This is a genomic window from Frondihabitans cladoniiphilus, assembly GCF_039544345.1.
GTDB classification, from domain to species: Bacteria; Actinomycetota; Actinomycetes; order Actinomycetales; family Microbacteriaceae; genus Frondihabitans; species Frondihabitans cladoniiphilus.
This window is the reverse complement of sequence record NZ_BAABLM010000001.1, coordinates 850,217-902,397: the sequence shown is the minus strand read 5'-3', so window position 1 is coordinate 902,397 and position 52,181 is coordinate 850,217. Positions and strand designations below refer to the sequence as shown.

Genomic DNA, 52,181 nt, shown 5'->3' with positions numbered 1-52,181 from the left:
TGACGGACGTGCCCTGGCCCTTCCCGTACGGGCTCCAGGCGACGATCACGGGGAAGGGGCCGTCGCCGACGGGGCGGAAGACGTCGAGGTGCAGGGTCACGCCGTCGCGCAGGCGGACGGCGGTGTCCTTCTCGAAGACGATGGCGATCGGCAGGGGTTTGAAGGGCGGCGCGACCTGGAAGCCGGCCTCGAGGGTGCGGGTGCCCGGTTCGAACGGGGTCAGGAGGCCCGTCCGGGGAGCGGGCAGCGGGGTGGAGGGGACGTAGATCCTCTTCGTGTCGGTCATGACGATCTCCTTGCTCTGGTGAGCCCGCCATCGGACTCTCGTGCTGTGGCGAGCGTACGTCTCCGACGGAAAAAACTCAACAGCCGTTGAGGTCGCATTAGCGGACATCTAAAGTGGGGGCATGACGGCGAAAACTGCTCCGGTCACCAGCCCGCGGGTCGGGCGGCGACGCGGGCCGACGAGCACCCGCGACGGTGTCCTCGCCGCTGCCCGCGCTCGCTTCGCCAGCGACGGCTTCGCCGCCACGACCATTCGTCGCGTCGCGACGGACGCCGGGGTCGACCCCTCCCAGGTCATGCAGTTCTTCGGGTCGAAGGACGACCTCTTCGCTGCGGTCATGGCGATTCCGGCCACGGCCCTGGCGCGCTTCGACACGGCCTTCGAAGGCCCGAGCGAGCACCTCGGAGAACGGGTCGTCCGCGCCTACCTCGAGGCGTGGGACGCCGAAGCCAGCGAGTCCGAGCCGCTCATGGCCATGCTCAGAGGTGCCGTCGTGAACGAGGCGGCTGCGGCTGCGCTCCGCGAGTTCATCCAGTCGCGGCTGTCACACGGCATGGCCGGTCGCAGCGGCGACGCCCTCCTCCGGGCCGGGCTCGCGGCGTCCATGCTGATCGGGATCATCGTGAGCCGTCGCATCGTCGGCGTCCCCGCTCTGGTCGCGGCCGACACGGATCGGCTCGTGGCAGCGGTGGGGCCGGCGCTGCAGGTTCTGCTGGTCGCGCCGACCGGCTGGCGCCGTTCCGCGTAGACACACCTCGGCGGCACGAACATGCTTCCTAGGCCCTTGGGTTCGAGCCGCTGAGGTGTGTTTCGGCTCGGCGGGTTCAGCGAATGCCCGTGTACCGCCCGCGCAACGCCACGAAGGTCACGACGATCGCCAGCCCCACGGCCAGGATCACGATGCCGAACAGCTGATGCTCGAGCCGGGCCACGAAGCCGCCGTAGCCGAAGAGCCCCATTCCGATCACGAAGACCACCCACAGCCACGCCGGTGTCTTTCCCGGTGGCCTCGACTCCTCTGTCATGGCGCGAGCCTACGTCCGCCGTGGCGTTTCCGTTCAGCCGAGGGCGGCAGCGGCCTTCCGCAGCAGTCCGTCATCGTGCAGGATCCGGTGGCCGTCACCGAGGACTCGCGCGGTGCCTTCGTCGAGCGGTACGTCCGCCCACGTCGAGGGTGCGAATCCGAGTTCGACGATCAGCCCGGACCGGAGACGGAATCGTCGCTCGTGCACTGGGCCCCACCGCCCGCTGCGCACGAGATGAGCGGCGGGATGCAGACTCGCGAACCATGCCGAGTCGGCGATCTCGTCGGGTGCGTCGCTCAGAACGAGTACGTCGATATCGCTGGACATGCGCTCCTGCCCACGCGCGTACGAGCCGACGATCGCCGCGGCCCGGATCTCGCTCGTGCGCCGTGCCCACCGCTCGATCTCCTCGGTGACGCGGGCCGCCTGCCTGCGTCGCGCGGCGAATCGTGCACTCATGTCCTCCATGGTGCGCCGCTCACGTCACCGACCGCCCGAGGACTGTTTACTGAGACGGCAGTGCCCGCCCTCCCCGGCGGTGCCCGTCCTCTCGCCCGGCAGCAAGTCCCCTTCACGAAAGGCCCCCGATGCGCCAGCTCTACCCGCCGCTCGAACCGAACCGCCACGGGCTCCTCGACGTCGGTGACGGGCAGCAGGTCTACTGGGAGGAGTGCGGCTCCCCCACCGGCAAACCGGTCGTGTTCCTGCATGGCGGCCCCGGGGCGGGATGCTCCCCCGCGCACCGTCGCCTCTTCGACCCCGCCCGCTACCGCATCCTCCTGTTCGACCAGCGCAACTGCGGACGCAGCCTGCCCCACGCCGGCGACCCCGCGACCGACCTGTCCGCGAACACGACGTGGACTCTCGTCGACGACATGGAGCGACTCCGCGAGCACCTCGGCATCGACACCTGGCAGGTGTTCGGCGGATCCTGGGGGTCCGCCCTGGCCCTCGCCTATGCCGAGACGCACCCGCAGCGTGTCAGCGAGCTCGTCGTCCGCGGCATCTTCACGCTGCGGCCGAGCGAGATCGACTGGTTCTACGAGGGCGGGGCAGCGAACATCCTGCCCGACCTGTGGGAGAAGTACGTCGAGCCGGTGCCGCCCGAGGCGAGAGAGCGGGGGATGCTCGTGCCCGCCTTCGCGCGCCTCCTCGCCGACCCCGATCCCGCCGTTCACGGCCCGGCCGCGGTGGCCTGGGCGAGCTGGGAGGCCGCCTCGATCACGCTGCTCCCTCGCCCGGACCTCGTCGCCGCCCACGCCGATCCCACCTACGCGTTGGCCTTCGCTCGGATCGAGAACCACTATTTCATGCACGACGGCTGGCTGGAACCGGACCAGCTGATCCGCGACGCAGGGCGCTTGGCCGCGATCCCCACCGTGATCGTGCAAGGCCGGTACGACCTGTGCACGCCCGCCGTGACCGCGTGGGATCTGCACCGAGCCCTGCCGTCCGCGGAGTTCCGCATGATCGACGACGCGGGGCACGCTTTCGACGAGCCGGGCATCCTCGACGCGCTGATCGAGGCCACCGATCGGTTCGCGGGCGACCCGTCCGGCGACTCGTCCGGCGCCCCCGCCGTCGGGGATGCGGTCGGGGGTGCCGTCGGGGGTGCTGTCGGCGCTGCCGGCTAGCTCTCGGGGTCGAACATGAACTCGCGCAGCTCCTGCGAGCAGCGGCACGAGACGGCGATCCTCCGCGCCCAGTCCTCGGCCGTCGCGCGATTCGGCAGCTCGAGGACCGTGAACCCGCCGCGGAACTCCGACCCCGGATAGGTGCCCGGCGACACTGCGCCGTCGGCCGCCACCACGACGGGTTCGACGGCTTCGTCGATGCCGCCGCCGAACACGTACACACCTGCAGCCTTGGCCTCGGCGATCACCGCGTGCGAGTCGGCGGCGACCTGCGGCAACTCCTCAGGGGTCACGACCATGGCTTCGCTCGGAAAGGAGATCAGGTACTTCGTCATGGGCCCATGGTGCGCGGGATGCACGGCCTCGGCAACTGCGAACACCGCGGTCGGCTGCATCCCCCGTTCTCGCCCTCGTTTGCGCGACCCGACGCGCTTCGGCCACGGAGCCATGTCCGCGGCACCGGCACCACGGCCGATCCGCGTCGCCTCACCCGCCGGCCCCGCCGATCGCGCCAGCCCCGCCGATCCGCCGTCCGCGGGGGCGACTTCTCTCCCGGGCCGTTGTCGCTCGGCGTGAATTCACCGAAAACGACAACGGCTCCCGGTTGCGGTGATTGTCCTGTGTGGTGAATTCACCGCAGAGGACAACGGCTCCCCGGCTGCGGCCATTGTCCGGCGTCGTGAATTCACCGACAACGACAACGGCTCGCGAACCGAACGACTCCTCCCGGGAGTCGTGCCGAAGGCTGCCGGGCTCGGATGACTACGGTCAGCTCGACGGCCCCGATCTGCGAGTGATCACGTCCGACCGCTTCGGGAATGGCGGAAAGGCCTGAACGATCGCCGTGCTTTCCGGTGACCTCACCCGGTCACGGGCAGCCGGCACGACGGTGACGGTCGGGCCGCCACAGGGCAGCACCTACGCTCGAAGGATGATGCTTCGCAGTCGCGAGTCGGAGGATTTCGTCGAGGTCACTCCGCTGGGTTACGAGAGCGCCACGGGGCCGACCGATCCGGATACCGACGAGTGGCTCGTGATTCGAATCCGGGCTCGCCAGGGCGCCGCTTCGTGGGAGGTCACTTTCAGTTGCCTTCTCGCGGGTGAGGCTCAGATGCTGGCGCACTGGCTCCGGGGAGGAGCCACCCGGATTCCCGACGGGCCGCGTCCCCAGTGGGGTTCGGACCCGGAGCCGCAACTCACGTTTTCCGAACCCCATCTGGGTTTCGCGCTGGCGACAGGGACGACCACGGCCCTTCTTCTTCGCGTGTTCCTCGCCTACGAGGCGGACCAGCCGGCCACCGACACGGAACCCGATTGGTGGGACAGCGACACACGGATCGACCTGCCCTTCGAGCCGGTCGACCTCGTGGCCGCTGCTGCGGCGTTTTTGCACGAGCTCAGGCCTTTTCCGAGGCGGTGAACTCAGGGGCGTACCGCGACCCAGAACACACGGCCCGAGGTGTGGTCGACGGAAGACGCGCCCGCCCCGAGCCCCGCGATCGCCGCATCCAACCCTGCGAGGTCGTCGGCCCCGAGCTCGTCCCCGAGCAGCTCGCGGTTGCGCTGCAACTGGAGCTCGAGGAACCGGGCCCCGGCAGCCGTCCGCGACGACACCGCCACCGTCGCCTCGTGTCGGGAGACGTCGCTGAAGCCGGCGGCCACGAGAGCCTCCGTCCACTCTGCGGTCACGGGATATCCTCGGGTCGCGAGTGCCGAGACGACCCGTCCGCCAAGATCGGAGCTCCCCGTTCCGAGATCGGCCGGCGAATACGTGGTCGCCCCACTGAACTCGGTCGCGACGACGACTCCCCCAGGGCGCAGCACGTCGAACACCTGCCGCAGAACGCGTGACGGGTCGCTCGTGTGATGAAGCGACAGCGCCGCCCAGGCCATGTCGACTTCGTGCGGCACGGCGGCCGGCCAATCGGTGTCGAGGTCGACGAGGTGCGTCTCGATTCGTTCCGACAACCCCGAGAGAGCGGCGGATGCACGGATCCGCTCGATCATCCCGGCCGAGGCGTCGAGAGCGTGAACGCGTGCTCCACTGAAACGAGCGGCCAGCGCGAGAGTGCCCGTGCCGGTCCCCGCTCCGAGGTCGACCACTTCTCGAGGTGCATGCCCCAGCGCGGCCGCCGCGGCATCGAGGGCTGCTGCCAGAACGGGCGCGGCGTGCTGCGCGTCGAGGTCGAGGAGCTCGGCGAGGTCGGTGTCGTTCTCCGGAGCCGGACCGTGCCCGGGGCGATCGCCGTGGCCGGGGCGCTCGTGGTGATGGCCGTGGGCGGCGGGCTGGGCGGGGTGAGCTGGCGTGGTCGGTGTCATGTCGACAACGGTAGGCAACGATTGCATCCCCCGCCATTGTGCCAACCATGGCAGGCGCATCCGATGACATCGTGGTGCGCGAGGGTCGCTTGCGGGCTCTTCCCAGAGCTGAGGGGCACCACTACTGTCGTGCCATGGCCGACACGAGCACTATCGAACGTTCGATCGTCATCGAGGCGCCCGCCGCCGAGATCATCCCATTCCTCGCCGACCTGCGTCGCTGGGTCGACTGGTCGCCGTGGGAGGGTCAGGATTCGAGCATGAAGCGGACCTACGGCGGTGTCCAAGGCGAAGTCGGCTCCAGCTACGCCTGGAGCGGCAACCGCAAGGCCGGGGCTGGAACGATGGCCGTCACGCGCATCGCTCCGACCGAGATCGACGTCGACCTGACCTTCACCGCGCCGTTCAAATCGTCGAGCAAGGTCGAATTCCGCCTCTCCGCGGAAGACGATTCGACACGGCTGGTCTGGACCATGACGAGCCCACAGAACCTGATGGCCAAGGTGATGCGCGTGTTCGTCAACATGGACAAGATGATCGGCGGCGACTTCGACAAGGGGCTCGCGAAGCTGAAGGGTGCTGTCGAGGCGCGCTGACGCGGTCGGTGGTTCGTTACCCGCAGCGCTACTCCCTACGCCGGGTCGAGCAGGGTCACGCGGGTGCTGGTTGAGTTTCGGAGGTTGTGGGCACGACGCGCGATTTCACGGAAGACGCGCGATTCACTCAGCGCGTTATCCGTGAAATCGCGCGTCTTCCCGTGCCGCGACCGAGGCCGGCCGCTCAGCTGCCAGCAGGACGCGAGGCGCGAGCGAACGCCAGGCTCTCGTGAACGAATCCGAGAACGATGTCGAGCTCGGCGTCGTCTCGCGGGCCGTAGATCAAGAACTCCGTGCCAAAGTCCTCGTATTGGTGCGGCTCGGCCCAGCCGAGCTCGGTGAGTTCCCGGCCCCGCTCCGGTGGGATGCACAGATGCAGGCTCGTGTCGTGCACGCCGTGAAGATGCACCGGCTCGAGGCGCTGGCCCGGCGCGAGCGACGTCTCGGGGGCGAGCTCCTCGGGCAGGTCGTCGAGAAACGCCGCTCGCGAGGAGCCGGGCGACACCTGGCTGTGCCCCTCGCGTGTCGCCGGGATCTCGAAGACCGCTGCGACGAGCCGGCCCCACATTTCCGGGGACGACATCTGGGTCAGTTGCGTCTGCGGGCCGTCCGTCGACACCTCCGGCCGCGAACCGGGCCTCGTCTGCGTTGTCACCCGTCGAGCGTATCGGCGAGTCGGCGGTGTTCGGGCGGGGCCGCGGCAGCGACGCACTTCTCGAGGAGGGCGACGGCGGAGCGTGCATCCCCCGCTGTGAAGGTGATCTGGTCGCCGGCGCGGGACGCGACAGCGCGAAGCAGCAGGTCGGAGAACTCAGGCCACCGGTTCGCGGCGAAGGTCGCTGCCGCGCTCTTGGAGACGATCTCCCCCGTCGTGATGGTGACGAGCAGCCGAGGCGGACCGAGAGCGAGCCAGACGACGGACGATGCCGCGACCGGTACGTCGTCCTGCCGGGCTTTGAGCTGCTCGCGGGCCGACGAGCCGAGAGGGGCCCAGTAGTCGAGGAGGTTCTGCCGAGAGAAACCCTGCGACCCTTCCACAGAACCGCGCCATCGACGGCGGGATGCGCTCCACGCGTGTATGCCCGTGTCCGTCACTTCGGTCTCGACTCCGGTCTCCATCTCCCGCCAGGTGATCCACGTAAGTTGTGAGCCCGGCAGGTCGGGCGTCAGCTTTCCTTCGACGACCTGGATCGCTGCGCCGAGGTCGTCCGGGGGGCCGGCGAGCTGCTCCTCGGTGAGGTAGATGCCGTCGATCGGTCCGTCGGGGATCGTCTCGGCATGAAGGATGCGGAGTGTGTCGAGTTCGGTTTCGGTCAAGGGGCGGTCGACGACGAAGACGACGTCGATGTCGCTCGTTCCCGGCCACCAGTCCCCCGCAATGGCGGACCCCGTGACGAGGAGACGGGTCAGAGCGTCGGGTGCGATCCGCCGATGGTCGCGCGCGAAGGAGTCCAGTCGTCGGGCGACCGGTTCGGGGAGGCCTGGTGCGTTCATGGTTCCAGCATGTCGCTCGGGCCGGGAGGTCGTCGTCGTGCCACGCGCGAGGACTTCTCGACTGGTCTCCTTAGCTCGCACGGGACACGATTTGGCGCGAGTTTCGTCCCTTCTACCGATTCGCGTGCTGCGGAACCCTCCTAGCTTGAGAACGTGAGGCATTGGAAGGCACTCGTCATCGGTCTCGTCAGCGCGGCCGTCGTCGTCGGCGGCGCTGTGGCAGGGCTCGAAGAGATCGGCGCCTTCGACGCGCAGACTGCCGTGACGTTCGTGAACGATTCGGCGCATACCGTCGGGCTCGTCTGTGTGAGCAACAATATCGACGCTCTGGCGCCGGGCGGACGTGCGACGCTCCCCTTTGCTGCCGGCAAGGAGGAGACGTGCCAGGTCGCGGATCCGGATCCTGCGTCCGATTCCGACTTCGGCTGCCTGATCGTGCATCCGAAGTCGAGTGACGCACGTCTCACGATCCGAGTGTCTTCGCTGCGCACGGCGGACGAGATGCCGTTCTGCCCGGCTTGAGGAGCGAGCAGAGGCGACCTCGCCGTTCACTGGTCGGGTGACGGTCTCGAGCTACCGCTGCAGTTGACCACCGCGCGCAAGCTGCCACTAGCGCCAGGATCGGAGACTCTGCTTTTCGGAGTGGGTTCAGGCAGCGCCCGCGGGGCATTGCAGATGCCCGAGTTCAAGGCTGAGAACTTGGTTGCAGTAGTCGCCCCTCTGCGTTCATCGTCACCGTGCGGGGTTAACGTGCATCCCCCTGCCTACGGCTGTCCGAGCTCGGGACGCTCGGCGCCGATATGCGATCGCCTTCCCTCTCTGAACGCCGGTTTCGCCGTGTCAAGTGCAGAACGGTCAGGGTTCCTTCGAGAACGCTAGCCGAGCTGCGCGATGGGGGTCCGGGTTTCGCTCCTATCCGATGGAGGTCTCGAGGATCATCGGATCATGGCGATTCCGGAGGAGAGTGATGGCATGGAACACGATTTGATGGTGTCGAGTTCGCGGGCGCGAAGCTCGGCCACCTTCCCTATTGCGACACCTCGCGAGTCACTGCCCGCATTGATCTCCGAGGTGGTCCGCACATCGAGGCGCTTCAAGCTCAAGGCCGCGACCGCCGCCGCGGCCACTCTTACCGTGGGGTTCAACTGGCGAGTGTGGGCTGGCGTAATCGAGCTCAGCTTCACACCCGGACAAGGGAGTTGGACCCAGGTTGAGGCGAGTTGGAGACCGACCGTCGCTACGACTGTTCTCGACTACGGCCAGGGCGCCAGAGATCTTCGCCGGCTCTATAAGGAACTCCTGGCCGCAAGCGAACGGTAGGGGTCGGTTGTGGCGGCTCGACCGACTCAAGATCGTTGTGTTCGATTGTCCAAATATTTGCCCGTGCCCACATGACCACAAGTTAGACGCACGCCGCGCCACCGACGTTTCCTCGGGGCGTCGCTCGGCGCGCACGAAGAGCGTTCCCCTCCGCGCACGATGACGGTCCGCCTTGCGCGGGGTGGACTTGAGCCGCCCATGTCAATGGGTGGACCTGAGCTATACCCTTCAGAGCTGCTTTTTCTCGCGGCAGGTTGCAACCGAGGATGAATCGAGCCCCGGGTCTCAGATAGGCGTAGCGCCCGGGCTTTGATCACTGGCAACGAAGTGGGCACCCATGCCTTCGGCTGCCGCGTGGAGTTCCTGGTAGAACTGCACCCACTGGCCGAGCGTCTGTCCCGCCGTCCTAATCCGGACACAGCGGATCTTTCCGCCGATCGCGACAACCAATGCTTCAGCATCGAGCTCGTTCGTCGTCAGGACGACGTCGTGGACTAGGTCGGCGACGCGGAGCTGGGATCCATCGTTGGCACGGAACCCGGCGCGCCGTAGCGCCGCGGCCACCTTTCCTGTCGGCATCGGCCGCCATTGCCCTGCCAGTGGCGCGGGCATGGCGAGCGTCATCGGCCGAGGCGCTGGTGCGTCTGAGGCCCCGACGACCTCGATGTGCCCCTCGAATGCTTGCTTCCACTCCCGGCCGAACGGGGCCGATTGCAGCAACACGAAGCGGAGCCCGTTGTCACGGGCTGCTTGCCCTACCCATGGCGCTGTCTCGCGCCAGATTTCTAGGTTCCCGGAGTCAAGCTCCATCGTGACGGCCCGGACCCGGCCCGCTCGAGCACCGACGGTCACTGTCCAACTGCGGTATGAGTCGAGGGTAGTGAATCGCGCACCGTCGACGAGGTCGGCCGCGATCAGCGGTCTCCCGGCCCGGCTGAGGTGCCACGATGACAGCGTGCTCACGATGGCCTCGGCCGACATCCGAGGCAGCTCCTCTGGACGTAGAGTCATCGCCGAGCCGTCGATCAAGACAAGCACATCGCCCGGACCTCGCCATGCGTCCCGTTTTTGAAGCGTAGGAAGAAGCAGTCGAAGGTGGTGCATCTCGGGTCGCGATCGAGCCGGCACGATCGGCGGGAAGGAGAGGACATCAGTGTCGTCGGCCAGGAGGATCATCTCCGCCAGCGCATCGTTCCAGAAGCTTCCGCCTTCGTCACCCCGCCGCACACGGACCACGATAGGGAACCCATCGCGGACACGGACTGTCGCCGTTGTGGAGCCGACCCTGGATGTGTAATGCCGAACCCCGTCTTCATCCACCAACCTAGGCTCTTGGGCAACGAGACCGGCGTTGAAGAGCGCAGTAGCCACGCGCTCACGTGGGAGAGGCCGGCCAGTGGCCCATCTGAGACCCAGTTTCGGCCAGCGATCCGCGACGGTGATCGACGTGACATCAGGAAATCGGGTCGACGGGAGGCTCGGCGAAAACGCGAGATCCCGTTCCATCTCAGGGCGGTCGAGCCACAAATCGGTGGGTGTCGTCAGGTCGAAACCGTCGCGGCCCACTTCTTGAAACAGCAGCGCAAGAGCATGCGACCAGCCGCACCCGCGGCCCCGAGAGCTTTCGACCAAGAACCCTCGCAGCCTTCCCTCGTGCCAGCGCGGAGTCACGTAGACGTAACCGAACGCATGCGAAACCCGCACGCCGCTGGCAAGACCGCTTGCGCTTTTGTCCGCCTGCGAGGGAATGTCAAACCCAGCATGCCGGAGCCCCCGAGCGAACGCATCGGCGTCAAGGGGCGTGAGAGTCGCGGGATCGAGAGCATGGGCACCTCGTGCCACCAGAACCTTGGTGTCTTGCGGCCAGTTCCGTACCGGCGGTGCCGGCTCGGGCTCCCGAATGAGAGGGAGCGCAGGCCGCTCCACCATTGGTTTCCGGCCGGGATCCACCAGCGGCGCAAGGACGCTGGGGCCCTCGGGCTGCGTCTCGATCGGTCCCAGGTCAGCGAGCTGATCGCGGAATGCTTCCGACGGTGCCTTTACGGGCCTTCGTGCAGCTGCGCGAGCGGGAAGAAGACGTGGGACAGAATGGAGGAAGAACGGTCCCTTGTGGCTCTCGAACGTGATTGATGGTCTGTGAAGGTTGTGATCGGGGATTCGGCCGTGTTCGTCATCGAAGTCCCAGATGACGTCAGAATCGATCCGCTTGGCGACTTCGAAGAAGTAGTGCTCGAGCGTCTCATCGAGATGAATGAGCCTCCGCGCGTCGCGAACGGCGGCTTCGTAGCCGTTCAGATCGAACCCTGGGTCCATAACGTCCGCGTCGATCCAGTCGAAATGCTCGAATCGGCTGAAGCGAACAATGTCGGGGTCCTCTGGAAGGCCGGGCATCCCCGCCGTCACAAAGCCGGCCACCCACTCTTTCAAAACATCCAAACTGCCGATCGATGCATCCATCCGATCGATCGGGCCCCCGGATGCATGGATCCATCGAGCGAGATCCCGGACGGCATAAGGGTGAACCCCACGCACATATGCGCGAATCTCGACCGCCTTTGAATGCGGTTGGAAGCAGTACTCCATGGCCCCCTCCTTTCCGCGAGGCTATAAGCGGGCACCTACTGCCACCAGCCCCCTCTCGGGGCATCGAGACCAACAGCGTTCAAAGCACCGGTCTAGAACGCCGGACGGCTGACCGGGGCGGACGAACGGCGAGGGTTCCTCCGCGAGCCTTTATTGAGCCCTGAACTGGGATGTGCTCGCGTCTTCGTCCGCCCGTATCGTCGGGATATGCGAATCAACCCCAGCTACCTTTGCCGGTCTCTCGTGGTGCTCGCGATCTTGGGGGCCGCTGTCGATGCCGTCTTGTTCGCCGTGGCACTCCTCCACCTCGCCACCGGCCCCTCGAACTTCGGTTATGGGCTGCTGAATGTCGCCGTGCACGGCGCCATCATCGAGACTGTCGTCGTTGCCGTCGCGTGTGTGGCGGCCGCGTTCCTTCGTCAGGGCCCCACGACTGTCCACGGTTTCGTAATTTTGCTTGCTAGTGGCTTTACCGGTGGGATTGCGCTCGGCCTGTTCTGGACAGGTTCCGTGCTCGCGGGTATCGACTCCACCACCCAGCCGGTACAACTGAATTCGATGATCTACGCCATCTGGGGCGTTGGATCGCAACTGTGGCCCATTCCCGTCATCCTGGCGATGACGGCGGGAACCGTCTGGGTTTCGCCCACTCTTCGCGCGGCCTGGTTTCGGCGCACTCCCCACACAACGTTGCAAACAGCCAGTTGAGAAGGCTCGAGCCAGAACGTCCTGGACGAGCTTCACATGGATATGGATTCTCCGGCCGTCCGCGCATGGGCGGCAGCCGCCCCGCCGCCGCTTGAAGTATCGGTCGGCACGAACGACTTAGCGCCGCGACGGCCCCGCACCCTAGCCTCAAGTAGAACGCGGCATGGGTGGTTCATCGCCGCGTCGCCACTCGTCTTGATGATGATCATCACGGGCCTGGCCGCGATAGCCGGTGGTCTCTCCTGGGCTGAGCTGCTGCTTGTCCTAGTCGCAGTCGCGGGGGCCAATCTGCTTACCGCGCGGCGCGACCTCGAAGAACTCGACCGGCGAGGCTTCAGCCACGGTCTCTCACAGCACGCGATCTGGGCCACGCCATTCGTCTATCTCTTCCGTCGCGCCCGGGGAACACGGGATGATTTCTACTCCTACCGGCTCGTGTGGGCCAATGCAGCGTTCACCGTAGGGGCATTCGTCTTCGTCGTAGGATCGATCCTCGCTGCAACATGGGTTACCGGCCTTACGGGGATCTTAGGATCGAACCCGTGGTGACCGAGACGACGCACTGCGGCTCGTGCGGCTTCGGTCGTCGCGTATAGCCACCCCGCCATCTAGCGATCACAGAACACACCCAAAAACCGGCGGGTCTTCCAAGGGTTTGGTCGTCACCCGTTCCGTGAGGGTCACACTCCCGAACGGTGAGCACTGTCTAGTTCGCGCGGGTACGCCAGCCTAGAGGCACGTATTGTCCCGGTATGTCTGACAGGTGGCTTGTCCGTCGCTGCGGACGTAGCCCCCGACAAAGGTGGGCCCCTGTCGTCGTCGCAGCTCTGCTTCTAGTTATTGGCATCGTGGCTGGGACTGGCAACGCCGGTGGGTTGCGTGTAGCCGGCGTCACGGTGGCCGTAACCGCTCTGGTTCTCGGCGTCCTGTACAGGGTGATGGCTATTCGAGATCGACCCCATCCAGATGAGGCCCATCCCGTCGTTGACCGAAACGAACGATAAGGGTTCCGCTTCCGGGGACGACATGGTCAAGGAGTGAATCTGGGCCCAATGAGGGCCATCGATCGGAGTCGTTCCCGGCCATGAAACCTTGCTTGGCACCGAGCTCGCATGATGTTCAGGCCTTGATCGGTCAGGCCACAAAATGCCTCCAGCGCATCGGTATGGAAGTCAAGATTTTGCCAAGCCTTGTGCGCTTCGTCCGCGAAGCAGCCTCACTGCCAGTACGGCCACGAGGGCGAGGAACGCAAGGAAACTGGTCCCGTAGAGAACAGGGGCCCAAACCGTGTGACTCCCACCTCCACCTCCATAGGAATCGGCAATGTCCATTCCAAGAGCGAAGCCGCTACCAAATGTGACTAAAGCACCAAGCGCGACGATGCTGAGAAACAAGACGGCCATGAGAACGGATGACAGGCGACGATTGATAGCGACCGCGGCGACCGTGACCGACAGCGCGACACCGATCGAAGCGCTCACGATGACGCTTACGTTGTCACTCGTGACGTTCATCCCGCTGGCCAGCAGATGAGCATGAATTTGCCGGAGAGATCGACCCGGGACGGCTGCAAGCGGGTCCAGAACGAGTGCTTGAAGGGTCATGAGAGAGGAGTAGGCGGCAACAGTGCCGACACCTGAAATTGTGATCATCGCCCGTTGATTCATCTGGCAAATCTAGGGTCGCGATGCTACTGGCCGCTTCCGTCGGTAGACGGACATCGGCCGGGGGGTGCTACCCCATCGCGCGAACAATTTGCTGAACAGCATCAGTAGGATTCCGACCACAGCCCATGGCAGGGCGCCGACCATCCGGGGGATCATGCAGAAAATCGTGGCCGTCGCGTGCACCGCGCTCCTAGCCGCAATTGGTCTATCCGGCTGCAGCAGCATCTCAATCAGCGACCCGGCACCTGTCAAAATCCCAAGCCTCGCAGCTCACTTTGCAAAATCCCCAGACGACGCCCCAGGCTTCACGGACCTGACGCGAAAACCGTTCATAGCCGAAGGAATCGGCAACACCACCCTTCCTTTGCCTTCAACGCGGACAGACACCAAAAGCCTCGCCGTCTTCGTCTCCTGTGCCTCGGCGTCTAAATTCTCCTTTGAGCTCTACGCTGGCACAGCGAAAATCGGATCCGGTGCCGGCGGTGATTGCAAAGGCGCTAACGATGCCGGGTACGGCATCAACCTCGCATCCAATGGCCTACCCACAGCACTCAAAATCGATGTCGAGAAGGCGACGGCCTTCGAGGTGACCATTTATCTGAGCACCGAAGTCATCCCCTGAACCACCATCAAAACGAACGGTAGGAGCTCCCTAGCGAAGGTCGTTCAGAGAGTCCAAGCTCAACCCCTGCCAGGAAACATCATTTGGAGGGAAATGCCTGCGACAGATACGCGCCCGTCCTCCTCGAATCTCGTTCTGACGCTCTGGCAGCTTGCTTCGTCTCCTAGCGTCGCGCAGCTCGGCGATTGGCCTTGGTCACGCCGGGTTTGACACCGTCTTCGATGTCGGCGATCTTGAGCCACCGTTGCAGGCGAGACTCCGAGATACCGAAGGCTTTCGCGATCCGGCTGATCGGGGCTTCGCCCCGACGAGCGACCGCGACCACGAAGCGACGGAACTGCCAGATCGAGCCCCCAGCGTCAGCGTTGCCGCGAAGCGAGCCTGCCCTGTGGCTGGTTCCTCGGGCGGATGTCGGCCTGGCTGATCCGAGGTCGGCGCGATGCGCCAACTCGACCGCGAGTGGGGTGGCTTGGTCCAGCTAGGAACTGGGCCGCGTCGGGCAGTCGTGGTGCCGACGTCATACCTTTACCTGTCGACTCGGGCAGGGTTTGTCGCAGAACTCTCGAGGAAAAGCCTCGACTCATCGCGCTTTCGCGAAGGCGGGCTCGACGCTCGCCAGAGTGGACACGATCGGACAGGGCGCGAGCGGGTCGAGGCATTGGGCGTCGAGGAGCTCGACCGTCGCAGCTCGGACACGTTGCAGATCGGCGATGCGGGAGTCGATCTGGCTCAGTTTCGCGTGCGCGACGGAGGCGACGTCTCCGGCGGTGAGCTGTCGTGATCGCACGCGATCGGAAAGGTCGCCCAACTCGACGAGTTCAACGAGCGTGAAGCCCAGCTCTTGTCCACGGCGGAGGTAGCGCACGCGAGACAGTGCAGCCTCGTCGTAGTCGCGGTAACCGCCGCTCGTGCGATCGGGCGGCTTGAGCACTCCGCTGCGCTCATAGAAACGCACGGTAGAGGGTGCGACGCCGGCCCGGCGGGCGAATTCTCCAATGAGCACGGCGCAATCCTAGGCAACCGCGACTGAGTGAGCGATCCGCGTGCGGCGCCACGCGGCGACGACCGCGACCGCCTGCACGACCGCCCAGCCGATCTCCAGCGCCATCATCACCACGACGATCGGGGTCGCGCCGCCGATGAGGGCCGCGCCCATGCCGAGTGCGAAGAGACTCCGTCCGCCGCTGTCTGCGACGCCGGCTGCCAGCGACGGACGCACCAGACGGAAGACCGACCACGCTAGGACGAGGCCGCCCATCAGGTTGGCGAACATGACGGTCATGACGTTGTGGGGGTCGGGGACGACGCCGTGGAGTCCGAGTGTCTCGTGGAGGTTGCCGAGGGAGGCGAAGAGCGCGGGTGCTGTAAACGGCAGCGCAAAACCGGCGGTGACGACGAGGTCGTACAGGGCGGAGATGCGGACGATACGGAGGGCGGGGCGAAGATTCATACCCGCAGTGTCGACCTTGCACCACGGTGCAGGGTCAAGTCGAGGTGTCCGGGCCGTGGCCCATAAGAGCCCGTCACCGTTGAAGCAGACCGGGGCGAGAGTCGACGAGCCGCGCGGTGGAGGTTCCCCTCCGAACGCCGCCTGGGGCGCACGGTCGAGGTCCGGCCATACCGGAAGGCGGATTTCTGCAGCCGAGCGGGCTGGACCGGCGAGGCATGACTATGTAGGTCAGCCATGAACTTCGCCTCAGCCTCGGCTAGCGGCTGTCGTCTGTGCGCAGGTAGTCGACGAGTTTGGCTGCTGCCGCCCCCAGTTGTGGTTGGTCCCGCCAGGCGAGAACGAGCCGCGCGCGCATCTTTGGATTGGGCCGATGCTGTCAGGAGTTCCGCGTTCGTGGGCTACGGCTTTAAGACGTCACTGCTGCCAGTTCAGCAAGCCATTCTCGCCCTGACTCTTGAGGAGTAGGCCCCGACCGTTTTGGCGTTCAACTTGCGGTCCTTAATCGCCGCCTTCAGCGGACATCGGGATAAGCCGGCCTGGAAGCCGCTTGACTGTCTTCATGAGGGCACTCGTGTTGGGCGGAACCGGATGGCTCGGACGTTCGATTGTTGAGGATCTCCTCAAGGCAGGCACCGAAGTCACTTGCCTTGCTCGAGGCGAGTCGGGCGAAACTCCGGAAGGGGCGCATCTTGTCCGGGCCGACCGCCTAACGCCTGGCGCGTACGACCATGTGCCCGGCGAATGGGACGAGGTCATTGAACTGTCGTATCAACCGAACCTCGTCGAGCCTGCCCTTGACGCTCTTGCTGAACGCGCACGGCACTGGACGCTCGTATCCACTGTCTCTGTATACGCCGAGAACGATCAACCGGATGCGGACGAATCGGCGTCGCTTGTGCAGCCACGGGACATGGCGGAGTATGCGGACGCCAAGGTGGCGGCCGAAAGAAGCAGCGCCGCGCGGCTTGGATCCCGCCTTCTCATTGCACGTCCAGGGCTCATCGTCGGAGCGGGTGATCCGAGCGACCGCTTCGGGTATTGGCCGGCCCGATTCAGTCGAAGCGGCCCGGCACTGGTCCCTACGACGGGACAACGCTTCGTTCAGGCCATCGACGTCTCGGACCTCGCCGCCTGGATCGGCCAGGCGGGCCGAGCCGAGTACACCGGCACCGTCAACGCGGTCGGCGAGACGATCTCCCTGGCTGACTTCTTCCGACGAGCCGCGTCGGTCGCTGGCTACAGCGGCGAGCTGGTTGCACTCGACGACGACGTGCTGCTCTCCCACGATGTTCGCTACTGGGCAGGACCTCGCTCGCTTCCGCTGTGGCTCCCCGTTCGCGATGCGGCCTTTGCGCAGCGATCCGCCCGGGCTTTTCACGAATCAGGCGGCACGACGCGACCCCTCGAACAGACACTTGAGAGTGTTCTGAGGGACGAGCGCTCTCGCGGCATCGCTCGGCAACGCCGTTCCGGTCTTTCTGCATCCGAGGAGGAGGCAGTCCTCCTGAGCGTGCGTTAGGGGTCCCCGTGCGGTCGTCGATACCGGCGACCGATGAAGCTTCCCCGGCATGCCGATCGGCACCTTCGCTCCTCGACTGCGCCGGACCTACGCATCCAAGAGCCTGGCGAGGTGTTCCAGGCGCTTGCCCGTCACTCCGTCAGCCATGGCGAATCCCTGGACCATTCCGGGGTCGAAGTCGTTTCGCTCCCTGAGTCTTCGCAACGACTCTTCGACCGCGTCGCGGCCCATCCCCGCAGATTGGCTCCCGAGACCCCTGACGAGATCTTGCAACAACTCGATCTGGGAGGCCGGGAACGAGTTCATGGAGTCCCTCCCGGTGGACAGGTCAAGCGCCTCCATCGCGTGGCCCCACCCTTCGAGGCCACGAAGATCGTCGGCCGCGAGTGCCAGAGCCCCGGGCTTGTTGGACAGGTACGAGGACCGCGCTGCGTTCTGTGCAATCGAGAAGTCGGTGTAGTTGTCAACTATGGCAAGGACTGCCCGCCCCTCGTCGTGGCCCTGGTAGCGGTCGAATGACTCCATTCGGTGGGATGCGTCACCGGCCAGAGAGGCGACGGCCCTGGTCGGCGGTTTCCAGTCGTCGCGGGAGGGATGAAAGAACATGAGCTCGAGGCCGCTGCCAGCGGCAGCGCGAACCCAACTCGCGGCGTCATCGACTAAGCGCAGACGAGTTTTTGCCGACACAGTCGGAGGAACCCAAGCCGCCCGAAGGCCTCGAAGAGACATGAACCGCAAGGTATCAGTCGACCTCCGTGCACTGAGTGCCCGGCTCAGGAGGTTATGCCGGACGCTGTGACGAAAAAGGAATGCGCACGAAGGCCGTTCCCCCGTGACCGGTCGGATGAAAACGTTCGATGAGCGCGACGTCCCGTGTCAAATTCCGGTTGGTGCTCCGCCCGGTGGAGTTTCGGCGTGACGCCCTAGTGGCCATCAAGAGCGTGGCAGCCTCCGTCGAGAACGAATCCGGCCGTGTCGACAACCACCGTGCCTGCTGAATCGACCGATCCCACGAGGCAGCCGGTTTGGTCGACCTCTGCCTCGAATTTCACGAGGCCATCACCGGGATAGACAGCGATCCACGGATCAGGGGCACCAACCGACGCGAGCACGGTTCGGACGTCTTCCTCGGCGGCCGGATGTGTGAGTTTCGTCAGAGCGTCGTGAGCTGAGTCGCGGGCTTTGTTCGTGCTGGCCTCGGCGACGGCCGGGAGTGTGGTGCGGTTGTGGTGGCGTTTGTTGTCCGAGTAGGCCGGCGGCCCATCAGCCGGCCCAGCCGTAGCGGTGACGTTACCGCCCCGTATCTGGCTGGAAGTCGTGGTCGTCGCAGGTGAGTTGGCTCCGGCTGAAGGTGACGCGCATCCAGCCACAGCCAGCATGCCCAGCGCGATCAGGAGCAAACCGCAGGAGGAGGAGGAGGATCGCACCTCAACCGCCGGTGTTGACGTGGATGGACATGGGCGCTCCGGCGGCGTTACAGGCCTCGTTGAGGTGATACTGAGCCGAACGATATGCCTTGGCGTCCGGGTCGTAGGGAAGGCCTGGTGCGGTCGTGTTCGGTAAGTCGAGGGCGTCGGCAATCTCAGTCTGGGCTGCTTGAACGCCGGAGTTCGAGGAGCTGGCTCCCTTCATGCCCGAGTCAACGGACGCAAGCAGAGCTGCCTCGACGGTTTGGCTTACGGCGCCATTTTTTTCGTCCAGGACGGCGTTCGTCTCGACCGTGAGGTAGGCGCTGAATTGACCACAGACAGCAGCAGCGCTCATGTCTGAATCACCGGGAAGGATCGTTGTCGTGGGCGCGGGGGTCTGTACCGTCACGGTTTTTGTCACGGTTGGTGCGGCCGACGGCGTGGCTGAAGTGCACGCCGTTACGCCGACCGCGACCATCCCAGCAATCGAGAGCCCCGCCAGAAAATGAATACGCACGCTTCCCCCAAATTCGCGAATTGGGGTGAGTTTGCCAGATGCGAAACGCGATCGCTACCTACCGCGGGATGACAGGAGTCGGGCCTGCCCAACAACCGAGCCAGTCGTGCGGTAAAGGTTCTGCTTGAGGTCACTCGGACGGTGTCAGCCTTAGTGGCTCTCATCGATCTCGTCGAAATGCGGCTCCTCGGCCGACAGCCGTGACGACCAGGGCGAGCGCTGCAAGAGCGAACATGACAACCGGGAGGAGTGTCGTGTTTCTGCCGATCACGAGGGCGCCTCCGATTCCTGCGACGAGGATCGCCAGGTTGAACACCACAGTCAAGAGTGCGTTGGCGACGTCGGCGCTCTCGCCGCTTGCTCGTCCCATGGCCGTCTGCAGTTGAGTGGCGGCACCTCCGAAGGCGAGGCCCCAGATTGCCAAGGCAGCGACCACCATGACGGTGTGATGCTGGCCGAGGAAAAGGATCACGGCGGCGAGCATGAACGCGAGGATGCTGACCAGGGTCATCTGTCGGAGGTGCCGGTCGACGACGACTCCGGTGAGCCAGATCCCCACCAGGGCGGCGACGCCGAAGACGACCAGGGCGAGGTCGACGGGGAGCCCGAGCAGGGCACTGGCCAGGTAGGAAGAGATGTAGGTGTACATGATGTTGTGCGCGAGCATCCAGGTGAAGACGACGAGCAGGATCGCTGCCACACCGGGAATCGCTACGACGCGGCGAAGGGGAAGTCGGAGGGCTGCAGGCTCCCCCGTGACGTTCGGGGCGACGACTCCGGCGAGGACGAGAGCGACGACGGCGAGGATGGACATAGCGCCGAAAGACCACCGCCAGCTCACCGTCGTGCCGATCCAGGAACCCAGGGGCGTCCCGATGGCGAGGGCGACGGGCGTGCCCGCCATCGCGATCGCGAGGGCCCGCCCTTTCAGCTCTTCCGGAACGATGCGGCGGGCGTAGCCGGCGAGCATTCCCCAAAGCAGCCCGGAGAACGCGCCGGCCACGAGGCGGGCGATGAGGATCACCGCGAGGTCGGGAGCGAGAGCCGTTACCGTGTTCGTCACCAGAAAGCCGAGGATGCCGATCAGAAGAAGAGGTTTACGGCGCGCTCCCTGGGTGAGGAGGATCGCCGGAACGGCTGCGATGACGGTGCCCAGCGCGTAGGCGCTGACGAGCTGCCCTGCGGCTCCTTCGCTGGTGTGCAGCCCGGCCGAGATCGGATGGAGAAGTCCCGCGGGCATCGTCTCGGTGGCGATGACGATGAAACCGGTGAGCGCCATCGCCAGAAGAGCTGGCCAGGGCATTCGGGTCGTCGGGGGCCGATGTTGCCTCGGGTGTTCGTTGGTGGTCGTCATGAGCCACTCCATTCAAGATCAATTGATCCAGTATTGACAGACGGCGACGACTGTTGTCAAATTGTTTTGGATCGAATGGTCCACGAAAGGATGCTGATGGCGGGCAGGCCACGCGGCTTCGACCTCGACGACGCGATCGATCGGGCACTGACGTTGTTCTGGGAACAGGGCTATGCAGGAACCTCCCTGGCGCAGCTGCGCTCGACCCTCGGAATATCGTCCGCCAGCTTCTATGCGGCGTTCGGCTCGAAGGAGTCGCTCTTCGAAATGGTGCTCGCGCGCTACATCCGGGGGCCCGGAAGCGTGACCGACGTCGTCGGCGACCCCGATCTCACGGGCCGCGAGGCCGTGTCTCGACTGCTGCACGGCTCGATCGCGATGCAGACCGACCCCGCGCATCCTCGGGGCTGTCTCGTTGCTCTTTCAGCCACGGTCGGCGGTGACGACGTGCCCGCGGCGGTTCGCGGTCTCGTCGCCGATCGCCGCGCCGCCGACCGGAAGCGGATCCGCGACTGCGTCGAGAGATCCGTCGCGCGCGGCGAACTCGACCCCACGACCGATGCGTCCGCATTGGCGGCCACCCTTCATGGCTTCCTTCTGGGGATCTCCACGCAGGCCCGCGACGGAGTCCCGGCATCCGACTTGAACCGCGCGGCCGACAGCCTCCTGACGACGTGGGACGCCGCAGCCGTCTAACCGGACGGTAACTACGGGTGCCCGCGGGTCACCGTTGGCCTTCGTGCCGCACGGTAGAGGTTCCTCCATTGGACCCCGGCTTGTGGCCGATTTGCTCACGCTAACGGCCCGTTGTCGTCCGCCTGCATTCGGATTTCAGCGGTAGCGATCGGGCTCGTCGAGCCAGTGCTGCAGAAGTGAGCAGAGGGGCCTCAGCGCGGAGTCAATGGCCGGCATGAGAGAACCACTTGCCGGATCCCGCACCTCGAGCCACTGCCGAAGCACGGTGAGGAACGCCGCCTGGACTGCGCCGCCGATGCTCTGCGGTACGACCGCCGACTCCGCGAATCCGTGCCGCGCTGCGACGAACGCCGCGACTGCTCCGGCCCAGCTAATCCAGTGCGCCGATTCCTCCGACCGCAGTTCCGGGGTCGAATCGAGGACGGCGAACCGCTCCATGTAAAGACTGCTGTCCACGGTCGACATCCGCATGTTCTCGACGACCCAGTGCCGCACGATCGTCATGGTCTCGTCGCCCGAGTCGTCGGCGGCGAGCAGGGTGCCGAGTCGCTTGGTGTGGACGTCGAACACTGCCCAGACGATCTCGGCCTTCGACCCCCAGTAGCGGAAGACGCTCGACCGGCTCACCCCGCATGCCTCGGCGATGTCCTGAATGGTCGTCGCCTCGTAGCCGTCGGCCAGGAACAGCCCCATGGCGACACCCTCGATCTCCTCTCGCGTGGAGACCGTTGGTCGACCGCGAGGGCGCCGCTGAGTGTTCTCGGGAGCTGCCATTCACCGATTCTACCGAAGTTGCGCTTTTTGTGAGCCTCGGTGTCATAATTACGGACGGGGCGCCTGCAAGAGCCCTGACCACGCCCCACGACGTGGCCTCCCGATTCACATCAACGGAGAAGAATCATGGATTTGACAGGCAAGAAGATCATCGTCACTGGCGGTGCGCAGGGCATCGGAGCAGCCACTGTCCGCGGCTACGCCGAAGCAGGCGCTACCGTCACCGCGGTCGACCTCAACGAAGAGGGCGGCAACAAGACGGCCGCCGACGCCACGGCGAAGGGGCCGGGCACGGTCACGTTCCGCAAGCTCGACGTCAGCGACCGCAAGGCCGTCGACGACGTGTTCGCCGCCGCAGCCGAAGAGATGGGCGGCCTGGACGTCATGGTGAACGTCGCCGGGATCCAGCGGTTCGCCGAAGCCGACGAGCCCGACATGAGCTTCGTCGAACTCATCTACCGCATCAACGTGTTCGGCACGATGAACACGGACGGCGCCGCCTACAAGATCATGAAGGCCGCCGGCGGCGGAGCCATCATCAACTTCGGTTCCGAGGCCGGTTTCACCGCCGAGCTGCACAACGCGGTCTACGGCTCGACCAAGGGCGCCGTGCACACCTGGACCCGCAGCATCGCCCGCGAGTGGGGACCCGACAACATCCGCGTCAACGCCGTGATGCCCTACATGACTACTCCGATGTACGAGAAGTTCCGCGCCGACATGACCCCGGAAGACCTTGCCGCGCACGACCTACAGACCGCCAAGGACATCCCCCTCGGCGGCAAGTTCGGCGACCCCGACAAAGACATCGCGCCCGTAATGGTGTTCCTCGCCAGCGACGCCTCGCACTTCATCACCGGTCAGCTCATCCCCGTCGACGGCGGTCTCGTCAACGTCCGCTGACGTAATTGTCGGCAGCCACGCCGCCGACCAACGGAACCATCCACAACGCAGAGCGAAAAGAAGAGAAACAGAGCAATGGAACTCGAGAACAAGCGCATCATCGTCACCGGCGCCGCCCAGGGAATCGGCGAGGCCACTCTTCGCGCCTTCGTCCGCGAAGGAGCGAAGGTCGTCGGCTTCGACCTCAACGAAGAAGGCGGCACCCGCGTCGCGAAGGAAGCCAGCGAGTCCGGCCCCGGATCGGCTTCCTTCCGCACGGTGGACGTCTCGGATAAAGCCGTCGTCGACGCCGCGACCGACTCGGCGGTCGAGGAGCTCGGTGGCCTCGACGTTCTGATCAACGTCGCGGGTTTCCAGCGCAGCGCCCCGGCCGCAGACATTACCGATGAGCACTTCGAAGCCATCTTCCATGTCAACGTGCTCGGCACCGTTCACACCAACCAGGCCGCCTACCGTCACATGAAGCCCAACCACGCGGGTGCGATCGTCAACTTCGGGTCGATGTCGGGCCTCACCGCGGAGCTCACGAATGCGACCTACGGCATGTCCAAGGCCGCCGTCCACACCTGGACCCGCAGTGTCGCCCGTGAGTGGGGACCCGATGGCATCCGCATGAACGCCGTCCTGCCCTACATGAACACGCCGATGTTCGACAAGTTCCGCGGTTCGCTCACGCCCGACGAGCTCGCCGCCTACGACGCGGAGATCGCCAAGAGCATCCCCCTGGGCGGCAAATTCGGAAACGCCGACCTCGATCTCGCCCCCGTCCTGGTCTTCCTCGCCAGCGACGCCTCGCACTTCATCACCGGCCAGCTGCTGCCCGTCGACGGTGGCCTGACTTCGGTCCGCTGACCCGCCCCACCTCAGCTTCTGGGCCACGAGACGGCTGGAATCGTCACCGCGATCGGGAGCGATGTGACCGAGTTCTCCGTCGGCGACAAGGTCGGAATCCCCGCGACAACTGAGGGACCGGGCGCAGCCGTCGACGGCGGCTTCGCCGACAGGGTCGCCGTCAAGGAACGCCTCGCCGTGCACGTACAAGACGGAGTCGAGTTCGAACAGGCAGCGCCGGCCATGGACGCCGCCCGCACCGCCTACCGGGGCGTCATGACGTTCGGGAAGGTGAAGAAGGGCATGAACGTTGGCATCATCGGCTTCGGTGGTCTCGGCTCCCTCGGCGCGCAGATCGCCGAAGCGCAGGGCGCCCACGTGTTCGTCGCGGAAGCGAACAAGGCCACGTGGGACCGCGTCACCGCCGGCGGCGCCGGAGGCGTCTCAGCAGACATCCGCGACTTCGCTGACAAGGGCCTCGACGTGATCGTCGACTTCGCCGGCTTCGGCACCACCACCGCGCAGGCCGTCGAAGCCATCAAGCAGGGGGGCACCATCGTGCAGATCGGACTCGCCCGCGAAGAAGCGACCATCTCGACCCAGAAAATCACCATGAAAGAGATCACCCTCGTCGGTGCCTCCAACGGCGAGAAATCCGAAGCGGTGGCCGTGCTCGACCTCATCGCCAACGGCTCGCTTTCCTCGCTGACCGTACCGATCACTTTCGAGCAGATCCCGGAGTACATCGCCAAGCTCGCCAAGGGTGATGTGACCGGACGCGCGGTCGCACTGTACTGAGTCTCACCATTGAACGATTCCGGAGCCTCGTACCCTCGGGCGGGAGGCTCCGGTCGTTCAATCGGACTCGCCGACGGTGGCCTACATAATCCGGCCAAGGATCGAACCGAACACTCAAGGTTCCCGTCCGGACGCCGGCCGAATGCAGCGATGACGTCACGTGCTGTTCGGCGCTTCCTTCCGCCAGTAAGTGGATCGCCACCAGTACAAACGAGCTAGGTCGAAGTCATCAGCCACCCGCAACGCGCCCTCTTCTCGCTCGTAGCCATCCCGCTCGGGATCAACCATGCGCCATCCCGAATCGATCGGCTCCTCCGCCAGCGCAGCACGCACCTTTGACGAGAAAGCCGCATGCGAAGTGCCCGTCTCCGAGTACGTGCGTTGCCCTTCGATCAGCGAGTACCCGTTCGCGCCCCGAGGTGATTCAGGAAACCGCAGCTGGTCGGGGTCGTCCTCCCAGAAGCAGACGCGACAGAGGTCGTAGTCGCCCGGGCCCAGTTCCAACGTGAGGTGCCCGCAGCAGGGACATGGGAAGGACGGCATCCGTCCACTCTATTTGCGACCGATTTTGGACCTGAATGCTGTCCACCGATTCTCGACTGAGCGGCACGCTGACCATACCCAGCCACACACCGCTGAGGCTCCCCGAGGGCGCACGATCGTCGTCCCACCTCCTCTACCGATTAGGCCTTCAGAGCGGGCAGGACCACGTCGTCCACGATGGCGACGACGGTCGGGTGATCGACGGGGCCGGTCGTCAGGTGTCGGCCGAGGACGAGGGCGGCGCCCGCGCTCACCCGTGACGGGGTGACGGCGTCGGCGCGGATCTCGCCTCGGGCGACGGCCCTGCGCATGGCCTCGGTGACGAGCCGCTGGCGGGGCTCGATCAGCAGGGCGACGATGCGCTCCCACATCTCCGGCCGGCGTTCTCTCTCGAGGAGCAGCGGCGGGAGGGCACGTCCGACCGGGGTGGTGAGGCCGTCGGCGAGATCGCCGAGGAAGGCGATGAGCTCCCCGCGGAGATCGCCGGTCGGGATCAGTCGGGTGCCGGACGGATTCGCACCCGCTTCGGCATCGGCTTCGCCTCGGGCGAGGACGGCGAGAACCAACTGCTCGGGGTCGCGCCACCGACGATAGAGCGACGCCTTTCCGGCACCCGCCGTCGCGGCGATCGACTCGAAGGTCAGTCCGGCCATTCCGTGGGCGGCCAGTTCGTCGAGGGTGGCGTCGAAGATGGCGCCCTCCAGGTCGGCACCGCGGCGACGGCTCTCGGCGCTCATGCGACCGCCACGCCGCCGACCCAGACGGCGGTCGGCTGCTCGAGAGCCGAGGTGTCGATGGTCGGATCCTGGTCGACGAGGAGGAGGTCCGCTCGGCGGCCGATTTCGACGGCGCCTCGATCCGCGAGACCGAACGCGGCGGCGGCGCCGGTCGTCGCCGCGACGAGAGCCTCCGTGGCGCTCAGACCGGCCTCCTGCAGGAGCCGGATCTCGGTGTGGAGGCCCGCGCCGTGCGCGACGGGGGCGAACGGGCTCTCGTTGGCGTCGGTGCCGGCGATGACGGGGATGCCCGCCGCGTGCATCCGGCGAACGCTCTCGATCGTGTTGCCGATGGCGGCCTCGGCGCGATCGCCGAGACGTGCTCGTGCCATGACGCCCATCATCACGAGCGTGGGTGACGCGATGGTGCCGAGTTCGAGCATCCTCGCGATCGTCTCGTTCGGAAGGGGCCGGTCGAGCGGCGCGTGCGTCAGGATGTCGACCCCGGCGTCGAGGCCGCGGACGAAAGCATCGGCGGTGACCACGTGGGCGACCGTGAGAAGCCCGCGACGATGTGCGCCGTCGACCAGCGCAGTGATCGTCGGGATGCCCAGGGCCGGCGTGTCGGTCGCGTTCGGGTCCTCGACGATGATCTTGATCAGGTCGGAGCCGTTCTCGGTACGCCAGTCGAGGTAGCGCTCGGCATCGTGCTCGTCCGTGACGCCGCTCTCGGCAGGGAATCCCATCATCGCGATCTGCGTGCTACCCGGCGCCGATGCCGCCGAACCGGCGCTCAGAAGCGACGGGACCCCGGTCAGTGCGCGCTGCTCGGCGATCACGGAGTCGGGGTGGGTGCCGAGATCGATCATGGTCGTGACCCCGGCGCGAACGGCCGATTCGAGAGACGCGTGGGATCCGAGGTGGACGTGGGTGTCGATGAGGCCGGGAAGCAGGACCTTGCCCGCGCCGTCGACGACGTCGCCCACCGCGGCCTGCGCTCCAGCGGGTCGGACGGCTCGGATGATGCCGTCGAACTCGACGTCGACGGGCCCGGCTTGCATGGTGGCATCGAGGGAGGCGAGGCGGACATCGATGATGGTGACGGTCATAGTAGTTACGATACAGAATCGTTCACTAAACGCAACCGCCGGTGGCGTCCGGCCCAGGGAGTTCCGATGGCAACCGATAGGCGAGACCTGATCGACGTGCACGCGCGACCGGGCGGGAGAGCTGGCCCGGTACGTCAACGACGAAGTCGCATCGATCGTCTCGGCTCAGCCGGATCGCTTCTCGTTCTTCGCTTCACTGCCCGTCCCGGACGTCGAAGGCGCCATCCGATACCCGAACCCGCGCGTCATCGTCCACCACTCGGGCGCGACCCTGCCGTTCCTGTCGGATCGGATCGCTCTTTTCCAGCAGCTGTTCGGCGCGGCAGCCGACGCCATGCCGCAGCCGCCCCGCATGGCGCGTCGAGCTGGCGCGAGCTCACCACGCGCAACCTCGGGGGAAGCTCGCCCATCTGGGCCCTGCTCGTCGTCGCCCTCGTCGTGGGAGTCCCTCAGGGTCTCAACAGCCTGGCGAATCAGAACGCCGTCTACTACCAGGCCGACCCGGCCACCCTCGGCGCTTCGTCCGGTCTCCTGCGAACCTTCACGTATCTCGGTGCGATCGTCGCCTCCGCGTCGAGCGGCGCCTTCTACGGGCAGCGAGCCTCGACGCACGGACTGCACGAGCTCGCGGTCTTCCTCTTCGTGATCGCCCTGTGCTTCTTCGCCTTGACGCTCGTCGACCGCTCGCTCCGAGCCGTCACCGCGACGACGAACCGGAAGCGCTGAGCCGCCCACGAGAAGCACGGCGAATCTCAGCGGGCGACCAGGACGTCTCTGAGCACCTCCGCCAGTCCCCCGGGATCCTCTTGATGCAGGTCGTGGCCGCCGCCGGCGATCACCCGGACATCCCAGCCCTGCGTGCGGAGGGCATCCGCGAACGCCGGCGGGGTCGCCGTGCTGGGATCGGCCAACACGATGGTCGAGGGCACGCTCGGCGGGCCGGCCGGGAACGGATGCTCGGCGGCGGACTTGGTGACGTCGCGGACCGACGCGGTGTCCCACTTAGCCCACATCGCGTGGATGCGAGCGAGCATGTCGGGCGGCGAGCCTTTCGGTGGAAGTCCGAGGCGACGAAGCAGGAAGTCCGGCAGCTTGGGCTGGATCGGACCGAGCAGCCGGAGCAGGAAGAGCGACTTGCGGTCGATGCTGAAGGCCGGGTCGATGCCGATGAACCGCTTCGGCTTCAGGAGCGGGGCGGCCCACGCTGCCGTGAGTCCCCCGAGGGACTGGCCGATCAAGAGGTCGAGCCCCTGCGGCAGGGTGTCGACGAGGTCGTCGACGAACTCATCGATGCGGTAGGAATCGGCCCGGGGGCTGTCGCCGTGACCGCGCAGGTCGACCAGGGTGAGGGTCAGATCGAGCTCGAGAAGGTACGGCACGAATTCCCGCCAGGCGTCGCTGCTCATCGACGCGCCGTGGACCAGGGCTGCCGATCGAGACCCCTCGCCGACGGTGCGGGTGGCGAGCTTCATCGTGCGGCCCTGGTCGCCGCTGGCTCGGGGGCGAGTCGGCCGGCGTTGGCGACGATGTCGCCGACGATCTCGTCCGACAGCGCCGAGGGCACCTCGTGTCCCATGCCGGGGAAGACTCGAAGCGTGGACCCGGGGATGCGGTCGTGGAGATCCCGAGACGCGGCCGGGTCGATGAGCTGGTCGCTGTCCCCGACGAGAATCGCCGTGGGGGCGGTGATCCTACTGACCAGATCGCCGCGCTCTCGGGAGTGCAGCACTGCATCCGTCTGGCGAGCCAGCCCCGACTGTCCCGGGTCGCGGTCGAACGCCTGCCCGCCCAGACGACGCAGCCACGAGACGTCTTGCGGGTAGTCGCGCGACCGGCACGGATACTCGTTCGCGAGGTATGCCTCGATGAAGGCGTCTCGCTCGGTCGGAATGACGACGGCCTCGGAGCGTTCGATGGCGCTGCCCAGGATGAACCGTGGAGACGCCGTGGTGTAGAGCAGATCGAGGGAGAGGATCATCTCGGGGTGGCCGGCGGCGAGCTCTTGCGCGATCATTCCGCCCATCGACTGGCCCACCACGTGAGCTGCCGGGATCCCGAGGGCGGCCAAGAGCCCGGCGGTGTCTTCGGCCATGTCGGCGATCGTGTAGGTCGCCCCGTCGAACTTCTGTGACTCGCCGGCATCGCGATTGTCGAAGCGGACGACGTGGAACCCGGCGTCGGCGATCCGCTGACAGAACTCGGGCCGCCAGCCGAGCATCTGGGCGCCGAGCCCCTGAATGAGCAGGAGCGTGGGATGCGCGGGGTCGCCGATCGACTCGAAGAACAGGTCGGTGCCGGTGAGGGTGGTGGTGAGGAGGGGCATGAGCCGCCTTGTCTTGTCGAAGTGGGAACTGGGTCAGCGGACTTTGCAGATGAAGAAGACGACGACGCCCGAGATGACGGCGCAGACCGCGCCGAATACGTAGAGCGCGGGGTAGCCGCCCGCGAACGTGATGAGGAGGCCGGCGATCGCACCCGACAGGATGGTCGGAAGACCGGTCGCCACGTTGAGGATTCCGAGATCGCGGCCCTCGCTGAGCTTGTTCGGCAGCACGAGAGACATGAGCGCCAGGTCCACGGCGAAGTACGTGCCGATGAAGATGCCGGCGAAAAGGGCGAAGAGCAGGATGCCCGTCCACGTCGGGAGGACGATCGGAATGATCATGGTCAGGGCGAGGCCGAGCGCGGCGATCCCGACGAAGAGCTTGCGGCGCTGGAGCTTGTCGGAGAGCCAGCCGCCGAACGTGGCGACCACGACCCAGCCGATCACCAGGACGACGTCGACGATGGTGACTGCGCCGGTGACCGACTGACCGGGAAGGTTCTTCGTGCCGATGTAGTCGCTCAGGGTGAAGTAGAGGAAGCCGGTCGCGGTCGCGTACGAGAGCGAAAGGAAGAACCGGCTGATGAAGGCGAGCCGGAAGTCGCGGTCGGCGAACGCGTGGAGAAAGGAGCCCACCGAGGCGACCCAGCTGCCGTTTTCGCGCTTCGGCTGGCGAGGAAGGTCGACGCTCGACTCCTCCCGGATCCCGAAGACGAGCAACAGCGCGGTGACGAACACAACGACGGCGATGATCACGTAGCCCCAGAGCGGACCCGCCGCACCGGCGACGGCGACCCCGACGAGCAGGCCGATGGGTGTCGCCAGGCCGATGATCGATGCTGCCAGCCCGCGCCGTGCCTCCGGAACCCGATCGGGCAGCAGCGCAGTGACGGCGCCCTGGTACATGTTCGACGTGAGCCACAGCGCGGTGTACAGCACGGCCAGCAGAACGAGGCTGCCCGAGTACCCCATGGCGATCATGAGCACGCTCGAGACCACACCGGTGGCGAGGATCCATGGGGTGCGTCGGCCGAATCGCGAGCGCGTACGGTCCGAGAGCGCGCCGCCGAGCGGGATCCCGATCATCGACGTGATGGCGACGAACGTGGTCATCAGGGCCAGGACGGCGACCTTGTGCGCCGGGTCGAGGTGCGCGACCTGGCTGGGGATCAGGATCTGCTGGATGCCCTGGAAAAGGGCGATGAGCCCCAGCGTGGCCGGGAAGATGAAGGTCAGCAGGCGGGCGACACTCGCGGGCTTCTCCGTGCCGGGTGGCGTCGGCGACGAGTTCGTTCCGTCGGCGGCGACGGCCGCTCCGACCTTGGTGACGATCAGGGGTTGTGGGTTTGTCATGGTTCCTCCATTGGAACCTCAGGCCGGCCATCAGCATGACGCCTCGGGCCGGTGAAAGCGAGCGTACGCTGGTGACTAACTCGTATTAGGTGCTCCGAACATAAGCCTGGTCGAGTCGGAGCGCAAGAGCGTGGAAGGATCTGCTCATGAAGCGAGCCACCAGTGTCGACGTCGCACGAGAGGCCGGCGTCTCGCAGACGACCGTGAGCTTCGTGCTGAACGGTCGCTCGGACATGGGCATCTCGGAGTCCACCCGCTCGCAGGTCCTCGAGGTCGCAAAACGTCTCGGCTACGTGCCGTCGGCCAGCGCCCGGTCACTCAAGCGAGGGCGCAGCAACATCGTGCTCTGCGCTCTGCCGACGCTGCCTGTGGCGCGAGCGCTCGAAGAGCTGAAAGAAGACCTCAGCCTGCAGCTCGGCGCAGCGGGGTTCGCGTGTGTGTTCGTCTACACGGGGGCCCTCTCGACCCCGCTCGCCGATCTTCTGCAGTTCTTGCAGCCCGACGCGGTGTTGGCCGTCGGAGATCTCGCCGAGACCGATCGACAGGCTCTCGACCTCTCGGCGATCCCGTTCATCGACGGGATCCTGAGCCCGAGAGGCCCTGAGGCGTCCGCGTTCCGGCAAGAAGCCATCGGCGACCTCCAGGTCAGCATGCTCGTCGCCGCCGGGCGCGACCGTATCGGGTATGCAGGCCTCTCCGACCCTGTCGAACAGCGCTTCTACCTGCCTCGTCTCGACGGTGCCCGACAGGCCTGCGGGCGGCTTGGCATCGCGCCGCCCCTCGTAGCCACTCTCGACTACACCCGCGAGAGCGCCCAGGCGGCGCTGGACGTGTGGCGGGCCGACGAAAGCGGCATCAACGGCGTCGCGGCATTCAACGATCTCGCCGCCCTGGCGATCCTCGCGGCCTGCCGAGTCGCCGGGGTCGCCGTTCCCGACGACATGGCCCTGGTCGGCGTCGACGATCTCGAACTCGCGGCCCTCACCTCGCCGGCCCTGTCGACCATCCGCATCGACGTAGCCGGTGCCACCGCGACGATCGTCGACGCCACCCTGAGCCTTCTCGGTGCGCCTAGCGCGCACCCGTCCCGGCCTGCGTCGACGATCCGGTTCGTGCAGCGCGAGAGTTCCTGATCGACGTCGCCCCGAGTGATGGCGCCCGTTTCGGGTGGCAGAATCGCCGGCTCTGGTGAACACATCTCCAATGGGGTAGCGTTCCATCCATCGAATCGAAGTGCTTCGATTTCCCTCAGCAAGGAAGCTGGAATGACAGTGTCGTCACCAACCACACTCACCCCGACCACGGCCAAGGCCGCCGGTCTCGGCAAGGTGCTCGCAGGATTCTTCGGCGTGCAGTTGTTCGTCAACATCGCCAATGGCGGAACGATCAACTCACTCGTGCCGAACCTCATCGCGAGCCTCGACGGGGCGAACAAGGTCGCCATCCTGGGCGTCGCCGGAGCGGTGGCGGCGGTCGGCGGAGTCATCTCTCAGCCGCTCTGGGGTCACCTCTCCGATCGGACTCGCTCTCGCCTCGGCCGACGCGTGCCGTGGATCATCGCGGGCAGCGTGGGCCTCGCCCTGACCGTCCTCGGACTGGCCCCGACGACTTCGATCGTCATGGTCGTCGTCCTCTACGCCCTGGTGCAGGTCTTCTACAGCATGATCGCGGGGCCGCTCAGTGCCATCATCCCGGATCGAGCTCCGACCTCACGGCGGGGTGTCTTCTCGGCGCTCGGATCGCTCGGCGTCTTCGTCGGCGGGCTCATCGGCGTCATCGTCGCCTCGCAGTTCGTGACGGAGCTGCCCACCGGGTTCGCCGTCATGGCGGCCGTCGTGCTCGTAGGGGGGATCGCGTTCGCTTTCGCGCTCCGCGAGCGGAACCGGCCGGGCGTCGAAGTCGTCGTGGCCGAGCGAGCCCCACTCCGAGAGACACTCCGCAGCTTCCTCGTCGACCCGCGCCTGCACCCCGACTTCTACTGGGCTTTCGTCGCTCGCCTCGTGCTCATCGTCGGCTACTGGTCGATCACGTCGTTCCAGCTGTACATCCTCGACGACTACATCGGGCTCGGGCTGTCGAAGGCGAACGCGATCTTCCCCGTCACCACCGCCGTCCTCGGCGTCGCGATAATCCTCGCGGTCGTGCCTGCGGGGATCATCTCCGACCGAATCAAACGCCGTAAGCCGTTCGTGATCATCGCGTCCGTCGTCGTCGCGGCCAGCTCGGTCATCCCCATCGTCTCGCCGACCGTTCCGGGGGTGATCCTGTCGGTCGGAATCGCCGGACTCGGGATCGGCACCTACCTCTCAGTCGATCAGGCACTCATGACCGAGGTGCTGCCGAACGCCTCCGGAAGCGCCGGCAAGGATCTCGGCATCCTGAACATCGCGCAGGCAGGGGGGCAGGTCGTCTCGCCTCTCGTGGCCAGCCTCGTCATCGGTCTCGCCGGATACCCGGCCCTCTACGGATTCGCGGCGATCGCAGCCGCGCTGGCGGCCGTCGCGATCCTTCCGATCCGGAGCGTCCGATGAGCCGCATCCCGAGTCGCACAGGTCGTCGGCGTGGCATCGCACTGGCCGCGACCACGGTCGTCGTCGGAGTCCTGATCGGCGGGCCCGCGAATGCCGCGACATCGGTGACGGCGAATCCATCCACGGCGCCCGGTGGCATCGTCAGCTCGCAAAAGGTCGAGATTCCCGTCACGACTGGCATTCTGGGCGAGTCTGCTGCCTATCAGGTGCGCTACCGGACGGTCGACAACCACGACGCACCGGTGGTCACGACTACGACGATCCTGAAGTCGAGCGTGCCTTGGCTGGGATCCGGTCCTCGGCCGCTCCTGTCCTACCAGTTCGCCGAGGACGGCCTCTCGACGGCCTGCGCGCCGTCCGCTCTCGCCACCTCGGGGACTCCCGCGCTGGCGGTCGACGGGGTCGACATCACGCTGGCGCTGGCACAGGGCTGGACCGTGGCGATTCCCGACTACGAGGGGCCGGCATCCGAATTCCTCGGCGCCCACGGCGAGCCCCGCGAGGTGCTCGACGGGGTGCGGGCAGCGCAGGGTTTTGCGCCGGGCGGGGCGTCATCGTCTTCACCGGTGGGCCTCTGGGGCTATTCGGGGGGCGCCTTCGCGACCGCCCTCGCGGCCCAGATCCAGACGTCCTACGCCCCCGAACTGGCGATCGCGGGTGTCGCGACAGGCGGACTTCCCGGTGACCTCTCGGCAGCGTTCCCACTCCTGAGCGGAACCGGGGCGTCGGCAGACATCCTGTTCTTGATCGCCGGTCTCGAGAGGGCGTATCCCGAAGAGCATCTCGAGCAGTACCTGTCCACAGCTGCCCAGCAGGTCGTCGACGCCAACAGCTCGTCGTGCATCACGGGCGCGACAGGACCGTCGTTCGCAACCCTGTCGAGCTTGGAGGCCTACCCGGGGGCGCTCACCACCGGCTCGTTCCCGTCATGGGCCCGCAGCATCAGTCCGCTCGGCCAGGCCGGCGCCCCCGCAGCGCCGCTTTACGACTATCACGGGCTGCTCGACGAGATCGCTCCGCTTTCTGCGGATCGGCAGACCGCCCTTCGCTATTGCGCGGCAGGCTCGCCAGTCGAGCACGTCGAGCTCCCCGCCGAGCATGAGACGGCCCAGATCCTCGGCGGCCCCTTCGCGCTGGTGTTCCTGTCGGGGCGGTTCGCGGGCCTCCCCACGACGTCGAACTGCTCGTCGATCGCGGGCTGAGGCGTCCGAAAGGGCGGGGCGGGGCGGCGACGCGTCCCTCAGCCCCGAGTCGTGTCGCGAAGGACGAGCTCGAATGGCAGTTGGATGCTCTCGGCCGTCTTCGTCGAGGTCGACACCATCTGCTGCAGGAGCCGCACGGCAGCGCGGCCCGACTCTTCGAACGGGTGCCTGACCGTCGAGAGCCCCGTGGCCTCCGCCATCGGGTCGTCGTCGTACCCGATGACCTCCATTTCCTCCGGCACCCGGATGCCCCTCTTCCGCAACTCGCGGACGATGCGGACGCCGACGAGGTCGCGATACGCGAAGATCGCCGTTACCGGCCCATCGGCCGCGGACGCCAGTAATTCGTCGACAGCCCTCGACTCGGCGCCCTCGGTCCTCGGCATGATGATGGAGCGGATTCCCTCCTGGCCGAAGCCTTCTTCGAGCCCCCGCAGCCGACGCTCCACCGGCGATGCCTCGACCGTGACGGCCTCGACCTCGCCGATGAAGGCCACTCGTGCGTGACCCGCTCGCTGCAGGTGAGCACCGACAGCAGAGGCGCCGGCGAAGTCGTCGACGTAGACACTCGGCAGCACCGGATGGCGGATGTCGAGGAGGACGGCAGGAAGGCGGCTCAGGAGTCGGTCGGTGACCTCGCCTCCCACCTCGACACCCATGATGATCAGGCCGTCGACGTGCCCCCGGACCGGGAGGCTCGACAGCAGGGGCGAGCCCGAGACGGAGACGTCCTCGTAGTCGTAGACGAGCAGCTGCGTGCCCGAGTCGTCGATCTCGTCGAGCGCGCCGGCCAGCCTGCGCATGTAGCTCGGATACGACGAGAACGGCCCGACGGCTGCGATCCTGCCGAGCCCGCGCCGGGCACGGACGACGGCGCGTTCTTTCGGCACGAAGCCGATTTCGTCCGCCACCCCGAGGATGCGCGAGAGTGTCGTGGGCTTGACGCGATCGGGGTGGTTCAGAGCCAACGAGACCGTTGATATCGAAACGGATGCCTTGGCAGCGACCTCGTAGATCGTGGGCTCTTCCGACACGTCCACCTCCTCACCAGAAAGCCGCGCCTCTTGCGGCGACCCGTCGACGATATTAGTGTGGCCAAGAATCGAAGTGCTTCGATTCAGTCATCTGGAGACCATCAATGCCGATCGAACCAACCATCCTGACGCTGCTCGCCGACATCCGCGACATCGAACCGAGAGCAGCGGCCTCATCGGCCGAAGCGCGCAGGGCGGCGATGGCCGGGGCGCACGATGCTCTGCTGAGCCAGGTGCCCGCCTACCCGTCGTTCCCTGACGTCGACGTGACCGAGCGCACGGTGGTGAGCGGCGGTCGCGCCATCCCGGTGAGAGTGTTCACTCCGGCCGGCTCGGGCCCCTTCCCGGCCTACCTCTTCTTCTTCGGAGGCGCTTGGTGGCAACGCAGCTTCGACGCGGGCGACATCGTCGACGCCTGCGCCCACGCTGCCCAGGAGGGACGCGCCGTCGTGATCGAGGTCGACTACCGGCTCGCACCGGAGCATCCCTATCCCGCGGCTCTCGATGACGCCGCCGCCGTGCTCCAGTGGATCTCCGACGCGGCGGACGACCTCGGCATCGACACCCGGCGGATCGCCGTCGGCGGTCAGTCCTCGGGAGGCAACTTGGCGGCAGCCCTCTGCCTCCGAAATCGCGACGAGGACGGCCCGGAGATCGGACTCCAGATCCTGGAGGTTCCCGCACTGACCCTGGACCGGGCCGTGGACGCACCCCGTCTCGACACCGCGGTCGAGTCGGATGAAGAGAGCGGTTTCCCCGAGGCCATCCGCTATTACCTGAGCGGGGATCCGGTCGCCGCCCTCGATCCGTATGTGTCGCCGCTGCTCGCCGACGATGTCTCCGGACTCCCCGAGGCCCTCATCCTGACGGCCGAGCACGACGTCCTCCGCAACGAGGCACTTCGCTACGCCGCCCGCCTCGCTAATGCCGGCGTCCCCACGACGGCTGTCACCTATGCCGGCCAGGTGCACTTCACCCCGGCCCTCCGCACGCTCACCCCGTCCGGCCGCGCGTGGCGCGGGCAGGTCGCCCAGGCGCTGCGTGACTTCGGGGCGGTAACCCGATGAGCGGACTGCCGGATCCGGTCACGATCGACACCGACGCCGGTCGCGTCTCCGGAACCCCTTCCGACGGGCTCATCCTCGTCAAGAACATCCCCTTCGCGGCTCCTCCGGTCGGGCCGCTCCGCTTCCAAGCTCCCCTGAGGCACGAACCCTGGGAAGGAGTCCGACCGGGCCTCGTCTCCGGTCCGGGTGCAGTGCAGCCCCAGTTGCCCGGCGACCCCTGGAACCCGTACTTCAACCCCGTCCGCCAGAGCCTCGACTGCCTGACACTCGAGGTCCACACGCCGACGCTCGGAGACGCGGCGCTTCCGGTCATGGTGTGGATCCACGGCGGCGGCTTCGTCGCCGGCGTCGGGTCCGCACCTGCGCACAGCGGCCGACGGTTCGCCGAGGACGGCATCGTGCATGTGGCGATCAACTACCGGTTGGGCCTGGACGGCTTCGTGCACTTCCCCGATTCCGTCGTCACGGGAGCCGACAACCTCGGCCTCCGCGACCAGGTCGCGGCCCTGGACTGGGTGCAGCGCAACATCGCCCGCTTCGGAGGGGATCCCGCGAAGGTCACCATCGCCGGCCAGTCGGCCGGCGCCATGAGCGTCGCAACGCTCCTGGGAGTCCCCTCCGCACGAGGACTCTTCCGACGGGCGATCGTCGAGAGCGCGCTCTTCGCCGTGTCGCGCGATGCGGCCGAGGCGGAGGAACTCGGGCGCGGGATCCTCACTCTCTCCGGGCTGCCCACCACGCGAGACGGTCTCCGCAACCTGAACGAGGACGACACGCGCGCGGCGACGAACAGCGGGGCGATGGCGTGGGGGCTCGCGATGAGTCGGGGCGAATCGAGCCCGGGCGAACTGCCGTTCCTTCCCGTGCACGGAACGACCTTCCTGCCACGACCGGTGCACGAGGCTCTCGCGGACGGGGCTTCGTCCGACGTCTCGCTCCTGGTCGGGACGGTGCACGACGAGCTCGCCGGGTTCCTGCGGCCCATCGGTCTCCTTGACGACAGCATGTCGGTCGTGGCGCGGACGCTCCTCGACCGAGCCGGCGCCACGGACGAACGACTCGCCGCGTATCGCCGGACTTCTCGACCCGGGGCGTCTGCCAGCGAGCTGCTCAGCGCAGTCTGGACGGACACCATCTCGCGCCTGCCGAGCATCGACCTCGTTCAACGGCATCAGGGTGATGGCTACCTCTACGAGTTCACGTGGGAATCTCCGAAGTCCACACCCGGACTCGGATCCGAGCACACCTTCGACATCCCCTTCGCCCGCGACGATTTCGATTCGCTCCTCGAAGCGGGTCCCATCGGTCTGGCGACGCTCGGGGATCACCCGCCGAAGGCTCTCGCGACCGCGATGCACGGTGCCTTCGCGGATTTCGTCACGTCGGGCCTCCCGGGTTGGGGCGCCTACGAGCCTCACCATCGCGAGACGATGCGCTTCGATGCCGACAGCCGAGTCGTCAATGACTTCGCATCCCACGAGCGGTTCATCTGGGATCGATGACAGGCGTCTCTTCGCTCAGGCGGGATTCCTTTCGCGGGCCCCGAGTCTCGCACTCCCTAACTTTGGGGATGGCGTCGTCGGGAGCCGGACGTAGTCTCGTCGGATGGTTCGCACACCCTTTTCTCCGCACGATCCACGGGCGCGTGCAGCGCGCCGTGCGATCGGTGACCTCGTGGCTCAGGAGCCGCCTGCTCGCGAACTCCTCGACGAGGTCGAGGCTCGACTTCGGCGTGTCGTCCCTTTCGATGCTGGGGGTTGGTGGACGACGGACCCTGAGACTCTTCTCCCCACCGAGTTGTGGAACTTCGACATCGACGTCATTGCGCGAGAACTCAAGCAGGACTCCGGCGTCCCACTCGAGGGCCTGAACTCGGGACCGTTTGACGGCCACCAAAGCTCGTCGAAAGCGGTCGCGGAACACGACGTACGGAACGGCAACGCCAAGTCGGGGTCCGATCTTCGGTTCGTTTCCCGGAGCGGCAAGAGTGTCTGGGGTGCCGCGTGTTGGACACGCACGGATACGTCTTTCTCGGCGGAAGAGGTGTCTTACGTCACCGACATTGCCCGAGAAGTAGGTTCGGCCCTTCGGCGGGATCTGCTTCGAGTGGCCATGCACCCCACTGCGGGCGCAGCGTTCCCGGACGTCGCTACCGGGTCCGGAACCCTCGTCCTGGGAAAGGGCGACCTGGTCGAGGGCTTCACGCCCGAGGGCAAGGCGTGGCTGGAGAAACTCGGCGTCTCGCATCTCAGCGAACCCCTCCCCGCCGCACTGCGCTGGATTTCCCTGCAAGCGCGAGCCCGCGCTGATTCGACGGGATCGAGAACCGAGCTTCGCGCGGCGAGATCACGCCTTGCCACAGCGGACGGGGAACTCGTCACGGTGCAGGCCGAGGTCCTCCAGGGCTCCGGGGATGCCAAAGTGGTGATGACCCTTGAACCAGTCAGTTCGCGATCTCTGTTCCCGTTGCTTTTGGCTCTCTACGATCTGTCGGCTCGGGAGAAGACCGTGGCGGGGCTGGTCGTGGCGGGCTGGCCGCTGGACGACGTGGCACACCACCTGTCGCTGTCCCTGTACACGGTGCGAGATCACGTGAAGGCCATCTACGCCAAGGTCGGAGTCCGCTCTCGACCCGAGCTGACGGCACGCCTGGGCGGCGTCTCGGCTGGCAACCCCGCGGCCGTCGCCTGACGCCTGCTCGGTTCCGAGGCACCGCACCTGCGACCCTTGACTCTCCCGCTGGTGGAGGGTTCACCATCAAGTGCCCGATTCGGTTCTCGACGTCGGAGATCGAAGGACACAGAAAATGACTGACCTCGTCCCCATCGGGGAGTTCTCCCTGATGACGCAACTCAGCGTCAAAACCCTGCGGCACTACCACGACGTGGGCCTTCTGGAGCCGACGTCAGTGGATGCCTCCTCCGGATACCGCTTCTACGACACGGATCTGGTACCGACGGCGCAGCTGATCCGACGGCTCCGGGGCCTGGACATGCCTGTTACGGATGTCCGGTCCGTCCTGGCCGCGCCGAACGACCTTGAGCGGGATGCACTGATCGGGAATCATCTGGCTCGGATGGAAGGTGCCCTCCAGCAGACCCGTGCGGCCGTCTCCGACTTGCGGGTGATGCTCGGCCCGTCTGCTGGCGCGATCGAGGTCGAGTACCGGGCCGTCCCGGAGACGGCGACGATCGCGATCACCGGCCAAGTGGCTGTGGGTGATGTCCTGCCGTGGTGGCAGGAAGCGGCCCGCGAGTTGCGGGCGCTGGCGCGACAAACCGGTGTCCAGGTAACGGGCTTCCTCGGCGGCCTCTACGACCCGGCTCTCTACACAGACGAGGTCGGGCAGGTGACCGTCTTCCTGCCCGTTGCTGAACCCCTGGACGCAGGCCGGGTGAAGGCTCTCGTCCTACCGGCCTCCGACCTCGCCGTCACGGTCCACCGTGGCTCTTACGCCGGAATCGACCGCACCTACGGGGCCCTCGGGGCCTACGTGGCCAGCCGTCACGAAGGACGGCCCGGCCCTATCCGGGAGAACTACCTCCTGACGCCGGACGACACGACCGACGACAGCGAACTCCGCACCGAGATCAGCTGGCCCGTCAACGCCTCGGCCGAGCAGGCGAACTAACTCCCAAGCGTCTTTCTCGAGGAAGAGCTTGACCCTCCTGCTACCGGAGGCTCGAGCCTTGTCTTACACCGCAGAAGCGGCCGACAAGCTCCTCACAGTGAGGTTTGTCTCGAAGAAGGGCGCCACCATGACGAACATTCGCACCACCGAGCTTCATCAGGCCCCGGCCGACCCCGAACTCGTGGTCGTCCCGGCGGCCGTGTTCCTCTCCATCTCCGGAACCGGAGCACCCGCGGCACCCGTGTGGCACCGCAAGAAGCTCTTCGCCAGCGACATCGCCCGTGAACTCGCGAAGGCTGGCCTGGCACCGGAGGGAACGCCCGCGCAGCACATGTACTACTGGTACGCCGACGACGCCCCCGAAACGAACATTGCGGACTTCTACAGCGTCAACCCGCTGACCGACCTCGGCTACCGGGCCCTCGCCCAGATTGACCCGAAGACCACCCTCGACGACATCGCCGCTGCACGGGAGCGGGCGGCCAGCGCCTCCGATGAGGGCGACGAGATCGAGATCTTCACGATCCCCGAGCAGACCGTCGTCCAGGTGATGCACACCGGCCCGTTCTCCACCGAGCTGGCAACCCTGGCCCGGATGGGTGCCGAGGCCGACGCGCACGGCGTCAAACGAAGCGGACCCCACCAGGAGATCCACCTGGACCCGTTCACGATCACCTCCGCACAGGACACCCTCCGCACGATCATTCGCGACCCCGTCGCCTGACACACCCGCTCCCCCGCAGGACTCGCATCACCCCAAGACAAGAAGGACACGCAATGAAGACTCGACACCTCGGCAGCCAAGGGCTTGCCACGTTCAGCATCGGCTTCGGTTCGATGGGAATCACCATGGCCTACGGCGCCAGCGACGGTGAAGGCGGCACCGCCGCCATCCAGCGCGCTTACGACCGCGGCGTCACCCTGTTCGACACGGCGGAGATGTACGGCTGGGGCGAGAACGAGAAAGTCCTCGGCAAGGCCGTCGCCAGCTTCCGTGACGACATCTTGATCGCCACGAAGTTCGGACTGACGCCTCCGTACTACGAGTCGAACAGCCGCCCGGAGCACATCCGCGAGGTCGTCGAGAACAGCCTGCGCTACTTGCAGACCGATCACATCGATGTGCTTTACCAGCACCGCTTCGACCCCAACGTCCCCATCGAGGACGTCGCCGGCACGGTCAAGGAACTCATCGACGCCGGAAAGGTCAAGTACTTCGGGCTCAGCGAAGCCGGCGAGAAGACCATCCGAGCCGCCCACGCCGTCCAGCCCGTCTCGGTCCTTCAGACGGAGTTCTCCCTCTTCGAGCGTGACGTCCAGCAGCTGTTCCCGACCCTGCACGAGCTGGGGATCGGGTTCGTGGCCTATTCGCCGCTCGGCCGCGGTTTCCTGACCGGCACGGCGAAGCCGGCCAGCGAATACGGCGAGGACGACATGCGCCGAGACGACGCCCGGTGGCAGCCCGGTAATTACGAGAAGAACTTCGAAGCAACCCACCAGCTCACCGAACTGGCCGAGTCCAAGAACGCCACCGTGTCTCAACTGGCCCTTGCGTGGATTCTCGCGCAGGGAGACGACATCGTCCCGATCCCCGGAACGCGCAGCGCCACGCGCGTCGACGAGAACGTCGCCGCTGTCGACCTGAACCTAACCGCAGCGGACCTCACCCGAATCCAGGAGATCCTCCCCACAGGAGGCTTCGGCGCCCGCTACGCCGACCTCGCCCTCCCCACCTGGCACTGAACCGTCCGGCCGCTGCCGCCGACGTGAAAGAAGGACTAAATGAACCCCCTCCATCTCCTCGTCGACGGCTTCGGCCGGATCCCCCCACTCATCGAACGCGCCACCCGCAACCTCGACGCGTCCCACCTGGCGACGCCACCTGCACCAGGCGCGAACAGCATCGCCTGGCTCGCCTGGCACACCGCCCGCGGACAAGACTCCTGGGTAGCCGACCTCAACAGCGACAAGCAAGTCTGGACAAGCGGGGGCTGGGTCGACCGGTTCGGCTTCCCATTTCCGGCGGACGAGAACGGCTTCGGGATGCCCGAACAGGACACCGCCCGCGTCGTCGCCTCGGCCGAACTGCTGAACGGCTACCTCCGCGCAGTGACGAGCAGCACCCTGTCCTACCTCGGCCGGCTCACCCCGGACGACCTCGACGACGTTGTGGACGCGGCGCGAACACCAGCGGTCACACGCGGCGGGCAGCTGCTGAGCATCCTCGACGACAACCTCCAACACGCCGGCCAAGCCGGCTACGCCCGCGGCATCCTCGACCGCTCGAAGTGAGCTTCTAGGCTCCTCCCGGCCTTCAGTGTCGAGTCGGCTCGCCGGGGAGGGCGGCCAGGGTTGCCAGCGCTTCGGCGCTCGGGCTGCCGGGCGTGGCCGTACCGACGAGGAGTTGCTGGCCGGGCGCGTCGTGGACGTCGAAGGTCTGAGACCAGCTCGATCCGGCCGAGGTCGGGATCCACGAACACTTTGAATGCACGGGCCAGGCTCGCGACGGTGTTCTCTTCCCAGAGCGCACGGAAGTCCGACGACGCCCGTGTCATGTCGGCGACGAGCTGCCTGATACCGGGGTCATCCGGGTACTCGCCGGCGTGAAGGCGGAGCGCGTGCACGGTCGCGCGGGACACCTGTGGCCATTCGGCGAACACGGTGCGGGAGTGCGGGTCCGTGAACAGCACCCGCACCATGTTCTGGTTCCCGGCGAACGGCGCCAGCAGGGCCGTGGCGATCGGATTGGTGGCGAGGACGTCGAAGGACGGACTCAACACGTAAGCCGCGGAGGCCGGAAAGGACTCGAGCAGGACGAGGAGCGCGGGATCGACGTGCTCGCGGCCGGTGTCGGCGGCCATACCTGGGCTGAGCCCGGCGACCCGGTGAAGGTGCGCCGTGGCGTCGTGGTCGAGTCGAAGGGCGCGGGCGAGGGCTCCGATCATCTGCGGCGACGGGCGTCGTTCGCGTCCCTGTTCGAGGCGGGCGTAGTAGTCGGCGCTGACTCCCGCCAGTACCGCGACCTCTTCTCGGCGGAGTCCGGCGACACGGCGCGCACCACCTGTTGGCAGGCCGACGTCGCCGGCTTCGAGCCGGGAACGAGCTGCGCGCAGGTAGTCGCCGAGGGTGTTGCCGGTGAGCGCGCTCATAGCCGCAACGTTAGGGCCTCGCCCGGCCGGGATCATGACTGCTCAGGAAACGTCGGGGCCGACGGCGCCCGTCAGTCCGCTTTCGATCCGGTCCATGGTCGCCGTGAAGGCGTCGGCGATGTCGATGTCGAGCCGCTTGGCGATGACCATGACCCACCACATCGACTCGGCCAGCTTGTGTTCGAGCTGTGCGGTGACGTCTCCCTCGATGTCCCAGGTGCCGTCATTGGCCAACACCAGGCGGCCGACAGTTCCCACGTCGTTCTGGAAGCCGAGCATCAGCTCGTGCAGTGACCACACCTCGCCGTTGATGCGGTTCTCGAGGATCTCGTAGAGGTCGCGGATCTCGTTCGCGCGGTCGGCAGCGGCTGCGACGCCGTCGTGGGTGGTGGTGTCCATGGGGGTTCCTTGATTTGGTGTCACAGGTGGATGAAGCGAGTCGAGCCGGCGGCCCCCGTGACAGCCTCGAAGAGAGGGGGTGCGCGGCACCCTTCCTCCGTGAAACAGCAACCGCGATGGTTGTCTCATGCAAACACAGAAGATCGTGACCGAGGCCCAGGTGGCCTCATGGGTGGAGAAGTACCTCGTGGCATGGCGAACGAACGCCGCGGCCGACATCACGGCCCTTTTCACCGAGGCCGCCGAGTACCACGAATCGCCCTACGAGACCGATTGGATCGGCCGCGACGAGATCGTTGCCGGCTGGCAGTCGCGGTGGGACTGGCAGCAGGGCGGCTGGGACTTCGACTGGAACCTCACCAGCATCGCCGGATCGACCGTCGTGATCACCGGCGTCGGCCACTACGCCAAGCTCGGCACCTTCGACAACGTCTGGACCGTCACCTTCGACACCGCCGGCCTCTGCACCCGTTTCAACATGATCAACACCGAACAGGGCGCCGCCCTCTGAGAGCGAGGCGGGATACACCGCGATCGCGGGATACCCCTCGTGAGTTCGAAGCGCGACAGTTGAGCACAGCAGACGGGAACACCAGCCGTCTCAAGACCATCGACTGCGAAGAAGGCACCAGCATGACCACCACGACCAAGGCAGACACCACTCAGGGCGTTCACACGACCGACTCCTCCTCGACCCTCCTCGACCGGCTCGCCGTCGTGGATGCCCTCTACCGTTACGCGGCGGGCCTCGACCTCCGAGATGAAGCCCTCCTCGCTTCCGCCTTCGCCGCCGACGCTGTGGCCGACTTCGGCCCCGCCACGAGAAAGGCCGGCCAGGACTACCCGCCCATCGAAGGCGGGGCGACCATCGCCTCGGCCGTCGCCGCATCCCTCAGTCCTCTGGACACCACCCACTCCCTCAGCAACCCGCGCGTGACTCTCGACGGGGACGCGGCGACTCTGGAGGGGATCATGGCGTGCATGCACCTGCCCCGCACGGACCACTCCCGCCACGTCCTCATGACCAATCGCTACGACGTCGAACTCGTCCGCCAGGGCGACGCGTGGGTCATCCAGCACCTGACCGTCGACAACGCCTGGACCGAGGGCGACCCCACCGTCCTCTCCGGCATCTGAGCGACGCGCAATGAGCCAGGACCTCAAGGCCACGGTCGTCACGTACCTCCACGCGCTGGAAGACCTCGACTTCGACGCCGCACGCGCACTCTGCGCCGAAACGGCCACCGTGTGGCACAACGACGGCAAGGGAGACGAAAGCCTCGAGTCGTACTTCGCAGGGCTGAAGACGCAGATCTCCCTGTACGAGTCGATCCATTACGACATCGGACGCCAGCTGGCCCAGCCCGGTGGCGTCGTCCAACAGCACGTCGTGCGGGTCGTAACGAAGACCGGTGAACGCGGCGGGATCCATGCCGCCGTCTACTTCGGCTTCAACGATGCCGGACTCATTGTCCGCATCGAGGCCTACGCCAACTACATCCCGGATGTCCGGGCCGACTGATATCTGCTCTCGGTTCGGTCCTAGCCGCTTTCCGCTTCACGATTGCGATGCAACGTGCTCGCCGGTTCCCGGCGCATGTAGGTGAAGGTGTACTCGCCCCACCGCTGAAGTCCCGTCTCCGAGCCGGGCGGCGCGGCGGCGTAGGTGTCGAGATCGACGGTCAGGTGGTCGTCCTCGGTGAATCCTGCCTTTTCGAATGCTCGCCTTCCCGCCTCGGAACCGTGCACCCAGCAGAAGAGGCCCTCGGCATCGGCCCTCGTGGTACCCCACGAGATCAGGGCTGCCCCGATGCCGCGCGATTGAGCCCTCGGCGCCACCGCGATGGCGACGATGTACCAGCAGGCGGTCCCCGGGGGCATGATCTCGCGCTGCCACCGTTCTCGGTCGCTGTCGGTCAGGTGCTCGAGCTCGTCGACGGTCGAGTGAGGTGCGTCGGTGCCCTGCGACAGTGCCGGCACAACTTGGGGGGCACCGTCTCCTCCTGTCGCCGCGGGGCGCGGAGGCATCTTGGTCTCGTCACTGCGCCTCCAGCACACCCAGCCGAGAAGTTCATCGGTGTGCGGATCGACGGCCTTCAGGACATGGGTGCGGGGACCCTGAGCGATCCAGTCGGAGAGCGGTGCCGCCATACTCCTCGCGAGGTCGCCCGGCACGCCGTTCGCTTCTTTCATCATGGTGTGCCTGTCGGTCGCGAAAGCCGCCTCCATCAGACCGGCCATGCTCGAGACGTCGGCCGGTGCGGCCCTTCGAATCGCGGGGGAAGTCACGCGGAGATCGCCCCGCGGAAGGTGGCGCGGATGTCGCGAACGAGGAGTTCGGGCTGCTCGAGGACCGCGAAGTGGCCGCCGCGTTCGACCTCGCTGAACAGGACGAGAGTGGGGTATCGGCGTTCGGTCCAGCGGCGCGAGCGGCGGACGTACTCGCCCGGCATGATGCTGAAGCCGGTCGGAACGGTGATGGGTGACTCCAGCGACCCGGGGTTGGCCCAGCCGACCCGGGCCATCTCCCAGTACATGCGCGCGGCCGAGGCGGCGGCGTTGGGGAGCCAGTAGAGCATGATGTCGTCGATCATCTCGTCGAGCGAGAAGAGGGACTCGGCGTCGCCGTGCTGGTCGTGCGAGCCCCCGACGTCTTGGAACATCGCGTAGATCCAGCTCGCGAGCCCTACAGGCGAGTCGGTGAGCGAGTAGCCGATGGTCTGCGGTCGCGTGGACATCTCTTGAGAGTAGGCGGAGAGCACTTGCCAGTAGTGACCGCCCTCCTGCATCATCCGCTGCTCGTCCGGTGTGGCTGCGGCCATCTCGTCGTCCGTGGGGGTGAACTGCGCCATGTTCAGGTGGATGCCGCGGAGCCCGATGTCGGTACGACCCTGAAGGGCGGCGAGTTCGTTCGTGACGACGGCCCCGAGGTCGCCGCCCTGCGCGAACCAATCGGTGTAGCCGAGTCGTTCCATCAGCACCGCCCAGGCCCGAGCGGTGCGATGCAGGTTCCAGCCGGGCTCGGTGGGGTGGCCCGAGAAGCCGAAGCCGGGGAGGCTCGGGATGATCACGTCGAAGGCGTCTCCTGCCTTGCCACCGTGTGCTTCCGGGTCGGTCAGCGGGCCTATCGCGTGGCGGAATTCGAGGACGGATCCTGGCCAGCCGTGGGTGAGGAGCAGCGGGCGGGCGCCGGGAACGGCCGAGCGGATGTGCACGAAGTGGATCTCGAGCCCGTCGATCGACGTCGTGAACTGGCCCCACTCGTTGAGGAGGGACTCGGTGCGGCGCCAGTCGTAGCGGGTGGCCCAGTGCTCGACGAGCTTCTGGATCTTGTCGAGGCGGGGGCCTTGGCTGGTGTCGTCGACGGTCTCGGCGTCGGGCCAGCGCGTGTTGAGCAGTCGTGCGCGGAGGTCGTCGAGGACGGTCTCGGGGATGTCGAGGATGAAGGGAGTGACATCGGTTGCGGTGGGGATCATCAGGGTTCCTGTTCTGGTGGGGATGGGTCAGGCGCGGGCGGACGCGGAGTGGTCCGCGTTCTCGACAGCCTCGTGAGAGGTGGCTGCCCGAGGGATGAGCAGGCCGGTGAGGACAGCCGCGCCGAGGAAGACGATCGCAGCGACGAGGAACGCTCGGTCGTAGCCGGCGACGGCGGCGATCGCCGCACCTCGCTGTGCCGCCGCACTCGTCGCCTGGACGGCGAAGGTGCTGAGAAGAGCCGTGCCGAGGGCGCCGAAGATCTGCTGCCCGGCATTCGCGAGGGCCGAGGCGACGCCCGCGTCGTCCGGGCGCACCCCGGCCGTGGCGGAGTTGAAACCCGCGCCGAAGACGAGGCCCATGCCCAGACCGAGCATGATCAGGGCGGGGAGGACCACTGTGGCGTAGCCGCTCGAGGTCGTCAGGGTGGAGAGCCAGAAGAGGCCGGCCGCGCCGAACAGGGCGCCGAGCGAGATCGGGATGCGGGGTCCGTGACGGCGGAGAAGGGGCGGGGCGATGGCGATCGAGACGAACGTGATCGCCCCGATCATGGGCAGGAACGCGACCCCGGTGACCAGGGGGGTGAACCCCTTGGTCGTCTGGAGATAGAAGGTGAGGAAGAGGAACACGGCGAATATGCCGAGGGCGGATAGCGCGACGCCGAGAAGGGACCCGCCCCTGTAGCGATCGAGGACGATCCGCAACGGGAGGAGCGGGTGCTTCACGCGACGCTGGATCGACACGAACAGCAGAAGTGCTGCCAGACCCGTGGCGAGGAGGGTGATGGTCGACGCAGCCGACCAGCCTGAGCTGTTCGCGCGGGTGAAGCCGAGAACGAGGAGGACGGTGCCGGCGACGACGGTGACGGTGCCTGGAATGTCGAGCTTCACGCGAGGACTGCCCGCGGTGGCCGGAATCAGGAAGATCGCGCCGATGATGGCGATGGCGGCGAGCGGAACGTTGACCCACAGGCACCATGCCCAGCTCCAGTACTCGGTCAACGCTCCGCCGAGCAGCAGTCCGACGGCGGCGCCCGTCCCGGAGACCGACCCGAAGACGCCGAAGGCGCGGGTTCGCTCGGCAGGCTCGTGGAAGACGATCGTCAACAGCGAGAGCGCGGCCGGGGCGAGAAGGGCACCGAACGCGCCCTGGGCGGCGCGGGCGCTGATCAGAACGCCGAACGTTCCGGCCGCCCCGCCGACGGCCGAGGCGGCTGCAAAGCCGAACAGCCCGATGATGAGGACCCGCTTCTGACCCCATCTGTCAGAGATGCGGCCACCCAGCAGGAGCAGCCCGCCGAAGCTCAGAGCGTAAGCCGTCACGACCCACTGACGGTCGTCCGAACTGAAGCCGAGGGCCGCCTGAGCACGCGGAAGGGCGATGTTGACGATGGTGGAGTCGAGCACCACCATCAACTGCGCCAGCGACAGGACGGCGAGGATCCACCATCGACTCGGGGATCGATGCCCGGCGCCTGCCGGGGAGGACAGAAGGGTCGTCATGGTGCTCCTTGGTCTCAGGGAAGTCGTGGGTCTCAGGGAAGTCGTGCAACGTTCCCGTGACCATATCATCCCACTTTGGGACGATCCTTCTCTGGTACGGTTTGTTCATGATCGAAAAAACGAGGATCGTCGACACGGGCGGCATCGATTGGGGCTCTGGCGGCATCGAGACCCAGCTGGGTTGGTCGCTGCACGCCATGTACCAGGGCTTCTCCCGGGCAGCGACCGAGGCTGTGGCGTCACTGCCCGGCGGTGCCCGTGGTTACCAGGTCCTCATCGCGGCGACCACGGAAGAGATCTCCTCCCAGCTCGCTCTCGCTCACCGGCTCGGTATCGACAAGAACGCGATGACGATCGTCGTCGACGCCCTCGAGCAGGCAGGGCTCGTCGAGAGGCGACCCGACCCGCAGGATCGCCGCGTCCGACAAGTCCTCGCCACCGCTGAAGGCCGGAACGTCATTCACAAGGCGCGCGCCGCTCTCGGCACCGTCGAAGACGCTCTCATGCGCGACCTCTCCTCCGACGAGCAGATCCTGCTTCGTCGCCTCCTCGCGCGGGTCGCCCTCGGAGTTCCCGACCTCGCCTCCTGCCTCGCCCCCACCGACACCCCCTCCCCCACCAACACCCCCGCCCCCCGAGAGAAGACACCATGACCACCACCGTTCTCGTCGCCGGCGCCACCGGCGACCTCGGCCAGCGAATCGTCCGCGAGCTCCTCGATCTCGACACCCGCCTCCGAGTGCTCACGCGTCCCGGGAGCTCCGCTGCGGCGGACCTCTTCGGCGGCGAGGAGCGCATCGAGGTCGTCACGGCCGCCTACACGAGCAGCCGGGAGCTCGTCGAGGCCGTCGCGGGTGTCGACGTCGTCGTCTCGGCGGTCAGTGGAACCCGGCCCGTCATCGTGGATGCTCAGCGGGCGCTCCTCGCAGCAGCCGTGCAGGCGGGGGTTCCCCGCTTCATCCCCTCCGACTACTCGTCGGACTACCGCAGCATCGCCCGGGGCAGCAACCGCAATTTCGAACTGCGACGAGAGTTCGCGGCCGACGTCGACGCGGCAGACATCCGAGCCACGAGCATCCTCGGTGGCGCATTCGCCGACATGCTCACGGGTGAGGCGCCGGTGATCCTCTTCGATCGCCATCGCGTGCTCTACTGGTCGTCGCCCGACCAGGTCCTTGACTTCACGACCAAAGACGACGTCGCGCGGGTGACGGCCCTCGTGGCGGTCGACGAAGGGGCGCCCCGAGTGGTCGAGATCGCCGGCGACCGGGTGACGGCCCGCGACCTCGCGGCATCGATGACGGAGATCACCGGAACGCCGTTCAAGCTGCAGTGGTCGGGGACGACCGGAACCCTCGCCGCGATGAGCAAGGTCGCACGGAGATTCTCGAAATCCGACGACACCTTTCCGGCTTGGCAGGGCATGCAGTACCTCGTCAGCATGTACTCCGGACAGGCGCAGCTGCGCCACGTCGACAATGCCCGGTTCGGTGACGATCACGTCTGGACCACCACGCGCGACGTCCTGGCCGAGTACCTGAGCAGGTAGCTGAGGCGCGTTCCGGATTCGCAGAGACCTCTCGGCGACCAGGATCATCTCGCTGAATCCCTCTGCGTACGAAGCGGGGCACCTTCCCGAAAGTCGGGTGGGTGCCCCGCTCGGGCTCGCTCAGTGGAATAGCTGCGGCGTGAGACGGCTCAGCTCGAGGCACCGAGGGCGTTCTCAAGCGGTATCGCCACATGCGCCATACGGTAGCCGGATGAACGAAATACACCTCACCGGACTGCTCGTCTGCACTACCGAGGAGGAGCGAACGGCCGTCGAGCGTCACCTGCCTGACCACGTCGAGCTCACTCGGGACGAGCCCGGGTGCGTTTCTTTCGACGTCGTCCCGACCGACGACCCATTGGTCTGGTCCGTCGAGGAACGATTCGTAGACCAGGCGGTGTTCGAGCTGCACCAGAGGCGAGTCTCGAGCAGCGTCTGGGGTCGAGCTACGGCAGGGATCGAACGTCGCTACTCCATTGACGACCCTCATCTCTGAGTCGGCGGCATCGACATTGCGAAGCGCGGATACGGTCCGGCCCGGGCGGTCTGAAGCCGCTGGCGCGCACGGCGCGCTACCGGTCGGTCTGACAGAGACCCTGGTTACGGCTTGCCTGGGCAGCAACCGTCGCCACACCAGGAGCGTGAGCGTGCTGGTAAATGAATCAGAGGCGATGCAAGATTGGCTCATGAGACGTCACTCCCCTCGCTTCTGGCATGGGTAAGCATGTGGGCGTCGCCGGTAAGCCCTCCAGCCCGGCTGGTGACTCGGTGCCTTGGGCAACCGACGCCGTTCATGTGGGCCCGGGAGCGCCCTACAGTCCCTACAGCGGAATTCTCGGTTCGATTCCGTTCGTGATACTGGGTCTATTTCTTTTCACTAAGACCGACTCAACGGTGTGGTTGGCAATTCTGCTTCTCTTCCTCTTCGGCGGCGGCGGCATCTTCATCGCAGTCATGAGCGCGAGGCGTATTCGGCCTTGGCACCGAGCGCGCCGTGCCGCTAAGACCTACATTGCCGAGCATGGCGGCTCGATGCCACGCCGCCTGCGAATCCTCGGCTGAGCCGGATGTGACTTGGTGCTCTCGGATCGTCAGGGGTGTCCGGTGTGGAGGTACACGTGAGCCATTGGACCAAAAAGAGCGGTCCTGAACTGGCTCGGAGGCCGAGACGAAGTGAATCGACGCGCCATTGCTGCGGACAATTCGGAAGAGACGGGACACTGAATCCATGACCGATCCGGCCGCCTTTTCGGCTCGAGCAGTGCAGCGTCGCCTTCGAGAGATCGAGTGCGCCGCCCGCACTCATCCATGGGACGAACACGTATATCCGGGCGGTTGGGCCCATGACCACTGTGGTGAGTGTCAATACGAGCTCGAGCATGGAGAAGCTCCTCCGGGGCAGACCCTGTGTCGCCGCGTCGTCCCTGACGAGCTGCTCTCACGCCCAACGGCTCAGGAGCTGGAACGGGCCGCACCCTTGCGTCGAAAGGTCATCCTGAGGCTTGCAGGGCTCCTCAACGCATTTGTTGGCCTGTGGTCGTGAGCATCGAACGTGACCTTTCCGGGCAAATGCTGCTAAAACGGGCGCGGGCACGCGCTTCACGAGTCCTTGCTCTGACTCGCGTCAGCAGGCCTCGACGTACGCTCGAAGGCGATAGGTCCGAGCTGAGGGTCGAAAGTTGAGACATTACGAAGAGCGTTTGTCGCGCCTTCATCGTTCTCTCGCGAGACTTCGACTCCACGGAGAAGGCGTCGGCTACGCGTATTTTGAAGTCGACCTCTGGACTCACTGAAGTCGACTGGGTTTCAGACCCCGTCGAGTTCGCGGCGATCCTGCCGGTATTTCGCTGACGCAGCTTCCGCGCGAGCCAGAGGAAACCATCGGGTCGTCGAACGTGCTCCTGATTGCCGGCGTGGTCGGTGCGAGCACACGCACACGCTGAGGCTCCGGATCAGAGCCCGCTGCCCGGTCGATCTCCGAAGGCCCACGCGATGATCCCGTCGACGATCTCGTACTGCCAGGCCCGTGTCACCGGTTCGTGGCTGACGAGGAGCCGGTAGAGGAGCATCGAGGGGAGAACGAGGGCGAGCGTC

Annotated in this window: 61 protein-coding genes and 1 pseudogene (2 of these 62 running past the window's edge); 32 read left to right on the top strand and 30 right to left on the bottom strand. The window is 66.4% G+C overall.

Annotated features, from left to right (window positions below; translation table 11 throughout):
• A protein-coding gene (locus ABEA39_RS04250; RefSeq protein ID WP_345373556.1) for a CocE/NonD family hydrolase crosses the window boundary here: on the bottom strand, nt 1-286 show its 5' end (the start). Its footprint begins 1,466 nt before the window's first position; 286 of the gene's 1,752 nt are visible here — the first part of the coding sequence; the start codon lies at nt 284-286; its stop codon lies off the left edge, out of view.
• A gap of 121 nt (nt 287-407) precedes the next feature.
• Here ABEA39_RS04250 and ABEA39_RS04245 point away from each other — a divergent pair, with 121 nt between their 5' ends.
• Complete coding sequence (locus tag ABEA39_RS04245) at nt 408-1,034, top strand: TetR/AcrR family transcriptional regulator (RefSeq protein WP_345373554.1); 627 nt, start codon at nt 408-410, stop codon at nt 1,032-1,034.
• Between the two features lie 76 nt (nt 1,035-1,110).
• Here the strand turns inward: ABEA39_RS04245 and ABEA39_RS04240 are convergent, their stop codons facing one another.
• The gene (locus ABEA39_RS04240) at nt 1,111-1,311 is read right to left on the bottom strand and encodes a hypothetical protein (RefSeq protein ID WP_345373552.1); all 201 of its coding nucleotides are present in this window, start codon (nt 1,309-1,311) and stop codon (nt 1,111-1,113) included.
• 33 nt (nt 1,312-1,344) lie between these two features.
• Nucleotides 1,345-1,770: a nucleotidyltransferase domain-containing protein gene (locus tag ABEA39_RS04235; RefSeq protein ID WP_345373550.1), complete on the bottom strand. Its 426-nt coding sequence runs from the start codon at nt 1,768-1,770 to the stop codon at nt 1,345-1,347.
• A gap of 128 nt (nt 1,771-1,898) precedes the next feature.
• On the opposite strand from ABEA39_RS04235, the gene pip reads away from it, so the two are divergent.
• Nucleotides 1,899-2,945 carry a prolyl aminopeptidase gene (gene pip / locus ABEA39_RS04230; RefSeq protein ID WP_345373548.1) on the top strand — a complete coding sequence of 349 codons (1,047 nt, stop codon included), beginning with the start codon at nt 1,899-1,901 and terminating at the stop codon, nt 2,943-2,945.
• Here the strand turns inward: pip and ABEA39_RS04225 are convergent.
• Nucleotides 2,942-3,280 (bottom strand): YciI family protein, encoded by a 339-nt coding sequence (locus ABEA39_RS04225; protein WP_345373546.1) that lies wholly within the window; start codon nt 3,278-3,280, stop codon nt 2,942-2,944. The genes pip and ABEA39_RS04225 overlap by 4 nt on opposite strands.
• A gap of 596 nt (nt 3,281-3,876) precedes the next feature.
• Between ABEA39_RS04225 and ABEA39_RS04220 the strand changes: the two genes are divergently transcribed.
• Nucleotides 3,877-4,365 carry a WapI family immunity protein gene (locus ABEA39_RS04220; RefSeq protein WP_345373544.1) on the top strand — a complete coding sequence of 163 codons (489 nt, stop codon included), beginning with the start codon at nt 3,877-3,879 and terminating at the stop codon, nt 4,363-4,365.
• Nucleotides 4,366-4,367: 2 nt separating this feature from the next.
• Here ABEA39_RS04220 and ABEA39_RS04215 read toward each other — a convergent pair whose 3' ends face one another.
• Nucleotides 4,368-5,264, bottom strand: a complete 897-nt coding sequence (locus ABEA39_RS04215; protein ID WP_345373542.1) for a class I SAM-dependent methyltransferase — start codon at nt 5,262-5,264, stop codon at nt 4,368-4,370.
• A gap of 134 nt (nt 5,265-5,398) precedes the next feature.
• On the opposite strand from ABEA39_RS04215, the gene ABEA39_RS04210 reads away from it, so the two are divergent.
• The gene (locus tag ABEA39_RS04210; RefSeq protein ID WP_345373540.1) at nt 5,399-5,860 is read left to right on the top strand and encodes an SRPBCC family protein; all 462 of its coding nucleotides are present in this window, start codon (nt 5,399-5,401) and stop codon (nt 5,858-5,860) included.
• A gap of 184 nt (nt 5,861-6,044) precedes the next feature.
• On the opposite strand, the gene ABEA39_RS04205 is transcribed toward ABEA39_RS04210, so the two are convergent.
• Both ABEA39_RS04205 and ABEA39_RS04200 read right to left on the bottom strand, forming a co-directional pair.
• On the bottom strand, nt 6,045-6,515 hold the full coding sequence (locus tag ABEA39_RS04205) for a luciferase domain-containing protein (protein WP_345373538.1): 471 nt from the start codon (nt 6,513-6,515) through the stop codon (nt 6,045-6,047).
• A complete protein-coding gene (locus ABEA39_RS04200) occupies nt 6,512-7,354 on the bottom strand; it encodes a nucleotidyltransferase domain-containing protein (protein ID WP_345373536.1) in 843 nt (280 codons plus the stop codon). Before ABEA39_RS04200 ends, ABEA39_RS04205 begins: the two co-directional genes overlap by 4 nt.
• A gap of 153 nt (nt 7,355-7,507) precedes the next feature.
• Between ABEA39_RS04200 and ABEA39_RS04195 the strand changes: the two genes are divergently transcribed.
• Together ABEA39_RS04195 and ABEA39_RS04190 are read left to right on the top strand one after the other, a co-directional pair.
• The gene (locus ABEA39_RS04195) at nt 7,508-7,876 is read left to right on the top strand and encodes a hypothetical protein (protein WP_345373534.1); all 369 of its coding nucleotides are present in this window, start codon (nt 7,508-7,510) and stop codon (nt 7,874-7,876) included.
• A gap of 423 nt (nt 7,877-8,299) precedes the next feature.
• Nucleotides 8,300-8,674 carry a hypothetical protein gene (locus ABEA39_RS04190; RefSeq protein ID WP_345373531.1) on the top strand — a complete coding sequence of 125 codons (375 nt, stop codon included), beginning with the start codon at nt 8,300-8,302 and terminating at the stop codon, nt 8,672-8,674.
• 285 nt (nt 8,675-8,959) lie between these two features.
• Here ABEA39_RS04190 and ABEA39_RS04185 read toward each other — a convergent pair whose 3' ends face one another.
• The gene (locus ABEA39_RS04185) at nt 8,960-11,257 is read right to left on the bottom strand and encodes a hypothetical protein (protein WP_345373529.1); all 2,298 of its coding nucleotides are present in this window, start codon (nt 11,255-11,257) and stop codon (nt 8,960-8,962) included.
• A gap of 207 nt (nt 11,258-11,464) precedes the next feature.
• Here ABEA39_RS04185 and ABEA39_RS04180 point away from each other — a divergent pair, with 207 nt between their 5' ends.
• Both ABEA39_RS04180 and ABEA39_RS04175 read left to right on the top strand, forming a co-directional pair.
• A complete protein-coding gene (locus ABEA39_RS04180; protein ID WP_345373527.1) occupies nt 11,465-11,965 on the top strand; it encodes a hypothetical protein in 501 nt (166 codons plus the stop codon).
• 195 nt (nt 11,966-12,160) lie between these two features.
• Nucleotides 12,161-12,514: a hypothetical protein gene (locus ABEA39_RS04175; protein WP_345373525.1), complete on the top strand. Its 354-nt coding sequence runs from the start codon at nt 12,161-12,163 to the stop codon at nt 12,512-12,514.
• A gap of 284 nt (nt 12,515-12,798) precedes the next feature.
• On the opposite strand, the gene ABEA39_RS04170 is transcribed toward ABEA39_RS04175, so the two are convergent.
• Both ABEA39_RS04170 and ABEA39_RS04165 read right to left on the bottom strand, forming a co-directional pair.
• A complete protein-coding gene (locus ABEA39_RS04170; protein WP_345373523.1) occupies nt 12,799-12,999 on the bottom strand; it encodes a hypothetical protein in 201 nt (66 codons plus the stop codon).
• A gap of 138 nt (nt 13,000-13,137) precedes the next feature.
• The gene (locus ABEA39_RS04165) at nt 13,138-13,632 is read right to left on the bottom strand and encodes a hypothetical protein (protein ID WP_345373521.1); all 495 of its coding nucleotides are present in this window, start codon (nt 13,630-13,632) and stop codon (nt 13,138-13,140) included.
• A gap of 154 nt (nt 13,633-13,786) precedes the next feature.
• On the opposite strand from ABEA39_RS04165, the gene ABEA39_RS04160 reads away from it, so the two are divergent.
• Nucleotides 13,787-14,254: a hypothetical protein gene (locus ABEA39_RS04160; RefSeq protein WP_345373519.1), complete on the top strand. Its 468-nt coding sequence runs from the start codon at nt 13,787-13,789 to the stop codon at nt 14,252-14,254.
• A gap of 163 nt (nt 14,255-14,417) precedes the next feature.
• Here the strand turns inward: ABEA39_RS04160 and ABEA39_RS18815 are convergent, their stop codons facing one another.
• The 3 genes from ABEA39_RS18815 to ABEA39_RS04150 form a co-directional block, all read right to left on the bottom strand.
• Entirely contained in the window at nt 14,418-14,579 is a 162-nt protein-coding gene (locus ABEA39_RS18815; RefSeq protein WP_425556905.1) for a helix-turn-helix domain-containing protein, read from the bottom strand.
• Between the two features lie 255 nt (nt 14,580-14,834).
• Nucleotides 14,835-15,257, bottom strand: coding sequence for a heavy metal-responsive transcriptional regulator (locus tag ABEA39_RS04155; RefSeq protein ID WP_345373517.1), 423 nt, complete (start codon nt 15,255-15,257; stop codon nt 14,835-14,837).
• A gap of 9 nt (nt 15,258-15,266) precedes the next feature.
• Nucleotides 15,267-15,704 (bottom strand): hypothetical protein, encoded by a 438-nt coding sequence (locus tag ABEA39_RS04150; RefSeq protein WP_345373515.1) that lies wholly within the window; start codon nt 15,702-15,704, stop codon nt 15,267-15,269.
• A gap of 559 nt (nt 15,705-16,263) precedes the next feature.
• On the opposite strand from ABEA39_RS04150, the gene ABEA39_RS04145 reads away from it, so the two are divergent.
• A complete protein-coding gene (locus ABEA39_RS04145; protein ID WP_345373513.1) occupies nt 16,264-17,223 on the top strand; it encodes an NAD-dependent epimerase/dehydratase family protein in 960 nt (319 codons plus the stop codon).
• 87 nt (nt 17,224-17,310) lie between these two features.
• Here the strand turns inward: ABEA39_RS04145 and ABEA39_RS04140 are convergent, their stop codons facing one another.
• The 3 genes from ABEA39_RS04140 to ABEA39_RS04130 form a co-directional block, all read right to left on the bottom strand.
• Nucleotides 17,311-17,748: a hypothetical protein gene (locus tag ABEA39_RS04140; RefSeq protein WP_345373511.1), complete on the bottom strand. Its 438-nt coding sequence runs from the start codon at nt 17,746-17,748 to the stop codon at nt 17,311-17,313.
• Nucleotides 17,749-18,651: 903 nt separating this feature from the next.
• A complete protein-coding gene (locus ABEA39_RS04135) occupies nt 18,652-19,149 on the bottom strand; it encodes a hypothetical protein (RefSeq protein WP_345373509.1) in 498 nt (165 codons plus the stop codon).
• A gap of 160 nt (nt 19,150-19,309) precedes the next feature.
• Entirely contained in the window at nt 19,310-20,503 is a 1,194-nt protein-coding gene (locus tag ABEA39_RS04130) for an MFS transporter (protein WP_345373507.1), read from the bottom strand.
• A 96-nt stretch (nt 20,504-20,599) separates the two neighbouring features.
• Here ABEA39_RS04130 and ABEA39_RS04125 point away from each other — a divergent pair, with 96 nt between their 5' ends.
• Nucleotides 20,600-21,199, top strand: coding sequence for a TetR/AcrR family transcriptional regulator (locus tag ABEA39_RS04125; RefSeq protein ID WP_345373505.1), 600 nt, complete (start codon nt 20,600-20,602; stop codon nt 21,197-21,199).
• Nucleotides 21,200-21,334: 135 nt separating this feature from the next.
• On the opposite strand, the gene ABEA39_RS04120 is transcribed toward ABEA39_RS04125, so the two are convergent.
• Complete coding sequence (locus tag ABEA39_RS04120) at nt 21,335-21,973, bottom strand: TetR/AcrR family transcriptional regulator (protein ID WP_345373503.1); 639 nt, start codon at nt 21,971-21,973, stop codon at nt 21,335-21,337.
• A gap of 126 nt (nt 21,974-22,099) precedes the next feature.
• Here ABEA39_RS04120 and ABEA39_RS04115 point away from each other — a divergent pair, with 126 nt between their 5' ends.
• From ABEA39_RS04115 to ABEA39_RS04100, 4 genes and pseudogenes are all read left to right on the top strand, one after another.
• Nucleotides 22,100-22,876 carry an SDR family NAD(P)-dependent oxidoreductase gene (locus ABEA39_RS04115; RefSeq protein WP_345373501.1) on the top strand — a complete coding sequence of 259 codons (777 nt, stop codon included), beginning with the start codon at nt 22,100-22,102 and terminating at the stop codon, nt 22,874-22,876.
• A gap of 75 nt (nt 22,877-22,951) precedes the next feature.
• Complete coding sequence (locus ABEA39_RS04110) at nt 22,952-23,728, top strand: SDR family NAD(P)-dependent oxidoreductase (RefSeq protein WP_345373499.1); 777 nt, start codon at nt 22,952-22,954, stop codon at nt 23,726-23,728.
• Between the two features lie 15 nt (nt 23,729-23,743).
• Nucleotides 23,744-23,905 (top strand): annotated as a pseudogene (locus ABEA39_RS18810) (alcohol dehydrogenase catalytic domain-containing protein); the annotation flags it as partial.
• Between the two features lie 45 nt (nt 23,906-23,950).
• Nucleotides 23,951-24,505, top strand: a complete 555-nt coding sequence (locus ABEA39_RS04100) for a zinc-binding dehydrogenase (protein ID WP_345373943.1) — start codon at nt 23,951-23,953, stop codon at nt 24,503-24,505.
• Between the two features lie 156 nt (nt 24,506-24,661).
• Here the strand turns inward: ABEA39_RS04100 and ABEA39_RS04095 are convergent, their stop codons facing one another.
• The 3 genes from ABEA39_RS04095 to ABEA39_RS04085 all read right to left on the bottom strand — a co-directional run bounded on the left by ABEA39_RS04095 (nt 24,662) and on the right by ABEA39_RS04085 (nt 26,873).
• A complete protein-coding gene (locus ABEA39_RS04095) occupies nt 24,662-25,048 on the bottom strand; it encodes a CPCC family cysteine-rich protein (RefSeq protein ID WP_345373497.1) in 387 nt (128 codons plus the stop codon).
• Between the two features lie 140 nt (nt 25,049-25,188).
• Entirely contained in the window at nt 25,189-25,785 is a 597-nt protein-coding gene (locus ABEA39_RS04090; protein WP_345373492.1) for a TetR/AcrR family transcriptional regulator, read from the bottom strand.
• Nucleotides 25,782-26,873 carry an amidohydrolase family protein gene (locus ABEA39_RS04085; protein WP_345373489.1) on the bottom strand — a complete coding sequence of 364 codons (1,092 nt, stop codon included), beginning with the start codon at nt 26,871-26,873 and terminating at the stop codon, nt 25,782-25,784. The genes ABEA39_RS04090 and ABEA39_RS04085 overlap by 4 nt, the downstream gene beginning before the upstream one ends.
• 438 nt (nt 26,874-27,311) lie before the next feature.
• Between ABEA39_RS04085 and ABEA39_RS04080 the strand changes: the two genes are divergently transcribed.
• The gene (locus ABEA39_RS04080) at nt 27,312-27,599 is read left to right on the top strand and encodes a hypothetical protein (protein ID WP_345373487.1); all 288 of its coding nucleotides are present in this window, start codon (nt 27,312-27,314) and stop codon (nt 27,597-27,599) included.
• A 26-nt stretch (nt 27,600-27,625) separates the two neighbouring features.
• On the opposite strand, the gene ABEA39_RS04075 is transcribed toward ABEA39_RS04080, so the two are convergent.
• The 3 genes from ABEA39_RS04075 to ABEA39_RS04065 are packed head-to-tail and all read right to left on the bottom strand — an operon-like array spanning nt 27,626 to nt 30,549.
• Nucleotides 27,626-28,345 carry an alpha/beta fold hydrolase gene (locus tag ABEA39_RS04075; protein ID WP_345373485.1) on the bottom strand — a complete coding sequence of 240 codons (720 nt, stop codon included), beginning with the start codon at nt 28,343-28,345 and terminating at the stop codon, nt 27,626-27,628.
• Entirely contained in the window at nt 28,342-29,196 is an 855-nt protein-coding gene (locus ABEA39_RS04070) for an alpha/beta fold hydrolase (RefSeq protein WP_345373481.1), read from the bottom strand. Before ABEA39_RS04070 ends, ABEA39_RS04075 begins: the two co-directional genes overlap by 4 nt.
• A gap of 33 nt (nt 29,197-29,229) precedes the next feature.
• A complete protein-coding gene (locus ABEA39_RS04065; RefSeq protein ID WP_345373477.1) occupies nt 29,230-30,549 on the bottom strand; it encodes an MFS transporter in 1,320 nt (439 codons plus the stop codon).
• Nucleotides 30,550-30,695: 146 nt separating this feature from the next.
• Here ABEA39_RS04065 and ABEA39_RS04060 point away from each other — a divergent pair, with 146 nt between their 5' ends.
• The 3 genes from ABEA39_RS04060 (at nt 30,696) to ABEA39_RS04050 (ending at nt 34,282) form a co-directional block, all read left to right on the top strand.
• Entirely contained in the window at nt 30,696-31,682 is a 987-nt protein-coding gene (locus tag ABEA39_RS04060; RefSeq protein ID WP_345373475.1) for a LacI family DNA-binding transcriptional regulator, read from the top strand.
• A 132-nt stretch (nt 31,683-31,814) separates the two neighbouring features.
• On the top strand, nt 31,815-33,080 hold the full coding sequence (locus ABEA39_RS04055) for an MFS transporter (protein WP_345373473.1): 1,266 nt from the start codon (nt 31,815-31,817) through the stop codon (nt 33,078-33,080).
• Nucleotides 33,077-34,282, top strand: a complete 1,206-nt coding sequence (locus ABEA39_RS04050; protein ID WP_345373471.1) for a lipase family protein — start codon at nt 33,077-33,079, stop codon at nt 34,280-34,282. Before ABEA39_RS04055 ends, ABEA39_RS04050 begins: the two co-directional genes overlap by 4 nt.
• 38 nt (nt 34,283-34,320) lie before the next feature.
• On the opposite strand, the gene ABEA39_RS04045 is transcribed toward ABEA39_RS04050, so the two are convergent.
• Nucleotides 34,321-35,316, bottom strand: a complete 996-nt coding sequence (locus tag ABEA39_RS04045) for a LacI family DNA-binding transcriptional regulator (RefSeq protein WP_345373470.1) — start codon at nt 35,314-35,316, stop codon at nt 34,321-34,323.
• Between the two features lie 104 nt (nt 35,317-35,420).
• Here ABEA39_RS04045 and ABEA39_RS04040 point away from each other — a divergent pair, with 104 nt between their 5' ends.
• The 7 genes from ABEA39_RS04040 to ABEA39_RS04010 all read left to right on the top strand — a co-directional run bounded on the left by ABEA39_RS04040 (nt 35,421) and on the right by ABEA39_RS04010 (nt 42,306).
• A complete protein-coding gene (locus ABEA39_RS04040; RefSeq protein WP_345373468.1) occupies nt 35,421-36,383 on the top strand; it encodes an alpha/beta hydrolase in 963 nt (320 codons plus the stop codon).
• Nucleotides 36,380-37,885, top strand: coding sequence for a carboxylesterase/lipase family protein (locus ABEA39_RS04035; RefSeq protein WP_345373467.1), 1,506 nt, complete (start codon nt 36,380-36,382; stop codon nt 37,883-37,885). Before ABEA39_RS04040 ends, ABEA39_RS04035 begins: the two co-directional genes overlap by 4 nt.
• A 103-nt stretch (nt 37,886-37,988) precedes the next feature.
• Entirely contained in the window at nt 37,989-39,074 is a 1,086-nt protein-coding gene (locus tag ABEA39_RS04030; RefSeq protein WP_345373465.1) for a helix-turn-helix transcriptional regulator, read from the top strand.
• Nucleotides 39,075-39,189: 115 nt separating this feature from the next.
• Nucleotides 39,190-40,014, top strand: coding sequence for a MerR family transcriptional regulator (locus tag ABEA39_RS04025; protein WP_345373463.1), 825 nt, complete (start codon nt 39,190-39,192; stop codon nt 40,012-40,014).
• A 58-nt stretch (nt 40,015-40,072) separates the two neighbouring features.
• Nucleotides 40,073-40,738, top strand: a complete 666-nt coding sequence (locus ABEA39_RS04020) for a GyrI-like domain-containing protein (RefSeq protein ID WP_345373460.1) — start codon at nt 40,073-40,075, stop codon at nt 40,736-40,738.
• Nucleotides 40,739-40,791: 53 nt separating this feature from the next.
• Entirely contained in the window at nt 40,792-41,757 is a 966-nt protein-coding gene (locus ABEA39_RS04015; protein WP_345373458.1) for an aldo/keto reductase, read from the top strand.
• A gap of 39 nt (nt 41,758-41,796) precedes the next feature.
• Nucleotides 41,797-42,306, top strand: a complete 510-nt coding sequence (locus tag ABEA39_RS04010) for a mycothiol transferase (RefSeq protein WP_345373456.1) — start codon at nt 41,797-41,799, stop codon at nt 42,304-42,306.
• Here ABEA39_RS04010 and ABEA39_RS04005 read toward each other — a convergent pair.
• Entirely contained in the window at nt 42,273-43,163 is an 891-nt protein-coding gene (locus tag ABEA39_RS04005) for a helix-turn-helix transcriptional regulator (RefSeq protein ID WP_345373454.1), read from the bottom strand. The two genes, ABEA39_RS04010 and ABEA39_RS04005, sit on opposite strands and share 34 nt — an antisense overlap.
• Nucleotides 43,164-43,205: 42 nt before the next feature.
• On the bottom strand, nt 43,206-43,562 hold the full coding sequence (locus ABEA39_RS04000) for a nucleoside triphosphate pyrophosphohydrolase family protein (protein WP_345373452.1): 357 nt from the start codon (nt 43,560-43,562) through the stop codon (nt 43,206-43,208).
• 127 nt (nt 43,563-43,689) lie between these two features.
• On the opposite strand from ABEA39_RS04000, the gene ABEA39_RS03995 reads away from it, so the two are divergent.
• The 3 genes from ABEA39_RS03995 to ABEA39_RS03985 all read left to right on the top strand — a co-directional run bounded on the left by ABEA39_RS03995 (nt 43,690) and on the right by ABEA39_RS03985 (nt 45,084).
• Nucleotides 43,690-44,073 carry a nuclear transport factor 2 family protein gene (locus ABEA39_RS03995; protein ID WP_345373450.1) on the top strand — a complete coding sequence of 128 codons (384 nt, stop codon included), beginning with the start codon at nt 43,690-43,692 and terminating at the stop codon, nt 44,071-44,073.
• Nucleotides 44,074-44,195: 122 nt separating this feature from the next.
• Nucleotides 44,196-44,699: a nuclear transport factor 2 family protein gene (locus ABEA39_RS03990; RefSeq protein ID WP_345373448.1), complete on the top strand. Its 504-nt coding sequence runs from the start codon at nt 44,196-44,198 to the stop codon at nt 44,697-44,699.
• A 10-nt stretch (nt 44,700-44,709) separates the two neighbouring features.
• Nucleotides 44,710-45,084, top strand: coding sequence for a nuclear transport factor 2 family protein (locus tag ABEA39_RS03985; RefSeq protein ID WP_345373446.1), 375 nt, complete (start codon nt 44,710-44,712; stop codon nt 45,082-45,084).
• A gap of 20 nt (nt 45,085-45,104) precedes the next feature.
• Here the strand turns inward: ABEA39_RS03985 and ABEA39_RS03980 are convergent, their stop codons facing one another.
• The 3 genes from ABEA39_RS03980 to ABEA39_RS03970 form a co-directional block, all read right to left on the bottom strand.
• Nucleotides 45,105-45,737, bottom strand: a complete 633-nt coding sequence (locus ABEA39_RS03980) for a GNAT family N-acetyltransferase (protein WP_345373444.1) — start codon at nt 45,735-45,737, stop codon at nt 45,105-45,107.
• Nucleotides 45,738-45,847: 110 nt separating this feature from the next.
• Nucleotides 45,848-47,038 carry an epoxide hydrolase family protein gene (locus ABEA39_RS03975; protein ID WP_345373442.1) on the bottom strand — a complete coding sequence of 397 codons (1,191 nt, stop codon included), beginning with the start codon at nt 47,036-47,038 and terminating at the stop codon, nt 45,848-45,850.
• A gap of 27 nt (nt 47,039-47,065) precedes the next feature.
• Complete coding sequence (locus ABEA39_RS03970) at nt 47,066-48,538, bottom strand: MFS transporter (RefSeq protein WP_345373440.1); 1,473 nt, start codon at nt 48,536-48,538, stop codon at nt 47,066-47,068.
• 107 nt (nt 48,539-48,645) lie between these two features.
• On the opposite strand from ABEA39_RS03970, the gene ABEA39_RS03965 reads away from it, so the two are divergent.
• The 3 genes from ABEA39_RS03965 to ABEA39_RS03955 all read left to right on the top strand — a co-directional run bounded on the left by ABEA39_RS03965 (nt 48,646) and on the right by ABEA39_RS03955 (nt 50,583).
• Entirely contained in the window at nt 48,646-49,191 is a 546-nt protein-coding gene (locus tag ABEA39_RS03965) for a MarR family winged helix-turn-helix transcriptional regulator (protein WP_345373438.1), read from the top strand.
• Nucleotides 49,188-50,087, top strand: a complete 900-nt coding sequence (locus ABEA39_RS03960; RefSeq protein ID WP_345373436.1) for an NmrA family NAD(P)-binding protein — start codon at nt 49,188-49,190, stop codon at nt 50,085-50,087. Before ABEA39_RS03965 ends, ABEA39_RS03960 begins: the two co-directional genes overlap by 4 nt.
• A 211-nt stretch (nt 50,088-50,298) precedes the next feature.
• A complete protein-coding gene (locus tag ABEA39_RS03955) occupies nt 50,299-50,583 on the top strand; it encodes a putative quinol monooxygenase (protein WP_345373434.1) in 285 nt (94 codons plus the stop codon).
• 1,456 nt (nt 50,584-52,039) lie between these two features.
• On the opposite strand, the gene ABEA39_RS03950 is transcribed toward ABEA39_RS03955, so the two are convergent.
• On the bottom strand, nt 52,040-52,181 hold the end of the coding sequence (locus tag ABEA39_RS03950) for a TetR/AcrR family transcriptional regulator (RefSeq protein ID WP_345373432.1). Its footprint extends 506 nt past the window's final position; the window shows 142 of its 648 coding nt (coding positions 507-648); its start codon lies beyond the right edge, outside the window; its stop codon occupies nt 52,040-52,042.

What these genes read in the sequence shown, in the direction of transcription:
- ABEA39_RS04245 (WP_345373554.1), top strand. Translation starts at nt 408, where the DNA reads ATGACGGCGAAAACTGCTCCGGTCACCAGCCCGCGGGTCGGGCGGCGA.
- ABEA39_RS04120 (WP_345373503.1), bottom strand. Translation starts at nt 21,973, where the DNA reads ATGGCAGCTCCCGAGAACACTCAGCGGCGCCCTCGCGGTCGACCAACG.
- ABEA39_RS04185 (WP_345373529.1), bottom strand. Translation starts at nt 11,257, where the DNA reads ATGGAGTACTGCTTCCAACCGCATTCAAAGGCGGTCGAGATTCGCGCA.
- ABEA39_RS04070 (WP_345373481.1), bottom strand. Translation starts at nt 29,196, where the DNA reads ATGCCCCTCCTCACCACCACCCTCACCGGCACCGACCTGTTCTTCGAG.
- ABEA39_RS04160 (WP_345373519.1), top strand. Translation starts at nt 13,787, where the DNA reads ATGCAGAAAATCGTGGCCGTCGCGTGCACCGCGCTCCTAGCCGCAATT.
- ABEA39_RS03965 (WP_345373438.1), top strand. Translation starts at nt 48,646, where the DNA reads ATGATCGAAAAAACGAGGATCGTCGACACGGGCGGCATCGATTGGGGC.
- ABEA39_RS04145 (WP_345373513.1), top strand. Translation starts at nt 16,264, where the DNA reads ATGAGGGCACTCGTGTTGGGCGGAACCGGATGGCTCGGACGTTCGATT.
- ABEA39_RS03975 (WP_345373442.1), bottom strand. Translation starts at nt 47,038, where the DNA reads ATGATCCCCACCGCAACCGATGTCACTCCCTTCATCCTCGACATCCCC.
- ABEA39_RS04220 (WP_345373544.1), top strand. Translation starts at nt 3,877, where the DNA reads ATGATGCTTCGCAGTCGCGAGTCGGAGGATTTCGTCGAGGTCACTCCG.
- ABEA39_RS04190 (WP_345373531.1), top strand. Translation starts at nt 8,300, where the DNA reads ATGGCGATTCCGGAGGAGAGTGATGGCATGGAACACGATTTGATGGTG.
- ABEA39_RS04140 (WP_345373511.1), bottom strand. Translation starts at nt 17,748, where the DNA reads ATGGAGTCATTCGACCGCTACCAGGGCCACGACGAGGGGCGGGCAGTC.
- pip (WP_345373548.1), top strand. Translation starts at nt 1,899, where the DNA reads ATGCGCCAGCTCTACCCGCCGCTCGAACCGAACCGCCACGGGCTCCTC.
- ABEA39_RS04035 (WP_345373467.1), top strand. Translation starts at nt 36,380, where the DNA reads ATGAGCGGACTGCCGGATCCGGTCACGATCGACACCGACGCCGGTCGC.
- ABEA39_RS03970 (WP_345373440.1), bottom strand. Translation starts at nt 48,538, where the DNA reads ATGACGACCCTTCTGTCCTCCCCGGCAGGCGCCGGGCATCGATCCCCG.
- ABEA39_RS03985 (WP_345373446.1), top strand. Translation starts at nt 44,710, where the DNA reads ATGAGCCAGGACCTCAAGGCCACGGTCGTCACGTACCTCCACGCGCTG.
- ABEA39_RS04050 (WP_345373471.1), top strand. Translation starts at nt 33,077, where the DNA reads ATGAGCCGCATCCCGAGTCGCACAGGTCGTCGGCGTGGCATCGCACTG.
- ABEA39_RS04180 (WP_345373527.1), top strand. Translation starts at nt 11,465, where the DNA reads ATGCGAATCAACCCCAGCTACCTTTGCCGGTCTCTCGTGGTGCTCGCG.
- ABEA39_RS04210 (WP_345373540.1), top strand. Translation starts at nt 5,399, where the DNA reads ATGGCCGACACGAGCACTATCGAACGTTCGATCGTCATCGAGGCGCCC.
- ABEA39_RS04115 (WP_345373501.1), top strand. Translation starts at nt 22,100, where the DNA reads ATGGATTTGACAGGCAAGAAGATCATCGTCACTGGCGGTGCGCAGGGC.
- ABEA39_RS03955 (WP_345373434.1), top strand. Translation starts at nt 50,299, where the DNA reads ATGAACGAAATACACCTCACCGGACTGCTCGTCTGCACTACCGAGGAG.
- ABEA39_RS04130 (WP_345373507.1), bottom strand. Translation starts at nt 20,503, where the DNA reads ATGACGACCACCAACGAACACCCGAGGCAACATCGGCCCCCGACGACC.
- ABEA39_RS04110 (WP_345373499.1), top strand. Translation starts at nt 22,952, where the DNA reads ATGGAACTCGAGAACAAGCGCATCATCGTCACCGGCGCCGCCCAGGGA.
- ABEA39_RS03995 (WP_345373450.1), top strand. Translation starts at nt 43,690, where the DNA reads ATGCAAACACAGAAGATCGTGACCGAGGCCCAGGTGGCCTCATGGGTG.
- ABEA39_RS04030 (WP_345373465.1), top strand. Translation starts at nt 37,989, where the DNA reads ATGGTTCGCACACCCTTTTCTCCGCACGATCCACGGGCGCGTGCAGCG.
- ABEA39_RS04025 (WP_345373463.1), top strand. Translation starts at nt 39,190, where the DNA reads ATGACTGACCTCGTCCCCATCGGGGAGTTCTCCCTGATGACGCAACTC.
- ABEA39_RS04100 (WP_345373943.1), top strand. Translation starts at nt 23,951, where the DNA reads ATGGACGCCGCCCGCACCGCCTACCGGGGCGTCATGACGTTCGGGAAG.
- ABEA39_RS04150 (WP_345373515.1), bottom strand. Translation starts at nt 15,704, where the DNA reads ATGAATCTTCGCCCCGCCCTCCGTATCGTCCGCATCTCCGCCCTGTAC.
- ABEA39_RS04240 (WP_345373552.1), bottom strand. Translation starts at nt 1,311, where the DNA reads ATGACAGAGGAGTCGAGGCCACCGGGAAAGACACCGGCGTGGCTGTGG.
- ABEA39_RS04090 (WP_345373492.1), bottom strand. Translation starts at nt 25,785, where the DNA reads ATGAGCGCCGAGAGCCGTCGCCGCGGTGCCGACCTGGAGGGCGCCATC.
- ABEA39_RS04040 (WP_345373468.1), top strand. Translation starts at nt 35,421, where the DNA reads ATGCCGATCGAACCAACCATCCTGACGCTGCTCGCCGACATCCGCGAC.
- ABEA39_RS04000 (WP_345373452.1), bottom strand. Translation starts at nt 43,562, where the DNA reads ATGGACACCACCACCCACGACGGCGTCGCAGCCGCTGCCGACCGCGCG.
- ABEA39_RS04060 (WP_345373475.1), top strand. Translation starts at nt 30,696, where the DNA reads ATGAAGCGAGCCACCAGTGTCGACGTCGCACGAGAGGCCGGCGTCTCG.
- ABEA39_RS04055 (WP_345373473.1), top strand. Translation starts at nt 31,815, where the DNA reads ATGACAGTGTCGTCACCAACCACACTCACCCCGACCACGGCCAAGGCC.
- ABEA39_RS04235 (WP_345373550.1), bottom strand. Translation starts at nt 1,770, where the DNA reads ATGAGTGCACGATTCGCCGCGCGACGCAGGCAGGCGGCCCGCGTCACC.
- ABEA39_RS04085 (WP_345373489.1), bottom strand. Translation starts at nt 26,873, where the DNA reads ATGACCGTCACCATCATCGATGTCCGCCTCGCCTCCCTCGATGCCACC.
- ABEA39_RS04065 (WP_345373477.1), bottom strand. Translation starts at nt 30,549, where the DNA reads ATGACAAACCCACAACCCCTGATCGTCACCAAGGTCGGAGCGGCCGTC.
- ABEA39_RS03960 (WP_345373436.1), top strand. Translation starts at nt 49,188, where the DNA reads ATGACCACCACCGTTCTCGTCGCCGGCGCCACCGGCGACCTCGGCCAG.
- ABEA39_RS03990 (WP_345373448.1), top strand. Translation starts at nt 44,196, where the DNA reads ATGACCACCACGACCAAGGCAGACACCACTCAGGGCGTTCACACGACC.
- ABEA39_RS04225 (WP_345373546.1), bottom strand. Translation starts at nt 3,280, where the DNA reads ATGACGAAGTACCTGATCTCCTTTCCGAGCGAAGCCATGGTCGTGACC.
- ABEA39_RS04165 (WP_345373521.1), bottom strand. Translation starts at nt 13,632, where the DNA reads ATGAATCAACGGGCGATGATCACAATTTCAGGTGTCGGCACTGTTGCC.
- ABEA39_RS04095 (WP_345373497.1), bottom strand. Translation starts at nt 25,048, where the DNA reads ATGCCGTCCTTCCCATGTCCCTGCTGCGGGCACCTCACGTTGGAACTG.
- ABEA39_RS04215 (WP_345373542.1), bottom strand. Translation starts at nt 5,264, where the DNA reads ATGACACCGACCACGCCAGCTCACCCCGCCCAGCCCGCCGCCCACGGC.
- ABEA39_RS04075 (WP_345373485.1), bottom strand. Translation starts at nt 28,345, where the DNA reads ATGAAGCTCGCCACCCGCACCGTCGGCGAGGGGTCTCGATCGGCAGCC.
- ABEA39_RS04010 (WP_345373456.1), top strand. Translation starts at nt 41,797, where the DNA reads ATGAACCCCCTCCATCTCCTCGTCGACGGCTTCGGCCGGATCCCCCCA.
- ABEA39_RS04005 (WP_345373454.1), bottom strand. Translation starts at nt 43,163, where the DNA reads ATGAGCGCGCTCACCGGCAACACCCTCGGCGACTACCTGCGCGCAGCT.
- ABEA39_RS04200 (WP_345373536.1), bottom strand. Translation starts at nt 7,354, where the DNA reads ATGAACGCACCAGGCCTCCCCGAACCGGTCGCCCGACGACTGGACTCC.
- ABEA39_RS04015 (WP_345373458.1), top strand. Translation starts at nt 40,792, where the DNA reads ATGAAGACTCGACACCTCGGCAGCCAAGGGCTTGCCACGTTCAGCATC.
- ABEA39_RS04125 (WP_345373505.1), top strand. Translation starts at nt 20,600, where the DNA reads ATGGCGGGCAGGCCACGCGGCTTCGACCTCGACGACGCGATCGATCGG.